Genomic DNA, 51050 nt, shown 5'->3' on the forward strand with positions numbered 1-51050 from the left:
CGGCGTGGCCGGACCGGGGAAGCGTCCCGGGCCAGTGGCCCGCCGGTGTGCGCTTCGGCAGGTGGCACGTCGGGTTGCAGGCGACCAGCCGGTACTCGTACCCGTACTGCGGGTGGATCGTGGCCCCGGCGGGGCGGGAGGCGTCCCAGCGGGCGGGTATGGGCTCCCCGCAGCGGCAGCAGGCGAGTCCGGCGGCCTGTCCCGCGGTGAGCTGGTCGTAGCGCCACCGGGGCCCGCCGCGCTGCGCCGCCTCGGCCGGGGCACCCTCGGCGCCCGGGGCCTGTCTGCTCTTGAGCGCGGTGACGTGGTGGTCAGGCACGGCCGGCCTCCTGGTACGCGGCGAGGATCGCGGCCCGCAGCGCCCGCGGGTCGGCCAGGCGCGGCCCGCCGGGTGCCACGAGCCAGCGGATGGCCGCGCCAGCCGTCCAGGCCCCGGTGCTGAACCGCTGGGGTGGCACGGGGATGACGCCGTAGTTGAGGACGTGCGCACCGATCGCGTCCCAGCCGTCCGCCGTGCCGATGGGCACCAGCCAGGTGTACGTGTCCGCCATCTGGTCCTCGATGACCGGCACCGGGCCGCGCTCCCGCCGCAGGGCGGCGACGACGCGCTGCCCCACGAAGCCAGGCAGGCGCACGGCGTCCCACCAGCGGTGCGCGGGGAGCATCTGCACGCCCTGCTCGGCGGTCGGCAGCCACTCCGGCAGTGAATTGGTGGTCCGCAAGGGGCACCCCCGGCGTCGTCAGCGAGATCGGGCACGACCACACTGACCCCGCCGGGGGCCACTAACTGTCACTCCTCGGTGACACATCTCCGGTTCAGGCGCCGATCCAGGCCGCCATCCGCGACAAGGCGTCAGGAGACTGCCGCCGCAAGTGCAGCAGGCCCCGCACCGTCTCCCGGGCGCGGGGGTGGAACCGGGTCTGCTGCGGCGCGAGCCGCCGGGCCGCCCCCAGCGAGGCGATGGCCGCGTCGGTGCGGCCGGTCTCCATCTCGGCCCGCGCCGTGTCGACCAGGTGCGCGGCGCGGCGCGACGTGGCCCAGCCGCGCGGCGGCCGGACGGCTTTCGCGGCGGCGTAGGCGGCGTCGAACTGCCGCAGCTCCAGCCGCGCGAACACGGTGTGCACGCCGACGTTCGCTGGGCCGAACGACAGCCAGTGCACCCTGCCGGCCTCCCCCGTCTGGCGGGCGATCTCCCGCGCCTGCCCGAGATGGTCCTCCACCCGCGCCGCGTCGTTGGCGCGGGCCGCGATCACCGCCGCCCCCAGATGCAGCTGTCCGGTCACGGCGTCCCGTTCCAGCCCCGGCTCGGCCTGCCCGAGCAGGCGGTGCCCCTCCGCCACCATGCTGAGCGCGATGGCGTGCCGCGCCCCGCGGTTGCGGTAGGCCAGCGCCCGCCGGTACTGGCGGATCGCGGCCAGCACCGCGTCGCCCGCGCCTTCGGCGGCCCAGCCCATGCGCTCCAGGGCGAGCGACGCGAGGTCGGGGTACCCCAGCTTCACCGCGACGTCGTGCGCCGACCTGCACGCTGATGCCAGCGCCCGCCATGATTCGGTCGTCGGCCGCTCCCGGCAGATCACCGTCAACTCGGTGAGGAGGCTGGGCAGCGCCGCCGCGGCCTGCTGGAGCCGGGCCGCGCGGACGTCGCGGCACAGCGCGTCGGCTGCGGCCGCCAGGTCGGGCGTGGTGCTCGCGGGCATGAAGCAGTCCGTGGGCAGGTCGTACAGGTCGAGCGCCTCGCGGATGGGCTGGACAAGCGCGGCGACATGGTCGGGGCGCAGATGATGCACAGGGTGTCCTGTCAGGGCGGTTACGGGGATGCCCAGCGTCCTCGCGACTGCGGCGACGAGCTGAGGCGATGCCTTCTTGTGCCCGGCCTCCACCTGGTGCAGCAGGGAGTAGCTGTAGGGGATGCGCTGGGCCAGGCCCTGCTGGGTGAGGCCGGCGCGTTTGCGGTGCGCCGCGATGCGGGCACCTGTGCGGTCGTCGTCTGGGTTGGGCATACTGGTCTCCTCGTTCCTTGCAGCCACTTGGAACGGTACCCGCGTGTAGTCACGCGAGCACAGCGTTCCGCCCCCGGGTATCTCGTCCGGGGGCGGTCGCTTGTGGTGGGATGACCGGCATGACGCCGCCCGTGCTGTACCTACTCGGCTCCGCCGCGCCGCCCGTCCTCTACGTCGACGGCGTGGTCCGGGATGCGCAGGCGCGCGGGTGGGATGTGTGCGTGGGGCTGACGCCCACGGCCGCGACGTGGCTGGAGAACCAACTGCCCCAGCTGGAGGAGCTGACCGGGCGCCCGGTCCGTGTCCAGCCCCGGCGTCCCGGGGTGAGCGACGGATGGCCCCCGGCGGACGTGACCATCCTCGCCCCGGCGACCCTGCACACCGTGAACTCCATCGCCCTCGGGCTGACCCTGTCCTGGGTGTCCGCCTACGCGTGCGAGGCGATCGGGAAGGGCTGGCCGCTGGTCGTGATGCCGTGCGTGAACTCGGCCTATGCGACGCACCCGCAGTTCGGCCGCTCCCTCGAAGTGCTGCGCGGCGCCGGGGTGGAAGTCCTCTTCGGTGTGGGTGGGTTCGTGCCGAACCCCCCTGGCCAGGGTCGCCCCGTCGAGTATCCGTGGCATCTGGCGCTGGGGGCCGCTGAGCGCCGCGCGGGGCGAGCGCCGTGACCGAGCCGCTGCCGTCCGGTCTGCCCGCGCTCCGCGTGATCGAGCGCTACCTCGTCGCGCAACTGGCCGAGGTCTACGCGAAGCTGGAGGCCGCAGAGGACGCAGCCAACCCGCGTTGGTGGGTGCAGTGGCGGCGGACGCCTCCGGGGGCGCCGTGGCGGGGGGTGCTGCACCGGGCGGGCTGCTGGATGCCGGGGACGCCGGACCTGCGCGTCGCGGACGTGCGGGCGGTGGTGGCGGAGCACGCGGGCCGGATCGAGTCGTGCGCGGCGTGCCGGGCCCGGGTGCCGTAGCCGGGGTGGGGTCCCCGCCCCGGGGAGGGGTTGGGGGCGGGGACCCCGAGGGTGGCCCCGAGGGGGGTGAGGGGGAGGATACGCCCAAGTACGGGCCGGAGCGCCGGGCGTGCAGCGAATCGCGGTCGCCCGATCGGGTGAACGCGCCTCCAGGCTTGTGTGGGCCTGCCACCATGGCCGCATGCCAACCCAGGTCATCATCCGCACCGTCCCCGCCGGCGCCCCTCCGGCTGAGGACGGGCTGTACTTCAGCGTTGCGCACCTGCCGGAGCCGGAGATCCCGCGGCACATGCCGCACGCCCGGAGCGAGGAGGAGGTGTCCTGCCCGGAGTGCGCGGCGGCGCGCAAGGTGGTCATGGACGACGACGGCGCTATCGCGCTGGCGGTGCGCATCGCCGAGAGCGCGAAGGAGCAGATGTTCGGCTTCGCCAACCGCCGCCAGGCGGCGGTCCACGTCACGGTCGCTGGGCCCGCGATGACCGCGCACATCATCGCCCGCGACGTCGCGACCTACCTGTACGGGGACGACATTCCCCACACCCACCAGGCGGACCCGCGGCTGGCCGGGGGGTAGGGGTCTACTCCTCGGGGAGTTCCTCGCCCGCCCAGATCGCGCCCAGCCACCGCAGAGTCGTCGCCGGCACCGCGAGCGAACCCCCGGCGGCCATCTCCACGAGGTCCGGCAGGGCCTCCGCGATCGCCTGCGCTGTCCACGGCGTGCCGGGCAGCGCCGGGTCCACCAGCACCGCTACGGCCTCCACCACCAGCTCCAGCCGCACCCGGCCCAAGCCGCCCACGATCACGGGCACATCGGTCACTCGGGCAGCATCGCACGCGGGTGTGACAGCGGGGCAGGAAGAAGCCCCCGCGCCCGCCAACTCGGCGGGCACGGGGGCGGGGTGGGTCGCTCAGGCGGCCAGAGCGCGCCGCGACATCATCAGCTCAGTCCGGACCAAGCCGTCCCACTTCGCCAACGACAGGTGCACGTCGTCGTCCGCGATGTCCATCGCACGCAGACACAGCCGCGCCACCAGGCGGTCCAGCTTCGCCAACTCGGCCGCCGTCAGATAGTTCTTCGCGACCTTCCGGTCAGCCGTCCGCGGCAGCTTCCCTTCCAGCCGCCCCGGCCAGGTGTTGATCTCGCGGGCGCTGCGGATCTCCTGGGCGTCCATCCCCGTCAGGTGCCGGTACAGCTCGTTCTGCACCATGGCGAAGAACATCCGGGTCGCCGGGCTGGACGGGGAGTAGTCCGGGGCGTTCTCCGCCATCATGTCGCGGAAGACGCGGTAGTCGACCATCTCCCGCGAGCGGGCCAGGGCCGTCTGCCGCACCTCCTCCGCCTCCAGCGCGCCGAGCTCCGCCTCCCGCGTCCGCACCGCGAAGTACACGCGGGCATGGGCGACGGCGGACTTCGTGTCGTCGCCGGCCATCGCGGTCAGGTAGGCGCCGAACCGGGTCAGGCGGAAGTCCTGCGCCTCGCGCCGCGCCCCGGAGCCGATCCGGACCAAGTTGCGCGTCTCCGCAAAATGCTTCTGGGCAGCGGATTCGCCCTCGACCAGCGCCAGGGAGGCTCGCGCCTTCCGGATCACGGCGGCGTAGTCGCGCCACTGCGAGTACTCCATGAGCGGCTGCATCTCGCGGCCGTTCCAGTGCTCGCGGCCGTAGGCGTCCACCCGGCGGATGCGCTCGAAGGGACTCTCCCCCCGGGTGTCATAGGAAGGCGGGGATGGGTTACTGTTAGGTACACCCATGAGGTTCATGTCAGGCTCCTCTTGGACTTGGGCCCCCGGCGAGGGATAGTCGCCGGGGGCCTCTCTGTTGGCCCGAACATCTGACGGACCGTAGGCAGCAGCATACCCCGCGGCCGTGACCCCCCGTAGAAGATCAACACCCCATTGAGGGACAGCTCAGGGCATCGCGTCGCACTCTGTGAGGAGCGCGGGCCGGATACTCCGGCCCAGTTCGCCCGGTGTCAGCCCGTCCGCAGCGCAACTACCCGCCGTGGCGGACGTGGTGCGCGTCACTTCACACGAAAGCGCCCCCGCCGCCCGGCCCGAAGGCCAAGGCGACGGGGGCTCCGTCACGTTCACCACTCCCGCCGCGCGGGGTCGAGCGCGGCGGCGCCGAGGACGCCCACCGGCGGCTCCGGCTCCTCCGCCTCGCACGCGTACTCCGTCGAGCCCGGCTCCACCGGGGAGCAGCGGAACTCCCGGCCGCCGAACTCGAACGACCAGCCGGACGGCGGCGGGCCCGGCTCCCCGCGCTCCCCCCTCGGCCCCGCCGGCCCCGGCACGGTGGAATCCGCCCCTGGCGGCCCTGGCGGCCCGGCAGGTCCCGGGACGGTAGAGTCCGCCCCAGGCTGGCCCGGCGGACCGCTCGGCCCCGGCACCGTGGAGTCAGCCCCGTTGGCGCCATCCCGCCCATCGGTCCCGTCAGCCCCGTCGCGGCCGTCCTCGCCAGCCCGGCCCGGCGGACCGGGCGGGCCGGGCACCGGCACCGGCACCTCCGCCCGGTCCGGCAGATCCTCCACCGCCTCCTCCGGCGCTGGAGCCGCCGGCGTCTGCCCCACCGCCTCCAACTGCGCCCGCAGCAGCCGCACGTCACCCGCGAGCGTCTCCACCGCATCCCCGCGCAGATCAGCCTCCGCGGCCAGCTCGTCGGCGCGGTGCGCCTCGTCCTCAATCCTCAGCAGCGCCACCGCGACGCCGCCGCCCAGGAACAGCAACGCCGCGGCCAGCCACAGGACGCCGCGGCGCCGGTACGCCCAGTGCTGCGTGCGGGTCACGGCGTCCCCCCGAGCTGCTGCACCAGCAGCCGCAGCCGCGTGCTCTCCGCCCGCTCCGCCGCAAGCTCAGCGCGCACTGCCGCCAGTTCGGTCCGCAGCTCGGTGCGCTCCTCCTGGAGCTGGTTCGTCAGGCTGTCGTATCCGCCGATGACTCCGCCCTCCCGCTGGGCCCTGCCTGCGGCCCGGGATCCGTAGACCGCCGCCAGCGCGGCCACGGGCGAGGCCAGCAGTGCGCCTATCGCCGTGACCATGGCGGCGTCCATACGTCCTCCGTGCCGCGTGCAGGGTGGGTCAGGCGCCTCTCGGGGCGCGGCGGGTACCTACGTCCTGCGCGGCGGTGGCCACGCCGGTCGGCTTCCACAGCCCGAAGTGCGCCAGCACGCCCATCCCGAAGCTGACGAGCCAGGCCACGACCGCGGTCTGCACGTCGTAGTCGTCGCCCGCCGCGGCCAGCTCCACCAGGAACCCGTTCGCCGCGGTCAGCCCCAGCAGCAGCACCGCCTTCACCCCGGCGTGCGTCACGCGCGTCGTCACCAGCCCGACGAGGACCGGCAGGCCCACGCTGATCGCCAGGCCCAGCCAGTAGGCCGCGGTCAGATCCACATCCACCATGATCAGTTCTCTCCGTTCGTGAGTTGCGCCGGCTCGACGCCCACCGCGCGCAGCGCGTCCGGCCAGGTCTCGAACCGCACCGCGCGGTCGTCGATGTACGCCACGGCGGCGACCTTCCGGTTCGTGATCAGCAGCACGCCCCGCTCATCCCAGAACGTGCGCTCCGAGTCGTCCGTGCGGACCGGGAATCCGCGCTCGGCCAGCCACGCCGCGACCTGCCCGGCGTCCCGGGTCGTGTGGATGGCGACGGCGTACCGCTCCATCAGCGCGCGCAGTGCCGGGGCGGCCCCCGGCACCCAGTCGCCGTAGATCGTCCCGTCGTGCCAGCCGCGTTCGTAGGAGTGGAGGACGCCGTCGAAGTCCACCGCAACAGTCCGGGCCGTCACGGCCACACCTGCGCCTTCAGCTCGGCCCGCTCGATGGTCACGGGCCCGCGCCCGCCGTTGTGCTGGGCGATCATGATTTTCGCGCGGCGGCCCGCGCCGACCTTCCCGCACACCGGGATCGGCGGGTAGGAGCCTCCGTCCGACCCGATCCCCTCGGCGATCTGGTACCGCACCTGTCCGTCGGGGCCGTCCTCCACGACGCGGACCTGCACCTCCTCGCCCGGAGCGAGGCCCGACAGGCGGAGGTTGAGCACGCCGACGTACTGGGCGCCGTCCGCGGCGAAGGACTGCCCGCCGGCGAAGTGCTGGGCCGCCTCGTCCGCCCACTCGGTGTCGAACGGCAGGGAGACCCACACCCCGCTGTCGCGGATTTCGAGCGGCCGGGTCATCCCCAGCGCGAGGTAACGCGGTCGCGGCATGTCGTCCTCCTCGGGGGCCCGTCCGGGCGTGGTCGTGTCGAGTCGGGCCGCGACGGCGCCCCGGATGCTGGGCATCCGCACGTCCCCGCCGCCCGGCGCGGGGCGGGGGTCGACCTTGCCGGGCTGCCACTCCAGGTGGCCGATCACCGATCCCCCGCCCCAGCCGTGCGCGCGGCACAGCGCGGCCGAGGCCCGCACGATCGCCTCCACCTGCTCGGGCGGCCACGGGTCGCGGCCGTCGCCGAGGTTGACGCACTCGAAGCCGTAGAAGTGGGTGTTGCCGTCGGTGTCGGTCTCGTTGTCCGCCGGGAGGTCGTCCTCCTCGATGACGGCGGCCAGGACGTCGCCGTCCCCCGAGCCGGCGTGGTTGGCCCGGCCGTTGCCGACCAGGTGGACCGTCCCGTCCTTCGCGATGACGCCGTGGCACAGCGGGCCGGGGAGGCTGGAGTGGCCGTCGTAGCACAGCCGCACGGACGCGTCGGTGCCGGAGGTGACGGTGTGGTGGATCATCACGCCGTGCACCGGGCCCCACGGCCCGATGTGGTTGCGGTTGTTGGTGCGCCAGGACTTGTACTCCACGACGCGCAGGCCCTCCGCGCGCAGCGCGGCGACGAGCTGGTCGGCGCTCAGCGGGTCGGCCATGTGACCTCCAGACATGAATCAGCCCCGGGCCAGACAGGTCCGGGGCGGGATGGGCGGGGTCAGGCGGGGCCGGCGAAAAAGACAGCCACATAAGGCCGCGTAGACCCCGTAGCCGTATCCAACGCGGAGCCACTGTCCTGAAAAGGCGCCAACTCCACATAATCCGTCGACCCATTCAGCTGCACCGGAAGCGTGCGGGCCATTGCCGTGAGACTGGTATTCGCGATCGCCGTCGTCGCATGGTCCCGCGCCGTCGCCGCCACCGGCAGCGACCCGTTCACCAGCCACGACACCCCACGCACCGTGCCACCCGTCGACGCATTGAACGACGCGGCGCCGGCCAGTTGATACCAGCCCGCAATCGTCGGCGTGAACCGCGTCGGATTCCCAATCGCCCAGCCGCCCAGCACATCCACTGAGACGTTGTCCCACGACAGCGCATTCGACGACGCGCCCACACTGGACGAGGTCATCGACTGCGCGGCGTCACGGGCCGCGAAAAACACCAGCCGCCCAATGAGGAACTGCTCATTGAGGCGGTCGGCCGTAAGCCGGTGCCCAGGCAGCAGCCCAGGAGGCGGAGATGACACGGAAACCCCTCTCTCTGGCCTCTTTTACAGGCCGGGAACCGCCGGATCGGCCAGCTCGACAGGCGCCCCGGCGGCGTGTTCCTTGACGATGCCGTTGATGCTGCGGGTGACCGCACAGAACTGCGGATTCGTGATCTCGAAATCGTCGAACCCGAACTGCGGCGACACATTCGTGTTGCCGGACAGAGCCGCCGCCGCCACCCCCACCAGGCCGGTGTCGATAGGGCTCGTCACCACCGTCTGGTCAACCCACCAGCCGCCGGGCTCCGGCAGCGTCGTCGGCCACACCCGGCCCCGCACCCGGTGGCCGTCCACCCGCACCCTCACCCCCAGCGCGGTGCCGGCGGTGTAGGTGTACGGCGTCGCACCGGCCGAACCGATGACGGTGGTCACCCGGGTGACGTCCATGGAGATGGCGCCGGAAGTCGCAAGGCGGATACGGCACTGGTAGAAGGTGCTGCCAGTGACGCGGAGGATGACGGCCGGGATGAAACTGGCGCCGGCCGCCAGCTGACTTGGGGTGAGGGTCGCGAGGACCTCGGTGTCCGCGAGCGTGAACGGCACCAACTGGAACCTGATTGTGGTAGGCGAACTCGCGAGCGTGATCAGACCCTCCGAGCCGTTCACCGACCGGTCCGACGCGGCGCCACCCGATTCGAACCACGCCTGCCCAGTGGGGCTGGTACCCCAGGAATTCGACACCGAGCGGCTGAAGTCGTCCCAGGCCAGGGACTCCAGCGCGGACACCTCGATGGTCTCCCCGCCCACCGCCATCCGGATGGGGAAATCATCGGCCTCCCCGGTGCCGCCGGTGGGGCCGAGCGACGTCGCCCAAGGCGTTCCCGATCCGGTCTGCAACACCAGGGCGGTTTCCGTCTCGTCGATCCCGACGTACAGTTCGCAGCCGTCCGTCGCCACCCGCACCGGAGCCGCATCGTCCGCCGGATCCGTCGCCGCGACAGTGGCGACAGTCCACGGACCCGCGGCGGCGCAGTTGAACGCCGCCTCCAGCCGGTACTGCGCCGAATCTTCCCTGAATCCCAGCAGACGCACAGAGATCACCCCCGGCGGCAGCCACACCGGCGGATTCGTCACCTCAATCCGGTCACCCGACTGCAACTCCAGGAACTCCGGGATGAGCGCCGCCGCCCGCTCATTGCCGAAGTCCACCCGCACCAGCGGATACCGCGGCTCATCCCACGTCCCCAGATGCAGCAGCCAGCCGGCAATGCCCGCAAGAGCGGTGTCCGACGCGACATTCACCGTCGCCGCGTGGTCGTACAGGCCCACCCCCAGCGGGGGCGCCAGCACGGACAGCGCGCCGCTTCCGAGCACGGCCCGCGCGCTGGAGCCGTCCACGCGGGAGACCGTGACGTCATTCGCCAGGTGATCGTCGTCGTCCTCGGTCTGGAGACCGGGCGCGAGTTGCTGCTGCGCGTAGTCCAGCACCATCCGGGCCGGCTGGTTGTACAGCAGGTGCCGGGCCCGGTACTGGAGCCCCAGCGTCGTTCGCCGCTCGCTCAGCAGACCGCCGTCCGCCTCGACACACTCCCAGATCAGGTCCATCAGCCGCGCCGGCCGCTGCGGGCCCATCGCAGCCGACGCCGACGCGATGCCCGCGACGGACATCGGGACGCCCTCCTCCTCGGCGAGACGTTGCAGCCGGGTGGTGGCCCGCTCCCCGGCGAACGCGGTGTCCGGGCCGCCCGTGTTGGGGCCGTACACGCTTGTCGCCGGGTCGTTGACCAGGGTGACGTGACCCAGCGCCATCCCGGCCATCTCGGCGTTCCAGACGCAGTCCACCCGCACCGGCCGCGTGAAGCCGGCGACGTTGACGGACACCGACCAGGTCTGCGACTCCCCGATGGGCGTCCACCGCACCGTGTACGTCCACGTGCCGCCCGAGGGCGCGGCGGTGATCCGCACCCGGCACCAGCGGCCCACGGCGGCGGCCAGCGCGTCGGTGTCCGTGGTCGTCGCCTCGGCGACGATGGTGCCCGCGCCGTCGTGGAGACGGATCCTGGCCTCGCCGCCGCCGATGTAGCCGGTGATGCGGGCGATGCCGCCGCCGGAGGTCGCCACCCGCCACCAGCCGCGCAGTATGGCGGGCGCCTCGTCGAGGAGGTACGCCGTCTCGGCCCGCCAGCCGATGGACGGGTCCGGGAGCGCCGGCAGCGTGGCCCGCAGCGTCGCGCCTGAGGTGCCGATCTGCGGCAGGTCGGCCGAGGACGGCAGCGACGACACGGCGCCCATCTCCAGGCCGGAGATCGCCGCGGCAGGGCCGCCCGCGAGCGCGGACGCGGCCTGCGTGGCGTCGGCGCCGTCCTCCAGGGGCCAGTAGGCGAGGGTCGCCGCGTGGGCGGTGACGGCGCGCAGCAGCGCTGACTGCAAGGGTTTTGTGCGCTGCTGGTAGCGGCGCAGGATCCCGGCCGCCCGCACAGGGATCCACACGTCCTGCCCGCTGGTGTCCCAGCGTGAGGGCCACGCGGGAATCTCGCCGGTGAAGCGGGTGTACCAGTCGGTGACCGCGGCGCCGCCTTCGAGGGTCCAGGTGCGGCCCGCATCGTCGGCGAACGAGCCGGCGCCGACGGCGGGGACGGTGAAGTCCGGGTCCGCCAGCACTGTGCCGCCTATGCCGTCCCGTACTTCTGCGGCGTACCAGCGGCCCGCGCCGGGCGGGCGGATGCCGTCGACGTCCCCGACGCGCAGGTCCGCGCTCCCCGTCTGGTCGATGGCGGTGCTCCCCGCCACGGTGACGGGTTCGCCGAGTTGGGCCCACGGCCCGGCCAGCGACGGGGCGGTGTAGAACGTCACGACATGCTCGCCGGTGCCGTTGTCCACGTCCAGCGTGGCGCGGGCGGCGAACCTGCCGCCCGACACATACGGCACCGCTTCCGTCGACGCCTCGTCCGTTGACAGCGACGACCCCAGGTACCAGCGCAGCGTCAGCGTGCCGTCCGTCCCCAGCAGCAGCGCCCACATGGGCGTGCCCGGGGAGGTGAGGTAGCGGCCTATCAGCGGCTGCTCGGCCGGAGACCACGGGGTGGAGAGTGTCGCTGTCGCCGGCCACTGCGCGGGCAGCCGGTCCAGCGCCACATCCACCCGCACGTCCAGGTCCGCTGTGACGTTCAGCGCTGCGGAGGATGGGACGTAGGCCCGCGCGCCTGCCGTGTCGGGCACCGCCATGTGACGCCCGGGGCCCCGCAGGGCCACCCGGGCGGGGGTGTTGCGACCGATGAGCCCGTAGTAGGGCGAGAGCGGGTTACGGGGCGAGAAGCGTCCGCCCTGGTTGTTCACCTCGAAGTCGCAGCGTCCCGGTGCCGGGCGCTGCGCCTGGTCGCTCTGTCCGCCCGAGATGACCACGCCGCCGCCGTCGCGGCCGAACACCCACGGGTCGGTGATGTCCTCCCAGGTGTCGCCTGCGGCGATCTCCACGCGGTGGTCGAGCCGGTCCGGAGGAAACGGCACCCTGTCACCCCCAGCCGTCTTGGCCCAGCACTATCTGTACGTCGCCGCCGCGGACCTTGATCGCGTCCCGCAGGATCCACAGCAGCATGTCGTCCACCCGCGACCCGCTCGATCGCAGTTCCAGGACCACCGGCCCCGCGGGGCCGCCGCCCATCGCCGAGATTCGCCGCGAGTCGGGGTTCGACCGCACCCGCGACCCGGCAGGCAGATCCACCAGCTCGGGTCCGTGCTCGCCCACCAGCGTCATCCGGGAGCGGGGGCCGCCTGCCGCCGCGGTGCCGACCACGCCGCCGTGCGCCCTGGCGGTTTGGTTCCGGCCGCCGCTGCGGTCCGTCCAGTAGGTGCGTTCCTCCGAGTAGATGCTGCGGTGGTACACGGTGACCGTGCGATCCCGCAGGCTGTTCAGCTCCCGGCGCGCCTCCCGCAGCCGGTCCTCCAGATTCGAGATGTCGGCCCGCACCCGCGCTTTGCGGCTGTCCGGGACTCTGCGCAGCCGGTCCCGCGCCTCCCGCAGCCGGTCCTCCAGGTCCGAGATGTCGCCGCGCAGCATCACCTCGCGGTCGGGGATGTTGAGGATGTCCTCGGCCAGCGCGCGGGCCTGCGCGCCGGTGAGGCCCATCTGCTCCGCGCTGGCAATCAGCGCCTCGCGGCCCCGCCCGTAGATCTCGCTGACGTGCGCCCAGGACTCGCCGTTGTCCCGTGCCGCCGCGGCGGCATCGTCCGTGCGGGACGCCAGATCCTGGAGCGCGGTGGCCGCTTCGCGGGCCGCCTCGGAGTTGAGGTCGAGTTCGCCGTCGACCATGCGCAGCCGCCCGGCGTTCTCCTCGGCGGCCGCGCCGGCGTCGTCGATGGCCTGCTCGAAGGCGATCATTCCGCCCAAGCCCGCGCGCTGAACCTCGTTCAGCGCCACGATCGACTGGCGCAGCCCGTCCGCCGAGAGGCGCTGCTCCTGCAGCCGCTCCCCGACGCGCAGGGCCTGCTCCCCGAACAGCCCCATCCCGCGCGCGATCAGGTCCTGCTCGGCCCGGACCGCCTCCAAAGTGGCCCGGTACTCGGGGAACAGGTCGTTGATCTCGCTGATGCTGTGGCCGCCCTCGATGGCGGCCTCGCGGATGCGGGCGAACCCTTCGGCCGCGGCGTCCGCGTGGCCGCTGCTGGCCATGCCGGCGAGGGCCTGGTCGAGCCCTTCGAAGTCGTCCTGGAGCGCGTTCAGGCTGGTGGAGCCGTGGGCCATGTCGTCCACGGCGCCCTCGATGGCGTCGGACAGGTCATCGAGGAGGGGGATGCGGAAGCCGAAGATGCCCTCGGCGCCCCCGTGCCGGGCCTCGGCGCGCTCGTTGAGCTGGTCGATCTTCTCGATCAGCCCGTCGATGTCGCCGAACGTCTGCCGCAGCTCGCCGGTGAACTCCCCGGTGTCGGACAGCCGCATCAGGGAGGTGGTGAGGCGGTCCACGTCCGGCGGCGCACCGCGTGCCGCCTTCGCGATCTGGCTGATGCCCACCGCGACCAAGGCGAGGCCGCCGAGCGCCACCATCGCCTTCTGCACGCGGGACATGCCTGCCGCGACGCCGCCGAGCGCGGCGCCGACGCCGTTCATCCGGGCAGCCGCCACGAACGCGCTGAGCCTGGCGATGGCGCCGGAGGTGGCCACGGCCGTCACCCCGGCGATACCCAGCCGCACCAGCCGCAGCGCGGCATAGGTCGACAGCAACGCCCCGATCAGGTCAGGCGGGAGCGCCGACGCGAGCTGCGCCAGCGCGTTGACCAGCCCCAGGATGCTCACGCCCGTGTCCGAGGCGCCGATCAGCAGGTTCGTGATGACCTGCGTCAGATTGCCGAGGGTGTCCGCCACCAGCGGGCTGTTCTGGCGGGCGTAGTCCATGAACTCGCGGAAGTCCTGCCCGACATCACCCGCCTCAGCGGCCTGCGTGAACTCGATCAGCCCGATCCGCGCCCGGGACAGTGTCTCCTCGGAGAACTCCGCGAACCGGGACATGAAGCTGTCGAACCCGGGCGTGTCAATGCCGCCCCGGGCCAGCGCCATCCACCGGTCCAGCTCGCGGCTGGAGCCCTGGATCAGCGGCGTCATCGGCTCGAACAGGGCGCGCAGGGTCTGCATGCCGTGGATCAGCGGGCGCGTGGTGTCGCGGGCGAGACTGTCCGACCAGCGGGTGTAGTCGTTCCGCAGGATCCGCAGCTCGGCCGCCGCCGCCCGAGCTGCGGGCGGCATCTGCTCCAGCTCGCGGTGCCACGCCAGTTCGGCCTGGGCGGCCTCCGTGGTGGTACGTCCGTGCTCCTCGACGGCGTCCAGGTAGGCCGTCTCCGCGGAGACGGCGTCCGCCATGTGCTTGACCTGGCGCCCCGCAGCCACGCCGAAGGCCGTCAGCGCGACTGTGGCCGCGCCGAGCCCGGCGGCGATCGGAGCAGCCGCAGCGGCGATCGGGAGCAGCGCCGGGGACAGCAGCAGCGCCGCCGCCCGAAGACGGCGCATGCCCTGAGTGGCGTTGCGGTTGGCGATGGTGACCGTGCCGACCTTGCCGCGGAGCCCGGTCAGGCCGGCGGCGACCTTGGTGACGGCCCCGTCGAGGTCGTCCATGTCGCCTTTGAGGCGGCGGGTGCCGGCGCCGAGGTCGCCGATGCGGGCGTTTGCGCCGTCAGCCCGGGTCGACAGGGTCCGCAGGCTCGTGGACGCAGACCTGCTGTTGGTCCGCACGTCGTTGATCGCCGCGGCAGCCGCCGCGGCCCGGCCCCGGAGGGTACGCAGTTCTCGCGACGCGCCCTGCGCTTCCTCCCGCAGCAGCTTCAGGGCCGCCGCGGCGGCGGTCGCGCGGGCTCCCAGGGCGGTGAGCGCCGGGGCCGCCGTCCGGGCCTGCTGCCGCAGGTTGGCGATGGACCGGTTGACCTGCGCCAGCCCCGCCCGGGTGTCGTCCGAGGCGCGGACGACGATGTTGACGGAATCGGCGGACACGGCTCACCACCCGTCTGCATCGTCCACATCGCCCACCTGTCCGAGATCGGCGTCGTCGGGCGTGCCGGCCCGCTCGATCTCCAGCAGCCCCAACAGCCCGGCGTCCTCTTCCAGCAGCGCGCTGGGCAGGCACCCGAACCTCTCGCACAGCCCGAGAACCAGCTCGGCCCGCTTCAGCTCGCGAGGCTTCCCGACAGGGGCTCCATCGGAATCGACACCGCCGGGGATGGCTCGCCAGCGGGCGAGCTCTCCGGCAAAGGGCTGCCCTGGCGCACACCCCCGCGCAGGGCGTCGATCCAGGCGTTCATGACGGCGAGCATCATCTCCTGATCCTCGGCGTAGACGGCCTCGGCGGTCGCGGGGACCGCCTCCCCGGTCTCCTCGTCCTCCAGGTTCCAGGACAGGAGAGCGGCGGACATCATCTTCAGGCCGTCGCTGACCGCCGAGCGGTCGACCTCGCCCATGCCGATGAGGTCAAGGTACTCGCCCAGGCTCAGCCCCCGCAGCCGCACCTCCAGTCCGGCGAAGGGGTGGCCTTCCTCGAAGGCGATGTTGATCGTCTTCCGCTTCCGCTTGTATCCCATGCCGCGCGCCTCCTACGCCGTGGTCCAGGTCGGGACGGTGCCGTCGGCGAGGACGCCGGGCACCGCGTAGGTCAGGGATCCGTCGTCCCCGCGGGAGAGCGGGTAGTCGGTGTACAGCACCTCGTTGGGCAGGGACTGCCCGGAGATCGTCAGCGTGGTCGTGCGGGCCACTGAGGTGCTGGGGACGGTCTTGAAGACGTCGTGGCCCATGTTGGAGGCGTCGTTGAACACGCCGTTGAAGGTGACGGAGAAGTCGGCCAGGAGCAGCAGCCGCTCCATCGCCGACTTGTCCAGACCCGTCACGTCCTGCACCGCCCTGGGGGTGGCGAACTGCATGTTCGTGAAGTCGTTGCGGAGTTCCCGCGGCGTGCCGGACGCGTCATCGATCGTGGCGGCCGTCCAGCCGAGGCCGGTTTCCTTGGCCATGGCCCTATCCCTTCTTCTGCTGGTCGACAAGGCGGAGCTGGTGCTCCCCGAAGTCCTCCACCCAGTCCCGGGGGTTCTGGTGGCGGCGGGTGCGGCCGGTGGGGTTCCCCCTGAAATCGCCGTCGCGCACGACGTACAGCTCCGGCCTGGTGCGGTGCTCCTGGAAGCAGCGCTGCCCGGACTCGAAGCGGAAAACGGTCATGCCGTCCGCCCGCCGCTGCTCCGCGAACGTGCGCCGGGCCCGGTACCGGATGTAGTGCGCCTGCTGCCGCCCCAGTTCGGTCCGCTCGTCGATGACGGATTCCCACCCGTAGCGCCACGCCAGGCAGCCGGCCTGCTCACACGCGGCCCTGACCGTCCGGTCCGTGGGCGAGGAGATGCTGTACGTCTGGTACGCCCCGACCGCATGGAGCGGCGGGACCCGGTTCAGTGGGCGCATCAGAACACGACCTCCACATCGTTTCGGACGGCAATGACCGCGAACTGGAGGTCCGAGAAGCCGCCCGTCGTCGTGGTGACGACCCGCAGGTAGCGCTCCACCGTCTGATCCCGCGCGGTCTGGATCCGCTCCCACCCCGGGGTGCTGCCGGTGATCTGGGTGAAGGCGCCGCCCGTGACGCCGGACCACGTGTCGACGGCGCCGTCGTCGCTGGACTCCTGCACGGTGATCGTGGCGTCCGTGCCGGTGAACGCAACGATGTGGAGGTAGAGCTGCGCCCCGAACGCCGTGGAGCCGGTACCGAAGTCGACGCTGCTGCCGTTGGTGGCCGCCGAGTCCGTGCGCACCCCGGCGGTCAGCTGCCGCCCCCACTCCAGGCCGTAGGCGTTGGCCTGTGACTCCACCGCGAACGTGAGGGACCCGTCGTCCCCGCGCGTCGGGTCGTAGCTGATCTGCTTCGCGACGAGAGCCGCCGCCGGCGCCCCGAGCGTAGTCCCGCGATGGTAGGTCACCAGCACGTCCGAGCGGGGCAGCGCGGACAGCCGCTCGTGGGAGCGGCCCGTGGCGGGGTTGAAGAACGCCACGAACTGGCAGCGCCCGTCCCGGGTGCCGCCCTTGCGTTCCGGGGCCGACTTGCAGATCCCGGTCATGTCCAGCGCCGCGGGGCCGCCGCCGACGTTCCCGATGCTCCCGATATCGCACCCCAGGGCGTACCCGGAGATCATGAGGTCGTCCCCGAGGCCGGACTGCTTGCTCATGCTGCACCACCTCTCAGGGGGTCTGGGGCCACAGGTCGTCCACGATCAGCGGCAGCGTGATCGTGTACACGCGGAAGGTCTGGTCCGCCGTCTCCAGGTAGCCGTCCTGGCCGGTGAGGCCGGGTCCGTGGGCGCCGAAGATGTCGACCTGCCGCACCAGGCCCCCGAGAGTGAAGTCGGCGATGTACGCCCGGAACAGGCCGTCGATCGCGTCGATCAGGTTCGGGTCCATCGCGTCCAGCGGCTCCTGGAGGGCGGAGGTGTACAGGCGCACCATGCACACCAGGCCGCCGGTGGTCGTGGCCAGGCCCGAGCTGCGGACCGGCCGGACCGGTCCGGTCCACACGGCTGCGGTCAGCCCGTTGCCCGGCGGGTTGACCGGTTCGTGGCCGTTGACCTGCTCGAAGTGGCCGGACGCGGCGGCATGGGAGACGACGGCGTTGAGGATGTCGCGGATCTGGATAGCCACGGCGTCACATCCTGCTCGTGTAGCGGGGCAGCATCCGCTGCGCGATCTGGCCGGCGCGGGCCCGCGTCAGCTCCCTCGCCTGCGACCAGTGGCCGTAGCCCTTGAAGCGGGTGACGGGGTAGTTGCGGGAGCCGGTGCCCTCCAGCCACGGCCCGTAGACCACGCCGGAGTCGTGGACGCGGGCCACCTGGGGGCTCTCGGTGCGCGTCTCGACGCGGGACTCGTAGTAGCCGGTCGGCCGGCGGAAGTAGCTGCCGGTCAGCCGCAGTACCTGCTCCTCGGCGAACTCGGCGACGGTGTCGCGGACGTCCCTGGCGTACTCCTCCGTCACGGCGGCGGCGCGGCCGTCGAACAGCGGGCCGCGGGCGTCTACGTCGATGGTGAAGCGCACGTCACACCCCTCTCAGCCGGGCCTTGCGGCCGTGGCTCGTATAGACCCGCTCGCGGAGCCGCTGGAGCGCTATCTGCTCGGACTCCCGCTGCGACAGCCCACCGCGGCCCGCTTTCCCCCACCCGGCTTGCCCCTGGAGGATCTGGTTGACGGCCTCCGCCAGGGAGAGTTCCCGCACGGGCGGCGGCGGGTCCCAGCGGTGCACGGTGGCGCTGCTCGCGTGGGTGGCGGCAGTGGTGCCCAGGACGCCGCGCCGCACGGTCAGCGTGCGGGGGGCGTACACGGCGGCGCCCGTGGTGTGGGTGGCGAGGACGCTGCCGTCCCAGCCGCGCTTGACCGTGAGGCTGTTGCCCGCGATGTCGACGATGAGCATCCGCTCCGAGTCGACGAGGATGGTCTCACCGGACGCGAAGGCGGCGCCCGACCCCACTTGGACGGTGACCGCGTTGGCCTGCGCCGCGAGGTCCGCGCCGACGGTCTGCCCGGTGTCGAGCTGCGCCCGGCCCGTGACGAGCACCCGCTCGTCGTCGATGCGCAGCAGGGAGCCGACGCCAACCTCCGCCGATGTGGCGGCGTCCACGTCGATCCCGGTCTCCGCCGCGTCCAGCGCCCCTACGGTGGCACCCAGGGGCGTCTCGTCGTCCCTGTAGCCCCACAGGCCGGTGATGGCGATGTCCCGCTGGTGGGTATCCCCGCCGCCGAACGCCGCGTTGGAGTCGAGGTCCAGCTCAAGGCGCCGGAAGGGGGGCCCCGATGTGTTGGGCTCCAGGAAGTAGTCGCCGGCCGCGATGGTGACGCCGCCGGACATCAGCGACGTGACGCTGATCAGCTCGTTGTCGTCCAGCCACAGCCGCCACGGGCGCGCCCGCTGAGCATTCGGCCAGTCGAAGTACCGCGTGCCCAGCTCCGGGTAGAACCGGCGGTGCAGCAGCCCCTCCACCGTCCGGGACGCCGACTCGACCGCCCGGTCGATCCGCCGGTCCGCGCGCGCAGTCTCCTTGTAGTCCAGCTCGGCCTTGACTTCCTCGCGCGTGCAGTACCAAGGCAGCACAGGCGGCCACCTCCCCTCAGCGGACCGCGGCGAACAGCGGGATGTACGCCGTCCCGGTCCCGTAGCTGACTGGATTCGGCAGCGACGTGTGCGGCTCCACGTAGGACGCCCGGTAGTCCCCGGCCGACAGGTTGATGTTGGCGAACGCCGGGCCGCCGGCCGCCCCAGCGGACCGAGGAATCTGCGGCCCGGTCGACCCGTTGAACAAGATCCCGAACCGGTAGTGCTGCCTGGTCAGCGTCCCGGCCAGTGTGAGCGTCTGCACGCCTGTCGACCCGAAGTCCGCCACCGCATCCTTCGATGCGACCACCTCGCCGTCCGCGTCGAACAGCGCCACGAAGCACTGCCCCGATGTCGGTGAGGTAGCGGCGACGCTCACGTAGTAGTCCAGCGCCGTCGCCGCGAACGGCTCATCCACCGGCAGTCGGGACAGATAGAGACGCCCGGCGGCCAGCGTCAGGGTCGTCGAACACGTATCCGGCGCCGTGGTCCACGTCTGGTAGCCCTGCCGCGCCGGCGTCGGCATGCCCTGCACGCCGAGGTTCTCCCGACCGCTCGCAGCTTTGCTGAGGACGCCCACGGGGTCACCCCCTCATTCGCCTTCGGCGTCAGCCGGGGAGGTAGGTCCCGTCGGGGCGCCAGCCGTCCCAGGGGCAGAAGAGCTGCCCGTCCGGGCCCGCGTCGAGCGGTTCCCCGTCGTTCGGGCACGCTTCTGGGGGGCGGGCCTGCTCGTCTCGGTACTCGTCCGCGGCTGCTCGGCCGATGCTGATGAGCTGTTCCCAGGAGATGACTCCTCGCCCCCTTCCGGCTCGTCGTTGTCTGCGGTGTCCAGAGCAGCGGGCCACGCGTCGGGCTCGGCCCCGTCCGTCCAGACGCCGCCCACGACGGCCGCGCCCGCAATGCTGGCCCCGCCGTGGCGGGTGATCTTCGGCGGCATGGCGCCGTCCTCCTCGTAGGCCGTCGACTGGCAGTGCGGGCACGCCCAGAGACCGACCGCGAAGCGTGTGGTGCAATCGCGGCATCGCTGGAGCGCCATGGCTACGCCGCCGCGACGGTCGCGCCGTCGTCGTAGGGGACGTAGGTCAGGTACCAGGTGATGGCACCGTCCGTGCCCGCACTGACGTGCTCGATCTGCCCGACAGGCAGGAACAGCGGCCGCGCCAGGCCGCCGGCGCCCTTGACGATGCTCGACGCCGGGGCGCCGTCGAAGCCGAGGACTGTGCCAGCGGTGGTGTCGGTGGTGCCGATATCGGTGGCCGCCACCAGGTCCGAGGTGTCTCCGGCGGTGGGGTTGATCTGAAGCTTGTAGGAGTTGGCCACGGTGATGGAGGTGGTGACTACGCCGACCAGGCTGGTGATCGCGACCCGGCCGCCGGCCACAGTGAACAGGGGCACCGTCGTCGCGGCCAGGGTGCCCGTTGCCTTGGAGATGGGGCCTCGGCCGAACAGGAGGCTCCTGAACTGCTCGCCCTGGATGATGACGCTCATTGATCAGTCCCCTCTCAGACCAGGGCCGCGAGGTTCTGCGGGGTGCGCTGCACGGCCAGGTCATGCAGGATCGCGACGACCGTGCCCGTGCTCGTGGACGTGCACTTCACGTGAGTAAAGCCGTCCGACAGTTCCTCGGCGTGGACCGTGAACACGGCGCAGTCGAGTCCCGCCGCGCCGGAGATGGTGACGGCGGCGTCGGCGGTCTGGGTCTGCTCCGCCCACGCGCCGCCCACGCCGTCGCTGGTGTAGTAGTGGTCGACGACGTCCAGGTCTGCCGCGCCGGTGCCGGCCGCGTCCTCTGCCTCCTGGACGGTGAACGTGTCGCCGGCGCCGAGGTAGCAGACGAACGAGACGGCGGTGGCGTCCCTGAGGGGAACGAGGACGCCGTCGGCGACGGCGATGACGTTGAAGACCCTTCCGAGTCCGTCCATGGGTGCCCTCCTTGAGGGGGTTGATTGCCTCTGCGGATGGCCCCGGCCAGGGCGTTACTGCTGGCCGGGGCTGGCTGGTCAGGCTCGGGTGGCGATCTTCACGAAGGGGCTGAGGGTGTTGGACCCCTTCTTGGGGGTGATCGCCGACTTGATCCACGGCTGGCCGTCGACCCGCTCGATCACGCGCATCGCGGTCTTGTCGTTGCCGAACTTGAAGTGCGTGCTGGTCTCGGCCTGCATCGCCTGCCGGTCGCCGATCAGGTAGTAGCCGAAGTCGACGAAGTTGATGTCGCCCGCGGTGCCGACCGTGCTGGCCTTCTCGGTGAAGATCACCGGGCGGCCCAGGATGGTCATGGGCGGGGCGCCTGCACCGTCGCCGTTGCCGATCCACACCGCGGAGCCGCCCGTGCCCACCGACAGGGCCATGGTGGCCAGCTCGGGGAAGGTGTCGATGTGGGCCACCCAGACCGCTCGGCCGATCGAGCTGGGCAGCATACGGGAGTACGCCTTGACGATGTTCTCCCACACGATGGTCCCGGCGCTCTGCCCGGATTCCTTGGCCACCGACACGGCGGCAGGGGCGTTGAGGTAGCCCAGGGGCTGCCCGACGCCGTTGCCTTCGGTGAACGCGACGTCCTCGAACCAGGCGAGGGCCTCGGGGTAGGACTCGCCCATGAACTGTTCGAGGCTGATGATCGAGTCGGTGAACAGCTCGTTGGGGATCTCGCTGTACAGCGTCAGCTTCTTCGCCGTCAGTGTGATCCGGCCGAACGTCGGCGCCGAGTCGACGAGGGTGCCGCCCTCCTCCGTCCAGTAGCCGACGATCCCGCCGTACACGCTGCTCGCGTTGCTGGTGGAGTCGATCATCGGGTAGGGGACAGTCAGCGTCTCCATCGGCACCACGCGGGCCCGGGAGCGGACGACGGACATCTCCAGAGAGACCCGCAGCAGCTCGGACCGCAGCGACTCCGGGATGAGGAACCCGCCGTCGGACGGCACGGAGGACCCGAACGCGTTCTGTATGCGCGCGATCTGGTCCTGCGCGGCCATCGCGGTCTGGCCCTTCGCGCCCGCCCACACCGCGCCGAGGAAGTCCGTCCAGTTCCCGAACTGCTTGTCGAGGCCGGCGCCGGGCGCCTTGGGGTTGTAGTGCTTGGACCGGGCCACCGGGGCGCCGTCGGGGGCCAGGTTCAGGCGGTTGATCGTCTCGATCTGGTCGCCGCGGAGGATGTCGGCGAACTGCTTCTGCGTCTCCTCGCGGATCTGCGCGACGATGCTCTCGTCGCTGCGCGCCTGCCCCTTGGCGTACTCGGTGATGAAGTCCTTGAGAGTGTCGGGGGACTCCACGATCCTGGTGAGGGTCGCGGTGTCGCCGAGTGCTTCCGCCAGCTCGTCGGCGTTGCGCGGGACGGTCGTGGTCACTGTGCCTCCTCGGGCGTGGTCGTCGTCGCGCTGGACGGCGTCGGGTTGGTGAGGTGCGCGACGAGCGACGACCAGCCGGGTCGCGCCTGCGCGGTGAGGCGGGCGGTGATGTCCGCCCAGGTGTCGGCGGGCCCGCCTTCGGGCTCGTCCTCATGGGTGGAGCCCGTCACCGTGGTGGTGGCGGGCGCCTCTCCGGTGGTGGTGTTGTCGGGTGGGGGGTCGGGCGTGGTGGAGACGTGGGTGTCGGCCCGTGCAGCGGTGTCGCGCCGGAGGACGGCCGCGACAAGGGCATGTGAGTCGGCGTCGAGGTTGACGTCGCGGGTCAGGACACCGCCCGTGGCCAGTGGCTCGCGCTCGCCGTCCGTCTTGGCGGCCAGCGGCGCGGGCGCGGCCTGCCTCCCGGCGTACCGGAACGCCGACAGGTCCCACCGGGCGGCCATCGCCGGCTCCGGCTCCGCCGGCTCCTCCTCGCGGCCCTTCCGGGGGAGCTGCGCCACCTCATCGGCCAGGCCCGCCTTGACGGCCTCGTCCGCGAGGTACCAGGTCTCCGCCGTCATCCTCTGCCGCCACTCGTCGCGGCTGCCTCCGGCGCGGGCGGCGTACACGTCGGCGATGTTGTCGGACTGGAGATCCAGCAGGTCAGCCAACTCGCGCATGTCGCTGGCATTGCCCATGCAAAGCCCGCTGGCGTCGTGGATCATGAGCTGGGTGTTCGGCATCATCACGAGCCGGTCACCGGCCATCGCGATCACGCTCGCGATCGAGGCGGCGATGCCGTCCACGCGGGTCGTCACCGTCGCTGGGTGCGCGCGAAGGGCGTTGGCGATGGCGATCCCCTCGAAGACGCTGCCGCCGGGGGAGTTGAGCCGGACCGTGATGCGGCCCGTCTTGATCTCCGACAGCTCGTCGATCAGGGCCTCGGCGGTCGCGCCGAACCATCCGCCGATCTCCTCGTACAGCAGGATCTCGGTCTCGTCGTCGGCGGCGTTGCGGATCTGGTACCAGCCGTCCGGGGGCTGCTCGCGCAGCTGGGCGCGGAGCCCGATCGACTCGGCGCGCGCCTGGAGGTTCTCAATCCACACCATCGGTCCCCTCCTCGTTGTCGCCGCCGCGGCGGCCTCGCTTGACGACCTTGCAGCGGCAGTCGTTGCCGTACTTCGCGCCCTCGCAGTGGATGTAGCCGGAGCCGCCCGGGTAGTCCCGGTACGCCTGCCGCCGGTTGCGGTACGTCCTGCCGTCGTTGTCCCTGCACGGCTCGCACGTGTCGTCGTCGTCCTGCGCTACGACGACCCACCGCTGCGCGTCGTCAACCTCCGGCACCCCGGCCAGGAGCCGCGCGGTGGCCTCCTCGAACGGTGTGCCCCGCGCCTGCGGCGGCGGCGCGGGCGCGCCGCCCTCCTCCGGCTCCTGCGGCAACTCGAATCCCAGCAACGGCAGCAGCAACCTGGCCAAGTCCGCCGGGGCGCCCTTCACCAACTCGATCAGCAGCGCTCGGTCCGGGTCCGCGCCCGGCTGCCCGAAAGCCATCTCCGGCAGACCGACCGCGTCCAGGGCCTCCGGCCCGTGCACGCCGGCGTCCACCAGCTCCTTGACGGCGCGGGCCCGCGCCGCCAGCTCGTTCGCCGCCAGCTCGCGGTCTTCGGGGACCGGGTTGACGTAGTCCCACTCCAGGCCCTCCGCGGTGCGCCCGTAGAGGGGCAGCAGCTCGTGGTTCAGGGCCTGTTTGATCCTCTCCAGCCGCGGCGTGGTGAGGTAGCGGGAGTAGATGACCTCCGCCGCCTCCATGTTCGCCCGGTTGGCGTCCTCGATGACGCCGAGCATCGGCGAAGGCATCCCGAACGCCTCGCGGATCACATCGCGGGCGATGCCGCGGAGTTCGGCGAACTGCATGTCCCGCTGGGTGAACTTGCGGTCCACCCACTTGCCGTGTTCGAGGATCGCGACGCGGTGGGCGGCGGCAACGCCGCGATGCTGCTCGTTCCAGCGGTCGCGCAGCTCGTCGAACTCGGTGTCGGACAGGCCGTTGGGCACCTCAATGATGCCGCCGGGCTCCGCGGAATTGAGGAAGAAGTTCCGGTTCCACTCCGCCGAGTAGCGCACCGCGTCCAGGTCAGGCTGGAGGGCCTGGACCGGCCCCATCCCCCTGTACACGTCGAGGGGATTCGGCATCCGGATGTGGATAACCTCGTCCAGCCGCAGCGGGACCCGCTCCCCGTCGGGCCCCAGGTAGAGGTACCCGGACAGGAAGTTCTCCCGGTCCGGCACCGGCTCCATACGGTCCGGACGCACCGGCCACAGCTCCAGCGGGACCGACGCCCGCCCGCTGCGGGAGATCACCCACCACGCTTCGCCCGTCAGGTCGAGGTGCTGCTGGAACGTCTCGACGAACTCCATGCGCGGCATGAACGGGTTCGGCTTGCGCCACAGGTCGAGCGCGGCGTGCCGGGTGACCTCGACGCGGTCCTCGTCCTGCCCGCTGGCCGCCTTGCGCCACAGCTTCCACTCCACCAGCGCGGTGGAGGTGCTGGTGCGGTTGACGATGGCGAAGAGGGTGCCGACCGAGCCCATGGCGCGCATCTGCGCTTCGGCGTCGCGCCGCCCGGCCATGGACAGGAACGGCCCGGAGTAGGCCCGGCCGACGTAGGGCAGCGGGGCCTTGTTCCTCAGCGCCGCCAGGGCCCGCAGCGGAGACCTCACCGAGCCTCCTCGCTGAGCGCCTCAACGATCAGGCAGGACGCGCCTGCGGCAGCGAGGCCCGCTGCGGCGCCGAGCCAGGACCAGGCGGCGCCGGTGAGGAACCCGAAGCCGGCGACGGTCAGGACCGCGGTCCGGGCGCGTCCCCAGAGGGGCGGGAGGGCACGGAGTCTCCGCACTGTGGCCTCCTTACTCGCTCTGGTCGGGCTCTCCCGGCCGGTAGACCGCGAACCCGTCGACGTCTTCGACGACGGCAACCCGGACGCCGTCGAGGTGGCCGGTGAGCTGCTCGGTGAGCCGCGCCATGTCCGCATCCGTCAGGCGGGTGCCGGTGAACAGGACGAGCCTGTCGCCGGGCCGGACAACGACAGAACTGAACGAAGGCGCCAGGAACTCGACATCGTGGGCGCGCCCTGGGGCGGCGTGCGTGGCGAGGAACCTGGCCTTGGCTGCTTCGTACTCTGCGGGCGTCGCGATCTTTCTGCTGCGCCGTCCTCGCCAACGCGTCACATCCACCTCACTCTGGTCCGGGCCGCGGCGTAGAACGCCAGGAGCAGCGCGTCCGCGTTGTCTGGGGAGCGGCCGAGCCGCTTCTTGATCTCGTCCTTCGGCTCCACGCGAATCCGGCCCTGCGGGTCGGTGTCCCACCGCGGAGTCAGCAGCTGCGCCACCGTGGCGTCGGCGTTCTCCATGGCGGAGAGGTCCCAGCCGTGCCGCTCGGACAGGCCGCGGCCAAGTGACCACCACATCTCCGCACGGAGGTTGAGGAACTTCCCCGGCTCGCTGGCCCTTTCGCCGACGTTGACGCCGTGGATGCGGGCCTGGTGCTCCCCGCGCCCGGCGGCGTTCCTCAGCTCGCCGATCACGCCGAAGCCCACGCCGATCGAATCGACCTTCACTGCCGTCGCGCCGGTCTCCTTGATCGCCGCTATCACCAGCGGCGCGATCTGCTCCGGCCGGTCGGTGTGCGCCCGCCACTCCCGGCCGGCCCGCACGCCGCGGCGTTCGCGGATGACGGTCTCGTCACCGCCGCCGCCTACGTCCACGCCGAGTTCGACGGGCAGCAGGTCCGCGGCCTTCGGTCTGGTCTCCGTGTCGATGCGGCACGCCGCGATGTCGGCGGCGCGCACGACCTGGTTCGGGGCGTCCGCGCTGAACTCGCCGAGCACCTTGGAGCGGTAGAGCGGGTTGTCCTCGCCCCACTCGGTGAGCTTCTCCTCCACCCACTCCCGCGACACCAGGGCCTGCGCCACCTCGTCCGGGACTGCTTCGCCGGTGAGGTTGGGCGAGTCGAACGCGCTGATCCCGATGACGTGCCAGCCGGACCCCGGCGTGCACACCTTCCGGAAATGCGAGGCCGGGTTGTCGGGGTTGCCGATGGCCAGGATCCGGCAGTCCGTGTTCGTCGTCAGCGCGTCCGCGGCCACCCACAACTGCTCGGGGATGCCGCACGCTTCGTCGAGGATGACCAGCACGTACCGGGCGTGGATGCCCTGGAACGCGGACTCGTCGTGGTCGGCCGGCTTGCGGCCGAACGCGACCATCTCCTCGTCGATGTGCCACTCGGTCTGATTCACCCGCCCCGGGAGGCGCCCGGCGCGGTGCACGCGGCGGATGTACCGCCACAGGATCGCGCGGACCTGCGCGAACGTCGGCGCCGAGGTGACGACGAACGCTTCCCCCGGGGGGTGGGTGTCCAGCCACCACGACGCGACAAGCGACGCGGTGTGGGACTTCCCCACGCCGTGGCAGGAGCGGACGGCGGTCCTGCGGTGGTCCCGCACCGCCTCAAGGATCTGCCGCTGCCGGGACCATACGACTTGCCGGAGCCGGCCCCGGACCCAGCCGACGGGGTCGCGCTGGTAGCGGGCGGTGCGCTCGGCGACCTGCTGCCGGTCGAGGCGGTTCTTGAGCTGGTCGCGGATCTGCCGAAGCTGCCGGGTGTCGCCGGCGCGCACGAGCTGGTCGATCTGGCGGCGGATCTGCTCAACGCTCGGGGCCGTCGTTGTCATCGCTGCCGCCGTTGGTCAGGGCGTTGAGGAGGGCGCCGATCTCGTCGCCGAGGTGTTCGGCGTCGACGCTGACGCGGGAGGGGGCGTCGAGGCCGAGGAGCCTGGCGCGGCGTTCCTGGATGCGCAGCATCCGGTCGATGGCCTGGAGGACGGGGCCGTCGTCTTCCAATGGCTCGCCGTCGTCCGCCTTGACGATGCGGCCTTGGGAGACGGTGACGTGGCGGCGTTCGAGGACGCCGAGCGCGGACCGGTACATGTGGTCGAGGCGGTCGAGTTCGAGTTGCCGGACCTGTTCGGCGGGCTCCTGGACGATGGCCTGGAGGGCCCGTTCGACCATCTCGTGGGCGGTGGTCCGGGCGACGCCGAGTTCGTCGGCGATCTGCCGGTAGGAGAGGCCGCGTGCGCGGAGCGCGGCGGCCTCGGCGTCCCGGCGGGCGGTTTCGGGAGTGCGGACCCACTGCCCGCCGCCGTTGCGGGGCTGGTCGGGGGTGGCGTCGGGCATGCGGGCCACCCCCCTGGGCTGCTAGTCGTCGGTGTCGATGCCGAAGTCGTCGAAGATGCCTTCGTTCTCGAAGACCCAGGCGAGGTGCAGCATGTTCCAGTTGTCTTCGGTGAGCCCTTCGCACGCCTCGGGCGGCCGGTCGGCGTGGACGGTGCCGGGCGCGGCGTCGTCGAGCGCGTCCTGGCACTGCGCGGCGATCTCGTCTTGGGTCTCGACGAGCGCGTCGTAGGTGAGCAAGCCCGCGATGGCGAGTACGGCGACGCCGGCGATGGGGGCGACGATGCGGACCCAGAGGGGCACGCGGGTTATGCGGGCGCGCCAGCCGGTCGCGGGCGGGGGCGGGGTGGGTGTTGCGGGTTCGGTCATGGGGGTCAGCATGGCGCCTTCTGCTAGGGCGTGTTGACCTTGTGATGGTGTCGTGACCGGTGGGCGTCGAAGGTCCGGTGGGCCCTAGCTGCCGGGGTCCACCCCGTGTCGAGGCCGCAGGAGCAGGTCGCGCGGGCGTGGGGCCCGGGGACGTGCATGGCCCAACCGTCCTCTGATGGGAGTTCGAGGGCTTCGCGTTCGATGGTGAGGACGTGGGCGGTGGCCATGGTGTGGGCCTCCTGTCGTTGGAGGGGTGGCGGCCCCGGGTTGCCCGTCCCGGGGCCGCGTCCCGCCCTTCCGAACCCACCTACTGGTGGTCTGTGGTGAGCCACGCCCAGGAGGCCGGCTCAAGGTCTGGGTTGTCGTCGGCGTCGTCGAGCCAGATATCGAGGCAGCTCTTGCACAGGAAGTAGACGCTGCCGTTCCGCCGAACCCACTTGGCGGCGGCCTCGCGGTGGGGGCGGCCGATGATGGCGCAGTATGTGCAGCCAAGCTTGTGGCCGAGCATGGCGTCGACCTGCGGCCACGGCCCCGAGGGTAGGGGCAGCGAGTCGGTGGCGATGGCAGCCACACGGCTCCGGGGCTCCAGCGGCGTGTAGTCGACCCTGGAAAGCAGGCGGGCGTATTGCTCGGAGAGCGAGTTGGCGTAGTACGTGGCGAGATCGGGCATGCGGTTCTCCCGGTGGGCAGTCGGGGCGGTGGCTGGCTACCCGCCCGGCGCCCTCACCAGGCGGGTAGCCGTCGGCTGCTCAACGCCGCGCGGGGGTGCAGGCGGAGCGGCCGGTCTACGGGGCTGCGTGGCCGGGAAGGTGCCGGGTCTCGACTCCGGATCTGGGCCCGCTCTCCTTGAGCTACACCTCGCCCGGCCACGCAGGTCTACGCGGCGGCCTTCTCCTGGCAGGGCTTCCAGCCCGGGAGCCGGCCGCCCCGCCGGGGCCTGTCGGCGCCGTTCTTCCACGCGTCCTTCTCGGCGTTGCTGAGGGTCGGGAGGTGGAACAGGCGCGGGCCGCCGGGGACCGGCACGGGTTCGATCTTGCCTCGCCTGATCCAGACGCGGATGGTGCCCGGCTTGATGCCGAACTGTTCGGCGGCCTGCTGCTCGGTGATGAGATCAGCGGCGCGGATCTGGTCGAGCGGCGGGTTGGGGAACTTCGGCATGTCGCCTCCCCGGGTACGGCGCAGGCCCCGGGAGCGGGTGCTCTCCGGGGCCTGGGGCGTTTTCGGGCAGCGTTGGTCTACAGCATCGGATGTTACAACGCTGGGAGGGCGTTGTCGATCAGATGTTCAGCGGATCGCGCCCGGCGGCCACAGGCGCCATTCTTCCCGGTAGTCGGGGTGGTCGGCGTAGGGCAGCGCGAGCAGGTGGAGCATCTGGCTCAGGATGTTCGCCGCGCCACTCACGAGGTCGTGGGGTGGCGTGCCGGGCCCTGCCACCTTGAGTGCCCGCTGGACGTCCTCGTAGTCGCGCAGCACGCGCCGCTTGGCCCAGATCTCGCGCAGCACCCGCTCCGGGTCGTGGCGGGCGATGTGCAGCGCCAGGCCGGGGATGTCGGCCATTTGGATACCGTCCCATCGGTCGCTCGTCACCGGCAGCCCCTTGCGCCGTTCGAACTCGGCGGCGCGGGGGTTGGGCGGCCACATCAGCACGGTGTCCGCGGCCTCAGGGTCGTTCAGGCCGCCGACGTGCCAGCTGGCGCTGGCGTGCTCGCAGGCTGCCTGCGCCGCCGCCTCGTCCTCGTCCAGCCGGGCCCGAACGAACGCGATCAGGTCGTCCATGGTGCTCATCCTCTCGCAGAAGCAGCGGGACCGCCCCGGGTTGGGGCGGGCCCGTTCAGTGGCCGGTGGTGCAGGTCCATCCGCCGTCCGCGCTGCGGGTCATGGCCCGCCCGCAGCACTCCGGCGGCCGGGCGATCGGGTGCGGGAACTCGGGCAACGCGGTCATCGGGGCTCCTCAGCACGGGGGTGGACGATGCGCAGCGCGGTGTCGAAGTGGCCCTCCAGCCCCTCCTCGACGCCGCCACGCGAGGGGTAGCCGGGGGTAGCTACCTCGGTAGCGCGCGGGTAGTTGTCGCTGGTCACAGCGGTAGCTACCTCGCCAACTACCTGCCCAGGCGCGCCGCTCGGGGCCGGGTCGGGGAGCGCGGCGAGAGCAGCGGTGAGGTCGTCCCGGTGGACCCCCACGGAGACCCTCCCGGCGACCTTCAGGGAGGGCCGCACGCGGACCCCCCGGGCCTCCAGCGCGGCCCGCACTTCCGGCACCCCCCAGTCGGGGCTCCCATCGGCCCGCTGGAGGGCCTGGAGGACAGCCGCAACGTGCACCCCGTTCGCGGTGCCGATGAGCTGCTCGACGAGGGCGAGGAGCGGGTCCTTCGCGGGGCCCTGCGGGGCTTCCTCGACGGCCCCGGCCGGGGCGCCCTTCCCGCGCTTCCGCTTCGGCGCCGAGGGCTCCTTGGGCGGGGCGGTCGCCCGGTACGCGGCAGCGCACCACCAGGCGGCGGCGAACCACAGCAGCCACTCCATCCGGCCGACGGCCAGCCACACCATCCCGGCCGCGCCGGCCGGGAAGAGGAGGCGGGCGGAGCGGTCGCCGACGCCGTCACCGTCGCGGACCCACCCGGCGATGCCCTCCGTCGTGCGGCGCCCGACGATGCGGGAGCCGTCCCACAGGCGGTCTGCGGCGCGCCGGGCCCAGCCTGGCCGGGCCTCGGCCGGTTCGTGCTGCTCGGCCGTCATGCCTGCTCCCCCGAGAACCAGGCGATCACCGGGTCGCCGATGCTGTTGACGCCGGGAACGAGCATGTCGCCCAGCAGCCCGGCGACTCCGGCGGTGAAGGCGAGGGTGACGCCGCACAGCAGGCCGCCGTTCATGCGGCGCCGCGGGTTCTCGGCGGCGGAGCGCCAGCAGACGGCCCACACTCCGGTGGCTACGAAGACCACCAGCGCGCCGCCTTGGCTGAGGACGCCGAGGTTGCCGGGGCTGATCACGCCGTCGTCCGTGCCGGTGGCGCTGGGCGCGATCCGGCCGGCGGTGTTGGCGGTGCCGGTGATCAATCCGGCGATCCAGCCGAGGAGGCCGCCGGTGCACACGGTGGCCAGCGCGCCGACGGCGAAGCTGCTGAGGAAGGGGACGGCGGCGGCCGGCTTCCGGCCGCTGTTCCACCAGCCGCGGACGTTGAGCACCAGGACGAGGAGTGCGAGGGCCAGAGCGCCCACAGTGATCATGTTCGCGGTCGTCATGCGGGCACTCCGGTGATCGACGTGATGGGGTCGAACGGGTCGATGACGCCGTAGAGGCCGGCGGCGGTGATGGTGAGGGCGGTGCGCCAGTACCAGCGGCGGGTGCGGGCGTCGGCGACGGCGGTGATGGCGAGGGCGCCGAGCGCGATGACGTAGGCGCCGGAGACGCTGGCTTCGGCACGGGCTTCGGTGAGGGTGGCGGCCCAGGCGGATGCGGCGCTGTGGGCGTATGGCGGGAGTGGGGTGAGGGCGAGGAGCGCGGCGAGGATGGTTTGCCGGGGGCGGGCCCAGGCGCGGAGCCACGCCCAGTTCCAGCGGCGTTCGGCCTCGATGGGAACGAGCTCGCCGGGGTTGGGGGCGGCGGGGAGGTGCACGTGGACGTGGACGACCGGCGGGGGCGGCTCGGCGGGAGGCGCGGCGGGCGGGCTGGGGCGCCACGGCGGGATGTCGCCGGGGCCGGGCGCCCGGGGCGGGAGGTCGACGGGGGCAAGTTCCCCGGCGGGGATGATGCGCCCTTCGAGGGGCCGATCGTTGGTCATGCGATGCCCCAGGCGAGGTAGGCGCCGACGGTGGCGGCGGTGATGGTGGTGATCGCGGCCCACGCGGCGAGGGTGCGGGCGAGGCTGGGCTCGATGGCGGTGAGGAGCGCCGTGGCGGCCAGGGCGGTGGCGGTGAAGAACGCGAGCATCACGCCTCGCCTCCGAGCCAGTCGGTGGCGATGGGGTCGCCCTCTCCGGTGGGGCCGTACAGGCCGACCCACCACACGGGCAGCGGGGCGATGTGTGCGAACTCGGGCGGCAGCGCCGGAAGTTCGGTGGCGCGGCCGGGCGCGGGCATGGGGGTGGCGCTGGAGTTGGTCATGGCGGTCCCCCGGTCAGGCCGTGCGGCGGAGGGTGCGGCGCAACGTCCGCTCCACCGACGCGGGGTTGACGTCGGGGCCGTGGACCTGCTGCGCGTAGGCCAGCACTTCGGCTGGCTCCGTCTTGCCGCAGGCGATGGCGGTCCGGACGGTGTCCGCGAGGCTCGGGCGCAGCGTCCGGACGTCCGCGTCGCCGCCGTCCGGCGTCTTGTCCAGCAGGGCGCGGACCGTGTCCGGCTCCACCTCGATCCCGACGCGCCCTAGGTGCTCCACGATGACCTCGGGCTCGGCGTTCGGCAGGGTGTCCGCGGCGGCGCGGACGGCCGCCCGGACGGTTCCGTCCGCCCGCTGTCCGGGCTCGGGCGTGGCGTCCGGGCGCGCGGGCGCGGCCTGCTGGACGGGGTCGAGGCTGTCGAGGCGGACGCCGACCGCGCGGCGGAGGGTGGTCCAGGACCGGCCGGGGTACATGGCCCAGCCGAGGAGGGGGATGTGCGGCATCCGCTCGGGCAGCAGGCCGGCGGCGGCGCGGTGCTCGTCGCGCACGTCGCGGCGGTGCAGCTCGAAGAGGAGCTCCACGGCCGCCGAGATGGCGGCGAGGCTCCAGGCGGCGACGGGGCCGCCGATGGCGTGGCCGTGGGACCAGTTGACGGCGCCGCTGACGGTGACGAAGCCGAGGGTGGCCAGCCTGGGGAGGCCGGCGGGGCTGTTGCGTTCGACGGCGCGCCGGGCGTAGGTGGCGCAGATGAGGCCGGCGAGGTCGAACATCAGGCTGAGGGCCCACGCCAGCTCGGGGTTCATGCCCCAGGCGGTGAGGGTGGTGCTGATGGACCAGGCGGCGGCGGCGAGCATCATCAACAGGACGATGAGCCAGGCGGCGCGGATCACGCGGGAGAGGGGGCGGTGGGGGGCGGCGCGCGTGGGCACGCCCCGGTTAGGGTTCTCGTTAGCCATCGGGAGGTCTCTTCTCCGGGTGGTCAGAGCCCCGCTTTGGTGTGTCCAGCACCGGCGGGGCTCGCCTTTTTCGGTTGTCCGGGCAGGTGTCCGGGGGCTTGCAAGGGTACCCCTTCACGTGGGGGTGTGCACCCCTACCGTCCGGGCGGGAGGTGCGGCATGGCGGACACGGGCGAGGGGGGATGTCCGGGCGCGGCGGGGGCGGCGGAGGCAGTCCGGGCGGCGCTGCGGGCGGTGGAGGCGCTGCCGGACGCGGCGGACAGGGCGCACGCGGCGTCGATGCTGCTGCGGGAGTGGCCGGAGCTGCACCAGGAGCTACGGGAAGTGCGGCAGCAGGCGGTGCTGACGATGCGGGCGCGGGGGGCGTCGTGGGCGGAGATCGGGCGGGAGATCGGGACGTCCGGACAGCGTGCCGGGCAGATCGCGCGGGGTGAGGTGAAGCGGCCGGGGCTGTCCGGGCGGGGTCCGGACAGCCAGACGGCTAGCGACGGCGGGGAGTAGGGCGTCAGGCCGCGGCGCGCCGCGCCGCCCATTCCCGCGCGGCGTCGGCGAGTTCGGCCGCGGTCCACAGCGAGCCGCACGCCACGCACTCCCGGTACGTCTGCCAGTCCGCCTCAACCAGGGCCAGCGCGTCGCAGCGGGGGCACGGCGCCGGGACGGGGCGGGTGCGGGGCCGCACGCGGGTGATGTCGCGGACGGCGCGCATCATCACCCGCAGCTCGCCGTGGAGTTCGGCGACCCACGGCTGGTCGGCGCACCACGGGAGGTGGGGTGTGAGCCACGCGCCGAGCTGCTCGGGCCCCGGCCGCCCGGCGGGGCCCCGGAGCCCGCGCTCCTCCGCGACGAGCCGGGCCCAGGCGGCGAGCGTCGCGGCGACGGGCAGCGGCCCGTGCTGGTCGGCGGCGGCCTGGCCGTAGGGGTCGCGGATGCCGTCTGCCGGTGCGGCGGGGCCTGCGAGGGAGAGGACGTCGAGCCGTCCGGGGATCGGCGCTTCGGCGTGGCCGGCGCGGCGGTTGACGAACTGGGCGGCGCGCTCGGGGTGCAGGGACGCGCGGAGCACCGTCATCTGGTTGGGGAGTTCTGCCAGCCAGCCGGTCATGCGGGCGAGGCAGGGGGTGCAGGCGTGGCGGGGGTCGGTGTCGCGCAACGTCCGGGGGTGGTCGGGCGGGCAGCAGGGGCAGGTGGTCATGTGGTGCTCCGGGTGTGCGGGCGCGGGCGGGGTGGGGGCGCCCGGGTGGGGGCCGGGCGCCCCGGGGGCTAGTGGCTGATGTGGACCGTGGCGTTGGGGTGGGCGAGGCACGCGTCACGCAGCCGCCGCAGGTAGTTGAGGGCTCCGTCGTAGTCGCCCCAGCCGTTGGGCGGATTCATCGCCTCGTACTTCGCGGGGTCGGATTCCATGGCGGCGACGGCACGGGTGAGGGCGTCGATGCAGTCCCTGGCGGTCCGGTCCTTGAGGTCGGCGAGCCGGTGGCCGAGCGCGTCGACCCACATGCGTCCGACGTTGCTCGTGTAGTTGCCGATGTCGGCGAGTTCGATCTCGACGGGTTCTGGGCCGCCGGTGTCGACCTTCATCCACAGGCTGATGTCGTAGCTCACGAGCGGGGCTCCTTCGGGGCGGGTCCGGCGCCGTCGGCCCATTCGACGTGCGGGTTGGCGCAGAGGCTGAGGCAGTGGGCGTCGTGGTCCCCGGCGGGGGCGTCTGCGGGGCGCGGGGGCTGGCAGTCACAGTCAGGGACGGTGGCGAGGGCTTCGTCCCGCTCCCTGGGTGTGATGAGACTGGGGTCGATGTCGTCGCCGAGCCACGCGAGGAACGACAGCAGCGCGTTGGAGGTGATCGTGATGTCGTTGCGCTGGAGGCGGGTGAACACGGCACCCGTGGTGCACCCGGCCTCGCGGGCCACGGCGCGCCAGGACATGCCGCGCCGCCGGCGCTGAGCGTCCAGCCGGGCCCACAGGCCGGGCCCGTTGAGGCGGTAGCCGCCGGGTGGCAGTACCGGGTCGGGGGCGGCCTCGTCATCCCAGATGATGCGGGTGTGGCCGCCGTGCCCGTGCTTGCGCTCCGCACTGGCTACGCCCTTGTCCCAGAACGCGATGCTGGTGTCCTCGTCGGCGCACCAGCGGACGGAGGCGGTGCCGTCGGGCCACATGACGCCGTGAGCGACGATCCCAGTCCTGGAAGCGCCGGTTACGTCGTGGTCGCGCTGGAGGTGGAAGCGGCGGGGCAGCGTGCTCATGAGCGGGTCTCCCCGCGACCGCAGTGGGGGCAGCCCGACGTGTCCGTGGAGTCTTCCGGCCAGTGCCAACTGCCCCCGCGGGTACGGGATTCGTCCTGCCAGAGCTGCGTGTCGAAGAACAGGCCGCTTGGGTTGAGCACGGCCAGGGAGACACGGCAGCGCTGATCCTCGTCCCAGTTCTCGATCTCCGCCTGAGCGGCATCGTTCCCCTCAAGGGGAACGACCTCGGTGACGATCGCCGCCCTGCACTGCGAGGTGTATTCGCCGCCGGGGGTGCCGTAGCTGAGGTAGTGGACGATCTGTCCGACCTTGGGATTCATGAGGGGTCTCCCTGCTCGCCGGTGAAGGCGTTGGTGTCGATGAGGTGTTGGAGTCTGGCAGTGAAGCGGGCGCCGAACTCGGGGCCCATGCGGTGGGCGAGGGCGAAGAGTTCGGTGATGAGGGCGGCGGCGCCGTCCTCGTTGATGAGGTAGAGGTTCCTGGCGCGGTCCGGGCGTTGCGCGATGCGGCCTTCGAGGAGGACGGCGAGCGCTGGGGTGCCGTTGGCGGTTTCGACTTCGGCGACGGTGGAGGCGTCGAGGAGGACGGCGTTGGTGGTGTCGATGATCACGGCGTTGCGGTCGTGGGGTCCGCCGGGGCCGGCGATGTCGCCGCCGGACTGACGCGGGTCGGTCGCCCGGGGGCGGCGCTTCTTGCTGCTCATCGGGGGGACTCCTTCGTGCTGGGCTCGGCGGGTGCTCCGTCGAGGAGTTGGCGGATGTGCTGGCGGGTGCGGGGCCCGTCGTCGTCGCTGGTCTCGGCGTAGTCGCGGACGCGGGCGAGCGTGGCTTGGGCGGCGTGGTGCTCCTGCCAGGCGCGCGCCGCCTGCGCCTCGACGTGGGCGGTGCCGGCTTCGAGCGTGGCGGCCAGGGCCCCGCGGCGGCGGGCGGATCGCCACGCTGCGCGCATCCGGGCGAGCGCGGTCTCGGCCTCCTCGGCGCGGCGCGCGAGGTGCGTCTCGACCACGGGCAGCATGCCGGCGGCGACGACCACGTGCAGCGGGTGTCCTTCCGTGCCGGGGACTTCGGCGTCCCACGCGGTGATGGCGTCCTCGGCCGCCTTGGTGATCTCCTCGCGCAGCCCGCCGGGCGCGGCCGTCGTCGGCGCGTAGTCGCACGCCGTGTTGCAGGCGTGGCACCACGGCCCTCCGGCGATGGTGGGGCTGTACCGCTCACGCTGGTCGGCGCGCCCGTCGTGGTCGCGGCGGGGGTGTCGGCAGTGGGCGCAGCGCGGCGCCGCGTCCGGCGGGACGGGTGCGGAGTGGGTGTCGGTCACTGGGGCTCCCGGGTGTTGAGGATCTGGCGGGCAACGGGCGTGCAGGTGCTCGGCGGCGGCGAGGTCGGAGACCCTGCGGGCGATGGCTCGGGGTGGTGGGTCACGGCGTCTCCAGGGCGTAGCCGGTGTGGCGGGGCTGGCCGTCCGGGGTGTGCGGGGTGGGGTGGAGGAGGTCGGTCCACATGACGCGGCGCCGCGCCGGGCCCTGGGCGGTGAGCGTGACGACGGTGGCGCGCAGCCCGTGGACGGCTTCGACGCGGATCCGGCGACCCCCGTCGCGCGGGTCACACGCCACGTACACCTGGCCGGGGCGAACCTCGTGGGCGGTCACGGGGTCTCCTTGCGGTTGGTGGTCTGCTGGCTGATGGGGTTGGGGCGGGCCGCGCAGGCCGCGCAGAACGGCAGCCCCGCGCCGTCACCGACTGCGGCGCCCCCCTTTCGGCACGGCGTCGTCACCCTGGAGCTGCCTGCGCGGGTGGGGCGGGCGTAGTGCCGGACGCGCCCGCCGGAGAGCTGCACCAGCAGCGGGTATTGGGCGGCGTCGTTCCAGGTGAAGCGGGTCAGGTCAGGCACGGGGCGGCTCCTCGATGGCGGGGATGGTGGCCTCGGAGGACCACCAGACGGTGCGGGTTTCGGGGTTGTCGGGGCCGGGCCGGCGGGCGAAGTCTTCGGTGGTCCGCACCCGGTACTCCCAGACGCCGAGATGCGGCAGGGGCTTGACGGCGGTGATGGTGGCGGTGCCCCGGCGGGCGGCGGGCCACTGCTGGCCGTAGTGCCGCACGCGGGTGCCGACGGGGAGGGGGTGGGGGCGGTCAGGCACGGCGGGTCTCCTCGGTCTCGTCGCCCAGCACGGCGAGGAGGTGTTCCTCCCACAGGCCCCGGGCAGCGCCGTGCCAGCGGCGCCCGGTCGCCGACCACCGGCACGCGCACACCACGTGCAGGGCCCCGTCGTGCGCCCGCGCGGTGTGCGTCACGTGCGCCGTGATCAGGTCGGCGTGGTCGGGGCAGCCGTAGTCGGGGCCGGGCAGCAGGCCGGAGAACAGGCGCCACCCGTCGCCGGACCATTCGGGCCGGGCGGGCGCCTTGCCTTCGAGGCGGGCGCCGACGTCGAACTGGCGGCGGCAGCCCGGCATGAGGCAGTCGCGCAGGTTGATGCGGGCCTCGGCGCGCAGCCGGTCCCGTTCGTCGTACAGGGCGGTCAGCACGTCGTCGGTGATGGCGCTGGCGGGCAGGCGGATGGTGATCATCGGCGGGTCTCCTTGCGGGCGACGGCGAGACAGTCGGGGCACCACCGCTGGCCGGGCTCGTCCAGGTCCAGCGGCACGTCCTTGGCGGACCACGGCATGACCAGCCCTTCCGTGTCGCTGCACGCGATCGGCTGGAAGTCGGCGACCGCGCGTCCGCCCGGCTTGTGCCAGATGAGGTTGTCGGGGCCGCGCCCGTAGTTGGGCACGCGCTCAGGGACGGCTCGCATCAGAAGGTCTCCTCGTGGCAGGGCTGGCATGGGTGGTTGGTGGCGCGGCGGTTGCGGTTGCGACGTGCTGCACGCTTGGCTGCGCGGCGTGCGGCCCGGTTCGCGCGGGGCGGCTCGGCGCCGTCCGGGACGTACTCCTCGCTGCCGAGGACGAGTTCCGTCTCCCAGGTGACGCCCGGCGTGCCGGGACGCTCACCACGCGGCGTGCTGGACGGGGCGGTCACGACGAGGCCTCCGCCGGGCTGTTGCTGATTTGCAGCAGCACCGCCGCGTGGCAGTGGTCGGGTTCGCCCTCGGCCGGTACGGCGCACCAGCACGCAAGGTCCCGCCCGGCCAGGGCGCGGCGGGCGGCGGCCAGCAGGTCGGCCTGCTCGGGCTCGCGGATCCAGACGCGGAACTCGGCGACCGCCCAGTCGCGGGCGTTCGCGTCGTCCGCGAAGCCGAACAGCTCGGACCCGTCGGGGCAGTGGACGACCGGTCCCCGGCGGTCGTGGCTGATGCGGAACGGGTTGCCCCAGCGGGTCGGGCGCCCGACGTACCGGGCTCCGTCGGGGATGCCGGGTTGTCCGGCCTTGCGGGTCCGCTGCACACGGCGGGGGGCGGTCACTGGGGCACATCCAGCAGCGTGACGGGCACCGCGCCGGGACCGGTGGACCAGTCGAAGCACCAATCGGCGTCCGTGTCCTCGCCGAGCGCCGGGTCAGGGTCACGAAGCACGACCCACTCCTGCCGCACGGTGCCGTCCACGGGGGCCTCGTAGCCGCACCACCGGGCGTGCGCCAGGCATGCGGCGATAGCGCGGCGGGTGTGGCCGAGGGCCAGGATGCGGTCGCCGTCCCCAGCCGCGGCGGTGGCCACTCCGTAGTGGGTGGCTTCAGAGGTGGCGACGAAGCGCTGTGCGCCCGTCTGCGGCCCGTTCAGACCCCCCGGTCGCTCCCCGGTGCCGGGAACGGGGGGTTCGGCGCTCTCAGAGGCGCACAGCGGCGCTCCCGGGCCCTGAGTCGGGTAGTCGGTTCCTCGGGTCATCAGTTCTCAGTCCCTTCAGTGTCGGTTTGGGGGGATTCCAGGCCGAGTTGGACGGCCGCCAGCGCGACCGCGCGGACGTGGAGGTCGTCGGCGATCCGCTGCTGCTCCGGAGTGAGCACGGGGCGCCCCGCGCGGCGGGCGGCCATCACGCCCCACCCCCAGCGGCGGCGTGCTGGCACGGCCACGCCACGACGGCCACGAACTCGCCGTCGCCGGTCTGCGTGGAGCACCCGGCGCAGACCTCCTCGACGCGGATGTGGGAGCAGCGCTCCACGCCCGGGTCGTCGTGGCCGTCCTCGGTGGCGTACTCCTCGCACTCGCGCTCCAGGCACTCCACGGGCCCGGCGAAGATGAGCAGCGGCGCGTGCGTCACGGTGGTGGTGTCGGTCATGTGGCCCTCCAGGGCGGTGTCGTGGTTCGGTTGGCGGGTGCCGCCCCGTTCGACCCGGGGCGGCACACCAGCGGGGTCATGCGGCGGCTTCCGGCGGCAGGGGCGCGCCGTCCAGGGCGCCCCGCCCGTGCAGCAGCCGCAGCGCCGCGCCGGCTTGGAGGGGCACGACCCCGTTGCCGAGCGCGTGGAGCATCGGGTTGCGGGTCAGGCCCGGAGTGCAGGTGACCCACCCGTCGGGCAGGCCCATCAGCCACTCGGAGAACACGGGGCTCAGTCGTCCCCGAACATCAGTTGGCCAGGGGGCGGGGCGTCCGAGGACGGCCTCCCAGCGGCGGACGGCCGGTCCGTAAGGGCCCCAATCAACGTCGGGTTGCCCCGGCCGTAGGTCGAGGATCTCCGCTCGCCGTCGGAGGCTGTCGGCGTCGGCAGCAGCCGGGCCACCGCGCTCGGCAGCATCAAGTCCCCGCTCGACCCGCGCTGGTTCGGCCCCCCGTGCGCGCCGTCGCTGGCCCGGGGCGTCGGCAGCAGCCGGGCGGCGTCCGTCAGCGTCGGCCCATAGCCCTCGCCGTATGCCGTCCCATCCGGCCGGAAGTTCGCCGTGTCCCGCGAGTCCGCCACCGTCGGCGTCGGCAGCAGGTTCACCACGACCTCGTTCAGCGGCCGGGCATTCGTGCCGATCAGGTTCGACTCCCCCGACTTCCAGTCCCGCGCCGCCGGCGTGGGCAGCAGCGAGACCGCCGTCCGCAGATCCGGACCCCCGTCCCCATGCAGCCCCGGCCCGTTCGTGTCCGACGTGCGCGGCGTCGGTAGCAGCCGGCCAAGCGAGGACGAAGACCCGCTTCCGGGGGTGGGGAGCGCCGACCTCCGACGCGGCCACGCGCGCCCACTCCGCATCGAACCCGAGGCCGGCCAAGTCGCCGAGAACGGCTCCGAGTGCCCGCAGTGGAGGTTCAGCAGGTCGGTCTCCCACACAGTGCGGGCAGGCGCCCACGTCGCCGGCAGCCTTCGTTGAGAGGAGCCCTTGGACATTCTCGATCACCACCAGTCGGGGTCGCAGGACGGAAATGGCGTGGGCCATGTAGGACCACAGGCCCGAGCGGGTCCCGGGCGCCAGCCCGGCGCGGCGCCCGGCGGAGGACACGTCGGTGCAGGGAAAGCCGCCGGTGAGGATGTCGACCGGCCCGCGCTCCTCGACGACGGCCCGCCAGTCGATGCGGGTGATGTCGCCCAGGTTCGGCACGCCGGGCCAGTGCCGGGCCAGGATCGCGGCGGCGTGCTGCTCCTGCTCGCGGCCGTGCTTGTCGGGCGGCTCGTACTGGGAGTGCCACACCACCCGGCCGCCGTAGACGGCCTGGACAGCCAGGTCGAGGGCTCCGGTGCCGGAGAACAGAGACCCGATACGGAGACCGCTCACCGCGCGTCTCCGTCCGCCGCGCTTGGCGTCCGGACGGGCGCGCGGGACGCGACCGAACCGGATGCGGCCGGGGCGGTCACCGGTCGTCCCCTGCGTCGGTGGGCTGGGCCTGGGCGGCGGTCTGCTGGGCGGCTTGCCAGTCGCGGCGGTAGACGTCGACCCAGGAGGCGCAGTCGTTGCGGGCGTGGAAGCGGGCGGGGCCGCGCAGGTCGGGCCGCCACAGATTCGGGCCCGGGAACGTCACGCTCTTCTGCCGTCCGGCGATGGCTTCGCCGCAGCCCATGCACGCGTCGGGCGGGAACGTGAGGCGCACCCGTGCGAGCGCGGTCTCCTCGTCGGCCTGGTGCTCGGCGGTCTCGTGGCGGCACGGGGCGAGGTCGCCGCAGGCGCGGCAGATCGCGTAGTGCTCGGGCAGCACCTGCCAGGCGTGGCTGGCGGGCGCGATCAGGTGCAGCTCGGCCTCCGGGTCGTCCTCGCGGCCGTCGGGGGCGAGGGCGATGGCGTAGGGCCGCTGGTACCAGGTGGCGCGCTGGGGTTCGTCACCCCAGGCGGTGCCGTCGACGAGGCACCGCATCCACGTGGCGTGGTGGTCCTCGAACGCGGTCTGGTAGTCGGCGGGCCACAGGGCCGGCTCGCGTTCGGTGATGGTCAGGACGCGCCAGGGGCGGCGGTCGTGGACGACGAGCATGCCGGGCGCGAGCTGGACACGGCCGTCGTCGCGGCGGGCCTCGTGGATGCGCTGGCTGAGGCGCCCGGAGGCGGTGGAGGGCCGCCCGATGCGGCGGCCGAGCGGGGCGAGGGGGCCGACGAAGCCGACCTTGGTGGCGGTGTGCGGGGCCGCGTAGCCGGACGGGTAGATGATCACGGTCGGGTCTCCCGGGTGGTCCATGCGGTGATGCGGGCGGGGTGCAGGCCGGGCGCCCCCGAGCAGGGCGCGGAGTGGGGTCAGGCGGGTCATGAGGCGGTCCTCGCGGTTTGGGTTTCGCAGGCGTGGCAGATGGTGCGGGGGCGGTCGCGGCGGGGGATCATCCGGCCGTCGCAGGTTTCGCAGCGGGTGGGGTCGCGGGGCCGGGCGGGGGGCGCGGGTTGTCGCGGCGGGGCGGCAGGGTCGTGGCTGTCTTGTCCCTGGGATTGATCGAGATCTGTTCGGCCGGGGCGACCACCCACCGGTGGTTGCTCGACAAGGCCAGCCATCTCTTGGGGTAGTTCCTTGGCTATCCCTGGGTTGTTCGGGCCGCGGTGGCCCGAACCAATCGGGCCACCGCGGCCCGAACTCATAGGGGCCGCGGTGGCCCGAACTTCGTTCGGCTGTTCCTCTGAAAGTTCGGGCCGCGGTGGCCCGAACTCATAGGGGCCGCGGTGGCCCGAACTTTCCTCGCCGCGCTCCCACGGCGGGGGCGCCTTCCCCGCCGAACGCTGGCTCGCCTTCAACGAGTCCTCGGCGGCGCCCCACAGGGGGGTCGGGGCCATCAGGAGGACGTACAGGGAGGACCGCCCCCGGCGCTGCTGCCCGACGACGCCGACGACCCCGGCGGCGATCGCCGCGTTCAGGTAGCGCCTGGCGTCCTTCTCCCGGGCGCCCGCGGCCTTGGCGATGTCCTGGATGCGGATCGGCTTGCGGTCCCCGTGGAAGCGGAGTTCGCCGCTGGCGTTGGCCATGGCGCGGAGGGCGTAGAGCAGGGTGAGGAACCCGCCGCGGCGCAGCGCGGTGGGCAGGGCGGGCGCCCACTTCCATGCGAGGGCGTTGCCCCAGGAGTTGGGGACGCTTCCGCTCGCCGGGCGGTCCTCGGGTGTGCTCACGGTCTCTCGTCTCACTGCGGGGTGTCGGTGGGCCGGATGGGGTCGGAGTGGGGTGGTGGCGCGCGGCCGGCGAGGAGGGCGGGCTGGTGGCGGTCGCAGCGCCAGCCGCAGGGGTAGAAGCGGGCGGGGGCGCCGCAGGGGGTGCGGCCGTGGTTGCAGCGCCCGCCGCGGCGCGGGCCGCTCACGCCGCTTCCTTCTGCCGCCGTGCTGCGGCTCGCTGGATGCTGTGGTCGATGTACGACTTGGTGACGCCGAGCCGTTCCGCGGCCTGGTGGCGGGTGTAGCCGTGGCGCTCCAGCCACAGAGCGTCCTCGGTGATGACCTCCGCCCGGGAGACGCTCACCTCGGGCTCGGTCTCCGGGGCGGCCGGGTCGTCGATGCCGCCCCAGTCCTCCCAGAACGTGGGGTCGGGCCAGCCGTGGGCGCGGGCCCATTTGCGGGTGCGATCCGTGACCCACTGCCGGACGCCGTGCTGTTCAGGCGCCTGGTGGGCGAGCTGGTCGTAGGTGTCGGCGATGGCGTGGGCGGTCGCGGCGTAGACGTGGGTGCCGTGGACCGCGTCGCGGGCGGTCTTGTGGGCCATGCCGGCGCGCTGGGCTACCTGGATGAGGGGCCAGCCGGTGGCGGCGAGGGCCTGGAGCCGGCGGCGGGTTCCGGTCGCGTCGAGGCGGGTCGCGCCGGGCTGTCCGGCGTCCTCGATGCGGGCGCCGAGGATGGCGCGGGCGCTGGCGGGGTGCAGGGTGTTGATGGTGCCCGCGAGGATGGACTGGATGACGCCTTCGCTGATGCCTCCGGCGGCGAGGGCGATCTGCCGCTGGCTGTAGCCCTGCTGGTACCAGGCTTGGACGCGGTCGTGGGCGGGCCGGAGATCGACGCGGACGGGCCCCTGCTCGACGACGCGCAGCGCGTACCGTTTGCAGTAGCGGCGGTGGGCGTCGCGGCATTCGGGCCGCTGGCATCCGCGGAGGTAGCAGCGGCGTTCGCCGTGCTGCACGGGGGTCGTGGTGGTCACGCGGCGGCCCTCCCCTCGGCTGCGCGGCGGGCGGCGTTCTGGGCGGTTCGGGTGCCGCGCCAGGCGCGGACTCCGGAGCCGTCTCGGGTGGCGCCCCATCCGTCGTGGCGGATGAGGCCGTCGCGGCGGAACTGGCCCATGGCGTCGCCCCACTGGTGTGCGGGGTCGGGCGGGTCGGGGAGGTTGTATTCGGTCTTGATCTGCCAGGACATGAAGCGGCGGCCGGTGGCGGCGACTTCCTCGAAGGCGGGGCGGATTTCGTCGAGCCACTGCTCGTAGTCGTCGCGCTGGGGGCGGGCGCCGGGGATGTCGGGCAGGCCGGTCAGGGCGGGCTGTATCGCGCTCACCGTGCACCTCCGGCGGTCTCGGCGGCGGGGTACTGGTCCCAGGTGCGGCCGTCGAGGTCGCGTCCGGCGCGGCCCTTGCCGACGCGCTGCATGAGGTGGCGGTGTCCGAGGTCGTCGAGGGGGTCGCCGATGAGGGCGTGGGAGCGGTCGAAGTGGCCGATGCCGATGCGTCCGGTGTCGGCCCAGGCTCCCCATTGCTTGAAGAAGAACGGCACGGCGGCGTCGGTGCACTGGTCGCGGAGGGAGCGGACCCACTGGGGGGACATGGGGCGGGCGCCGGGGCCGGACTCGCCGCCGACGATGACCCAGCGAAGCGGCTGCTGAAGACGCCGGTCCCGCCGGGGGTGGAATGAGGTGTAGGCGAAGGTCCCGTCCTCCCGCACGAGCCGCGCGATGTTGTTCCAGGCGTGGACGAACCGGCCCGTGGTCATCGGGGCGTCGGACCCGAACCCGTCCCGCAGCCGCACGACGGAGCCGAACGCGGGCGCGCCCTGCTCGTGCATGCTGCGGATCCAGTCGGCCGGGGTGCGGTGGCTGGCCGGCCCCCAGAAGCTCTCGATCTCTTCGCGGACTTGCTGGGGAACCCAGTCGGGCCAGGTCCACTCGGCCCACGTGCGGGGCGCCTGGGCCAGCGGTAGGGGTGAGACCGGGGGCATCCACGCGGTCAGGTCGACGGGCCCGAGGAGCGGCTCGCAGGAGAGGAACCGGACGGCGGCGGGGGTGTCGAGGAGCGCGGGGATGCGCAGGTCGGCGCGGGCCTGGTCCTCCACGCTGACGCCCAACCACACGTTCGACAGCGGCCAGCCCGGCTTCGGCAGAGGCCACGACCTTTTGGTGAGCTTGGAGTCGGAGAACTCCGGGGCCGTCAGCAGTTCGTGGTCGACCTGCTTCTCGAACTCCGGGCTGTTCAGCAGCGACCGCATGCGCCCGTGCCGCTTGGTGAGCACCTGGTACGTGTGCTGCGGCGTGAGCGCCATGACCGCGAAGACGCGGGCGATGTACTCGTCGGGCACGTCCTTGTGGAACAGGTCGGACATGGAGTTGACGAACACCCGGCGCGGCTTGCGCCACTTCAGCGGAAGGGCCAGGCGTTCGGGGCGGAGGGTGACGTTGAAGCCGTTCTCGAAGTGGTGCCCCTTCACGCCGCGCCACCGCTCGGCGAAGGTCTCGGCGTAGCAGTTGTCGCAGCCGGGGCTGACCTTGGTGCAGCCGGTCACGGCGTTCCACGTCGCGTCCGTCCACTCGATCTTTGAGGTGGTGCTCACGGGTGTGGTCTCCTAAGGGTGTGCCGTGGGCGCCCCGCCTGTTAGCGGCGGGCGGGGCGGCCCGGGGCGTGGTCAGCGGCGGTAGGTGCGGCGGATGTGTTCGCGGAACGCGGCGTCGCCTTCGTCGCGGCGGCGCCCGGACCAGCCGGCGAAGAGGCAGATCAGGGCGACGAGCGCGAGCCAGACGACGGCGGCGATGGCGAGGTCGGCGGCGGTCACGCGGCGGCGCCTTCGGCGATGGCGCGCAGCCGGTCCAGTTCGCCGCGCCGGAGCAGCGCGATGGCGGCGCCGTAGGCGGGGAACGCGTCGGCGAGGCGCGCGGCGTTCGCGTCGTCGGCGGACGTCCACGCGGCGAGGAGCTTCGTGGTGAACGACCCGGCGGGGTAGCCGCCGTGCCCCTCGTGGAACAGGACGTGCGCGGCGACCTCGGACGGAATGGTGACGGACTGGCTCATGGGTGTTGGTCCTCTCGGGAGCGGCGGGTGGGTGGTTGGGGGTTCCGCCGCCCGGCCTGTGTCATCCGGGCGGCGGAACCGTGGGGCGGATCAGTCGTTGGGGTAGATGCCGTTCGCGGCGTAGACCAGGCGTCCCAGCTCCTTCATGCCGTCCTGGCCGAGCGCGGCCCGCACGTCAGGCGCGGGCGCGGACCAGTCGGCCAGCGGCGCGATCGCGGCGGCCACAGCGAGGGCGTCGTCCTCGGTGCGGGCGGAGGCGATCGCGGCGCCCCCGTGGTGGCCGACCGTCCAGCGGTAGGGGCTTGCGGGGCTGACCCAGTCGGGGATCTGGTAGACGCGCAGGCCAGGGGCGGGCTCGGTCGCCTGGACCCGCGGCGATACGGCGCTGTCGGCGGTGAGGGTGATGGAGTGCGTCAGGGTGGTCATGTCGTCCTCTCGGGGCGGTAGTTGTCGATCGGGGCTGCGGGGTCGGGGTCCCGCCGCGGCGCAGCGCGGTGGGCAGGGCGGCACCCCGGGATCAGGGGCCGTCGGTGACGGCGTGGCGGCGCAGCACAGCAGCCAGGTCGCCGCGTTCCGGCGGGGGCACGGGGCCCGTCTCCGCCCCAGCCATGCAGGCGCCCAGCACCACCAACACCACGCCCACCGCGGCGACCGCGGCCAGGCACAGCCACCCCGCCATCACCGCGCACCGCCCGTCACCGCGTCGTAGACGTCCCGGGCCCAGCGGGCGTCACCCAGCGCGGTGTGCGCCACGTCCTCGCCCGGCGGCTCCACGCCCACCGCGCGGGACAACTCCCGGGAGGAGAACGGCACCCGCGGGGGCGCCTCGCCGACTTGCCGCGTCGCGTAGACGTGGCCGGCGGCCAGCGTGGCGATGTCCACCGGCCGGTAGTGCCACGGCGCGTTGTCCGGCTCCGCGCCGAGCGTCACCGCCAGGAACGCCACGTCGAAACCGGGGTTGGAGCCGACGACGACCGCGCCGCGCAGCGCCGCGTCCAGCTCGCCCTCCAGCTCCCCGTCGCGGAGCCAGCGGCACCCGGGCAGCCCGCCCAGCCGGAGGGCGACGGCCGCATGATCGTCGGGGATCGCGATCCGCCGCTCCCGGTAGCGGCCGATCTTCAGCGCCCGCGGGTCGGCCAGGGACAGTTCGTCCGCGCCGAGGCGCGCCTGCCACAGGTGCTCGGTCTCGGTACCATCCGTCTCGCGGCGGATGACAGCGATCTCCCACGCCTCGTGCCGCCGCGGGTCCAGACCCGTCGTCTCGCAGTCGACGAACGCCAGGGCGGTCATGACGCACCGCCCGTGCGCTCGTTGTAGATCCGGCGGCCGAGCGACTCCAGCGTCTCCGGCTCGCCCGTCTCGTTCGAGACACGGGCGCCCATCATCCGGAGGTTGCTCAGCTCGTAGCCGATCTGCTGAAGCCTCCCCGGGCTGGTCTTCGGATCGAGAATCTCGTCGCGGTACGACTCCGCCGACCGGGCCGGAGCCTCGATACCGCGCTCGATCCGCTCGGCGTCCGGGTCGCGGTCCCCCGTCGGGATCAGGCCGCCGGTCAGCAGCAGCGTCCGCAGCGCGACGGTCTGCGCCTTGGTGGTGCTCTTGTCGGAGGTGTCGAGCGCCTCACCCGCCGACTGGAGCGTGAGCGTGTCGCCCTTGGGGCCCATGACGTGCCACGTCACGACCACGGAGCACTCACGCATCTTGCTGCCAGCCTTGGTCAGCTTCTCCCCGTACTGGGCTTCGACGCGGACCGGGAGGACGTGAACGCCGTGCTTGAGGGTGACGGGCCCGAAGTGCTGCACGACGGTGTCGGCGCCTCGGTAGGAGTAGCGGGTGCCGCGCTCGTTGTACTCCTCGCCCTTGCCGATGGCGCGGACTTCGCGGCGGACGCGGAGCCACGCGATGTGGACCGGGACCATGTCGGGGTCGTCGTCGCCGGGCTCGTAGTCGGCCATCGGGTCGGCCGCAGGGATGGTGAGGGGGGATTCGTCGGGCCCGTCGGCGGGCGCGGGCGTGCCGTCGCGCCCCGCCGCGGTGGCGGCCCGTTCTGCCAGAGTCGTCATGCGGCGTACCTCTTCCGGATCGCGGTGGGGATGTTCAGGCGGCGGTGGGTGCGGTCCTCAACGCACGCGGCGTAGGCGTCGGGGAACTCGGCCCGCAGCCGGGAGACATCGACGTGCTCGCGGGAGGCGGGCTCGTAGGTGTAGGCGATGCGGTCGCCGTCGAGGGCCTGCTCGGCGTTACCGAGGCGGGCGACCAGCCGCGCCTTCGCCGCGGTCTTCCGCTTCCTCGCGTCGGTCTCGTCGTCGGCGGCCTGCACGTACTCGGTGAGGTCGTCGTGGGCCTGCTCCTCGCGGGCGATCTGGACGAACCCCCCGTCGCGGTGCGGGTGGAGCTGCTCGTACAGGGCGAGGAGGACGTCGGGGTCGGCGTCTCCGGCGAGGGCCGGCGGGGTGCGCTGGGTGATCTGCTGCCAGGCGTTCGCGCCGGCGGTGCGCAGGTCGGCGATGAGCTGCTGGTGGTCGCCGGTTCGGACGACGAACTGCCGGTAGTCGTTGCCGCCGATCAGCACCGCGACGTGGATGTGGTCGTAGCCGCAGACGTCGGCTTGCCACAGCGTCTGCGCGAGGATGTCGTCCGGGCAGCCGGTGCGCCACGTGGGCGCCTTCATCTTGTCGCGGCACTTGATCTCGACCGCGCACCGTTCGCCGCCGTCGGCGAGGGGGCACTCCAGCACCCGGCGGTCGAGGGTGCACATCTGCCACGGCCGGTCGATGTTGGCGACGAGGCCGACGCGGCGGACGACGGAGCGGTTTCGGCGGGCCCATTCGCGGGCGACGGTCTCTTCGTTGAGCCGTCCCCAGAGGGCGGGTTCGGAGTCGTCGCTTTCGAGGGGGAGGCCGCCGGTCTTGTCGTAGTAGACGGACAGGGCGTTGCCGAATCGGCTGATGCCGAGGATGGCGGCGATGTCGCTGGAGCCGAGGCCCTGTCTGCGGGCGTTGAGCCAGGTGTCGCGGTCGGCGTCGGCGGGGAGGATGAGTCGGCCGGTGGGGGTGACCTTCCGGCCGGTGGGGGGCTGAAGGGCGATCGTCATCGCGCACCGCCGGTGGTGGTGATGGTGCGGCCCTGGTGGGCACGCTCGGCGGCCCAGTGCCCCCGCGGGTATTCGGCGTCCGGCACGTCCACCAGCCGGGGCCCGAGGACGACCAGGCCCAGCTCCTCGGCCTCGTCGACCGTGGCGCGGCGGAACGTCCGCAGGTAGGAGTAGGGGCCGACGTCGCCGTTCCGCAGGTGCGGCACGATCAGCGCCACATAGCCGTGGGTGCGCTTGATGTAGCAGGGCCTGCCGACCGAGGCGCGGAACTCCAGCGCGCTGAGCAGCTCCCGCACGGCCGGGCGGATGTTGGCGGCGGTCATCGCGCACCGTCCTTCCGGTGGTACGCGCGCAGACGGCAGTGGATGCCCGACCACGTCACGTGCCGCTCGGCGGCGGACGTCTGCTCCCACTCGGCGGCCAGCAGGTCGTAGAACGCGTCGTCCGCCGTGCAGCCGCTGTCGCCCTCCCCGGCGTAGAGGAAGAGGTCGCCCTCGTACATCTCCAGGGCCTCCCGGGCGCACCGGGCGCCGTAGGGCGGCCACACCATCAGCAGCGCCCGGTCGGCGTGGTGCTTCACGGCGGTCGCGTCGTCCCGCCGGACCGTGGAGTAGGGCCCGGCCTTGCAGTAGGTGTTGTCGTGCGCGACCGGGTGCGGGTCGTAGGCGGCGACGCCGATCCCGGCCTGCTCCATCTGCCACGCCCAGTAGCCGGTGCCGGCGCCGATCTCCACGACCGCCCGCCCGCCGAGCTGTTCCGCGATCCACCGGATGTCGCCGGGGGTGGGGATGGACCAGGCGTAGCGGGTGGTCAGGTGGTGCCGGGACGCGCCCATGTCGCTCAGGGCGGTGGCCAGGGGGCTGGGGAACGCGTCGTGGACGGCCGTCGGCCGGAGCCCGCCGCCGGGGCCGGGCTCGGCGGGCATCCACCGCACGATGTCCCACAGCGGGTTTTCCGTGCCGTCCGGGGTGATCTGGTCCTCGGGGCCGTGGGCGATGGGCCGCAACGCGCGGCTGCTGTAGGGGTTGCGGCCCGCGCCGGGCTGCTCCCAGGCGGCCCGGAGCCCGGCGATGATGTGCTGCGGGGTGTTCATGCTGCGGTCCCCTCGTGCGGCGCGCAGGCCGCGATTCGTGCCGCCAGGCGCCTGGCTCGGCGGGCCCGCATCCGGGCGAGGATCTGGGCGTCGGTCGGGGCCTGCCAGGCGTGCCAGCCAGCGGCGGCCGTCCACCGGCGGGCGTGGGGGCGCTTGGGGATGCCGCACCAGCGGCAGCCCGACGGTTGCGCCGCCGCGTGCTCGGGCAGGGCAGCGTCCTCTTCGGGAAGGCGGTTCATGCCGCGGTCCTCTCGTGCGTTGCCGCCGCCTCGTTGAGTGCCTGCGCGATGCGCGCGGCTTGGGGCGCGGTCGTGGTCAGCTGCCCGTGCTTCTCGGCCAGCGCCTCGATGCGCTCGTCCACTTCGCGGCGGCCGTGGGCGCGCTGGGTCTCCGTCTGCGCGTCGTGCGCGATGTACTCGTCCCAGGCGCGGATCTCGTCGAGCACGTCGCCGTCGTGCGCGGTGATGTCGGCGAGGACCGTCCGCAGCCACGGCGAGACGTCGACCTCGGCGCCGAGCGTGGTAGGGGTGATGTGGATGGGGTGGGGGCCGCACGCGGCCCGGATCGGCCCGGTCACGACGTGCCGTCCTCAACACGGCGGCGGATGCTGATGCCGGTGTCGGTGCACGCGCCGTCCGCGTGGTGCTCCAGTAGCGTCAGCCACGCGTCGAACTCGCCATCAGCGACGAGGGTCGGCTCGGGCACCCACTCCAGGCGCCCCGGGGTGTCCCCCCGCTCGGACCGCAGCCAGCCCTCCGCCGCAGCTCGGGCGGCGGGTTCGCCGTTGGTGTAGCCGATGAGGTAGGTCGAGACGTTGCCCGGCTCGTACCACGCCTCCCACAGCGGGAGGTACAGCGTCAGGGCCTCGCGGAACGTCGCGTCCAGCACCCTGGCCAGCGTCATCTCGCTCACGACGCACCCCCCGGGGTCGAGCCCTCCGGCTGGTCCGGGGTGTAGGTGATGGGGTGGTCGGCGACGAGCGTGCGCAGCGCCGAGGTCATTCCCTCGACGGTGAGCAGGTCCTCGGCCAACCCCAGAATGTTTCGCACGTAGATAGCGCGGGCGCGGGCGGCGTCGTGGGCCTCACGATCGTCGGAGTGGTGGGCGGCGCGGGGCACGTCCAGCGCCTCGCAGACCGCGGCCAGCAGCTCGCGCACCTCGGGCGTCAACTGTCGCGCGCTCACGACGCACCCCCAGCGGCCTCAACGCGAACCAGC

Annotated in this window: 82 protein-coding genes (1 of these 82 running past the window's edge); 5 read left to right on the forward strand and 77 right to left on the reverse strand. The window is 72.9% G+C overall.

The features are described 5' to 3' along the window. The 3 genes from D7231_RS31710 to D7231_RS31720 all read right to left on the reverse strand — a co-directional run. Nucleotides 1–319, reverse strand: a 319-nt coding sequence (locus tag D7231_RS31710; protein WP_147449826.1) for a hypothetical protein, incomplete at its 3' end; no start/stop codon positions are given. Continuing rightward, complete coding sequence (locus tag D7231_RS31715) at nt 312–722, reverse strand: hypothetical protein (protein WP_120759262.1); 411 nt, start codon at nt 720–722, stop codon at nt 312–314. The genes D7231_RS31715 and D7231_RS31710, both read right to left, overlap by 8 nt. A gap of 94 nt (nt 723–816) precedes the next feature. Next, nucleotides 817–2001 carry a helix-turn-helix domain-containing protein gene (locus tag D7231_RS31720; RefSeq protein WP_120759263.1) on the reverse strand — a complete coding sequence of 395 codons (1185 nt, stop codon included), beginning with the start codon at nt 1999–2001 and terminating at the stop codon, nt 817–819. Nucleotides 2002–2120: 119 nt separating this feature from the next. Here D7231_RS31720 and D7231_RS31725 point away from each other — a divergent pair, with 119 nt between their 5' ends. The 3 genes from D7231_RS31725 (at nt 2121) to D7231_RS31735 (ending at nt 3536) form a co-directional block, all read left to right on the forward strand. Next, a complete protein-coding gene (locus D7231_RS31725; RefSeq protein ID WP_120759436.1) occupies nt 2121–2669 on the forward strand; it encodes a flavoprotein in 549 nt (182 codons plus the stop codon). Next, nucleotides 2666–2962, forward strand: a complete 297-nt coding sequence (locus D7231_RS31730; protein WP_120759266.1) for a hypothetical protein — start codon at nt 2666–2668, stop codon at nt 2960–2962. Before D7231_RS31725 ends, D7231_RS31730 begins: the two co-directional genes overlap by 4 nt. A 181-nt stretch (nt 2963–3143) precedes the next feature. Further along, on the forward strand, nt 3144–3536 hold the full coding sequence (locus D7231_RS31735) for a hypothetical protein (protein WP_147449827.1): 393 nt from the start codon (nt 3144–3146) through the stop codon (nt 3534–3536). A 4-nt stretch (nt 3537–3540) separates the two neighbouring features. Here the strand turns inward: D7231_RS31735 and D7231_RS31740 are convergent, their stop codons facing one another. From D7231_RS31740 to D7231_RS31825, 18 genes are all read right to left on the reverse strand, one after another. Further along, nucleotides 3541–3780 carry a hypothetical protein gene (locus tag D7231_RS31740; RefSeq protein ID WP_147449828.1) on the reverse strand — a complete coding sequence of 80 codons (240 nt, stop codon included), beginning with the start codon at nt 3778–3780 and terminating at the stop codon, nt 3541–3543. 90 nt (nt 3781–3870) lie between these two features. Next, on the reverse strand, nt 3871–4635 hold the full coding sequence (gene rhuM / locus D7231_RS31745; protein WP_120759273.1) for a RhuM family protein: 765 nt from the start codon (nt 4633–4635) through the stop codon (nt 3871–3873). A gap of 413 nt (nt 4636–5048) precedes the next feature. Continuing rightward, entirely contained in the window at nt 5049–5747 is a 699-nt protein-coding gene (locus D7231_RS31750; RefSeq protein ID WP_120759276.1) for a collagen-like protein, read from the reverse strand. After that, a complete protein-coding gene (locus tag D7231_RS31755; RefSeq protein WP_120759279.1) occupies nt 5744–6010 on the reverse strand; it encodes a hypothetical protein in 267 nt (88 codons plus the stop codon). The genes D7231_RS31750 and D7231_RS31755 overlap by 4 nt, the downstream gene beginning before the upstream one ends. Nucleotides 6011–6038: 28 nt before the next feature. Continuing rightward, the gene (locus tag D7231_RS31760) at nt 6039–6359 is read right to left on the reverse strand and encodes a hypothetical protein (protein ID WP_120759281.1); all 321 of its coding nucleotides are present in this window, start codon (nt 6357–6359) and stop codon (nt 6039–6041) included. Between the two features lie 2 nt (nt 6360–6361). Beyond that, complete coding sequence (locus D7231_RS31765) at nt 6362–6745, reverse strand: HAD domain-containing protein (protein ID WP_147449829.1); 384 nt, start codon at nt 6743–6745, stop codon at nt 6362–6364. After that, nucleotides 6742–7806 carry a peptidoglycan recognition protein family protein gene (locus D7231_RS31770; RefSeq protein WP_120759285.1) on the reverse strand — a complete coding sequence of 355 codons (1065 nt, stop codon included), beginning with the start codon at nt 7804–7806 and terminating at the stop codon, nt 6742–6744. Before D7231_RS31770 ends, D7231_RS31765 begins: the two co-directional genes overlap by 4 nt. Before the next feature lie 59 nt (nt 7807–7865). Then, nucleotides 7866–8396 carry a hypothetical protein gene (locus tag D7231_RS31775; protein ID WP_147449830.1) on the reverse strand — a complete coding sequence of 177 codons (531 nt, stop codon included), beginning with the start codon at nt 8394–8396 and terminating at the stop codon, nt 7866–7868. Nucleotides 8397–8420: 24 nt separating this feature from the next. Continuing rightward, a complete protein-coding gene (locus D7231_RS31780; protein WP_147449831.1) occupies nt 8421–11864 on the reverse strand; it encodes a hypothetical protein in 3444 nt (1147 codons plus the stop codon). A 4-nt stretch (nt 11865–11868) separates the two neighbouring features. Continuing rightward, the gene (locus D7231_RS31785) at nt 11869–14832 is read right to left on the reverse strand and encodes a hypothetical protein (protein WP_120759291.1); all 2964 of its coding nucleotides are present in this window, start codon (nt 14830–14832) and stop codon (nt 11869–11871) included. A gap of 173 nt (nt 14833–15005) precedes the next feature. Next, nucleotides 15006–15416 (reverse strand): hypothetical protein, encoded by a 411-nt coding sequence (locus tag D7231_RS31790; RefSeq protein ID WP_120759293.1) that lies wholly within the window; start codon nt 15414–15416, stop codon nt 15006–15008. A 12-nt stretch (nt 15417–15428) separates the two neighbouring features. Further along, a complete protein-coding gene (locus D7231_RS31795) occupies nt 15429–15842 on the reverse strand; it encodes a hypothetical protein (protein ID WP_242000031.1) in 414 nt (137 codons plus the stop codon). 4 nt (nt 15843–15846) lie between these two features. Beyond that, nucleotides 15847–16281 carry a hypothetical protein gene (locus D7231_RS31800; protein WP_120759295.1) on the reverse strand — a complete coding sequence of 145 codons (435 nt, stop codon included), beginning with the start codon at nt 16279–16281 and terminating at the stop codon, nt 15847–15849. Next, on the reverse strand, nt 16281–17039 hold the full coding sequence (locus tag D7231_RS31805) for a hypothetical protein (protein WP_120759297.1): 759 nt from the start codon (nt 17037–17039) through the stop codon (nt 16281–16283). Before D7231_RS31805 ends, D7231_RS31800 begins: the two co-directional genes overlap by 1 nt. 13 nt (nt 17040–17052) lie before the next feature. Continuing rightward, complete coding sequence (locus tag D7231_RS31810) at nt 17053–17508, reverse strand: hypothetical protein (RefSeq protein ID WP_120759299.1); 456 nt, start codon at nt 17506–17508, stop codon at nt 17053–17055. A gap of 4 nt (nt 17509–17512) precedes the next feature. Next, the gene (locus D7231_RS31815; RefSeq protein WP_120759302.1) at nt 17513–17899 is read right to left on the reverse strand and encodes a hypothetical protein; all 387 of its coding nucleotides are present in this window, start codon (nt 17897–17899) and stop codon (nt 17513–17515) included. Between the two features lies 1 nt (nt 17900). Next, nucleotides 17901–18950 carry a hypothetical protein gene (locus D7231_RS31820; RefSeq protein ID WP_120759304.1) on the reverse strand — a complete coding sequence of 350 codons (1050 nt, stop codon included), beginning with the start codon at nt 18948–18950 and terminating at the stop codon, nt 17901–17903. Between the two features lie 16 nt (nt 18951–18966). After that, nucleotides 18967–19530, reverse strand: a complete 564-nt coding sequence (locus D7231_RS31825) for a hypothetical protein (RefSeq protein WP_120759305.1) — start codon at nt 19528–19530, stop codon at nt 18967–18969. A 244-nt stretch (nt 19531–19774) separates the two neighbouring features. On the opposite strand from D7231_RS31825, the gene D7231_RS38200 reads away from it, so the two are divergent. Next, nucleotides 19775–19906 (forward strand): hypothetical protein, encoded by a 132-nt coding sequence (locus D7231_RS38200; RefSeq protein ID WP_277875666.1) that lies wholly within the window; start codon nt 19775–19777, stop codon nt 19904–19906. A gap of 82 nt (nt 19907–19988) precedes the next feature. Here D7231_RS38200 and D7231_RS31830 read toward each other — a convergent pair whose 3' ends face one another. The 19 genes from D7231_RS31830 to D7231_RS31915 form a co-directional block, all read right to left on the reverse strand. Beyond that, nucleotides 19989–20438: a hypothetical protein gene (locus tag D7231_RS31830; RefSeq protein WP_120759307.1), complete on the reverse strand. Its 450-nt coding sequence runs from the start codon at nt 20436–20438 to the stop codon at nt 19989–19991. 14 nt (nt 20439–20452) lie between these two features. Continuing rightward, nucleotides 20453–20872, reverse strand: coding sequence for a hypothetical protein (locus D7231_RS31835; protein ID WP_120759309.1), 420 nt, complete (start codon nt 20870–20872; stop codon nt 20453–20455). A gap of 78 nt (nt 20873–20950) precedes the next feature. Continuing rightward, entirely contained in the window at nt 20951–22294 is a 1344-nt protein-coding gene (locus D7231_RS31840; protein ID WP_158673849.1) for a phage major capsid protein, read from the reverse strand. Continuing rightward, the gene (locus tag D7231_RS31845; RefSeq protein WP_120759314.1) at nt 22291–23379 is read right to left on the reverse strand and encodes a head maturation protease, ClpP-related; all 1089 of its coding nucleotides are present in this window, start codon (nt 23377–23379) and stop codon (nt 22291–22293) included. Before D7231_RS31845 ends, D7231_RS31840 begins: the two co-directional genes overlap by 4 nt. Further along, entirely contained in the window at nt 23366–24991 is a 1626-nt protein-coding gene (locus D7231_RS31850) for a phage portal protein (RefSeq protein ID WP_120759316.1), read from the reverse strand. The genes D7231_RS31845 and D7231_RS31850 overlap by 14 nt, the downstream gene beginning before the upstream one ends. Then, nucleotides 24988–25167, reverse strand: a complete 180-nt coding sequence (locus D7231_RS31855) for a hypothetical protein (protein WP_120759318.1) — start codon at nt 25165–25167, stop codon at nt 24988–24990. Before D7231_RS31855 ends, D7231_RS31850 begins: the two co-directional genes overlap by 4 nt. A gap of 10 nt (nt 25168–25177) precedes the next feature. After that, complete coding sequence (locus D7231_RS31860) at nt 25178–25498, reverse strand: hypothetical protein (RefSeq protein WP_120759320.1); 321 nt, start codon at nt 25496–25498, stop codon at nt 25178–25180. Beyond that, on the reverse strand, nt 25495–27000 hold the full coding sequence (locus D7231_RS31865) for a hypothetical protein (RefSeq protein ID WP_120759322.1): 1506 nt from the start codon (nt 26998–27000) through the stop codon (nt 25495–25497). The genes D7231_RS31860 and D7231_RS31865 overlap by 4 nt, the downstream gene beginning before the upstream one ends. Next, entirely contained in the window at nt 26975–27502 is a 528-nt protein-coding gene (locus tag D7231_RS31870) for a type I phosphoribosyltransferase (protein WP_120759324.1), read from the reverse strand. The genes D7231_RS31865 and D7231_RS31870 overlap by 26 nt, the downstream gene beginning before the upstream one ends. 21 nt (nt 27503–27523) lie before the next feature. Further along, nucleotides 27524–27868, reverse strand: a complete 345-nt coding sequence (locus D7231_RS31875) for a hypothetical protein (protein ID WP_147449832.1) — start codon at nt 27866–27868, stop codon at nt 27524–27526. A gap of 307 nt (nt 27869–28175) precedes the next feature. Next, nucleotides 28176–28538 carry a hypothetical protein gene (locus D7231_RS31885; RefSeq protein ID WP_120759330.1) on the reverse strand — a complete coding sequence of 121 codons (363 nt, stop codon included), beginning with the start codon at nt 28536–28538 and terminating at the stop codon, nt 28176–28178. A 206-nt stretch (nt 28539–28744) separates the two neighbouring features. Next, a complete protein-coding gene (locus tag D7231_RS31890; protein WP_120759332.1) occupies nt 28745–29026 on the reverse strand; it encodes a helix-turn-helix domain-containing protein in 282 nt (93 codons plus the stop codon). 126 nt (nt 29027–29152) lie between these two features. Beyond that, on the reverse strand, nt 29153–29644 hold the full coding sequence (locus D7231_RS31895) for a DUF6221 family protein (protein ID WP_120759334.1): 492 nt from the start codon (nt 29642–29644) through the stop codon (nt 29153–29155). A gap of 162 nt (nt 29645–29806) precedes the next feature. Next, the gene (locus D7231_RS31900; RefSeq protein ID WP_120759336.1) at nt 29807–30601 is read right to left on the reverse strand and encodes a hypothetical protein; all 795 of its coding nucleotides are present in this window, start codon (nt 30599–30601) and stop codon (nt 29807–29809) included. Then, a complete protein-coding gene (locus D7231_RS31905) occupies nt 30598–31104 on the reverse strand; it encodes a hypothetical protein (protein WP_120759338.1) in 507 nt (168 codons plus the stop codon). Before D7231_RS31905 ends, D7231_RS31900 begins: the two co-directional genes overlap by 4 nt. Beyond that, nucleotides 31101–31643, reverse strand: coding sequence for a hypothetical protein (locus D7231_RS31910; RefSeq protein ID WP_120759349.1), 543 nt, complete (start codon nt 31641–31643; stop codon nt 31101–31103). Before D7231_RS31910 ends, D7231_RS31905 begins: the two co-directional genes overlap by 4 nt. Continuing rightward, a complete protein-coding gene (locus tag D7231_RS36625; RefSeq protein ID WP_158673850.1) occupies nt 31640–31792 on the reverse strand; it encodes a hypothetical protein in 153 nt (50 codons plus the stop codon). Before D7231_RS36625 ends, D7231_RS31910 begins: the two co-directional genes overlap by 4 nt. Further along, complete coding sequence (locus tag D7231_RS36630) at nt 31792–31965, reverse strand: hypothetical protein (RefSeq protein ID WP_158673851.1); 174 nt, start codon at nt 31963–31965, stop codon at nt 31792–31794. Before D7231_RS36630 ends, D7231_RS36625 begins: the two co-directional genes overlap by 1 nt. 13 nt (nt 31966–31978) lie before the next feature. Next, nucleotides 31979–32887 (reverse strand): DUF2637 domain-containing protein, encoded by a 909-nt coding sequence (locus D7231_RS31915; protein WP_242000032.1) that lies wholly within the window; start codon nt 32885–32887, stop codon nt 31979–31981. A 186-nt stretch (nt 32888–33073) separates the two neighbouring features. Between D7231_RS31915 and D7231_RS36635 the strand changes: the two genes are divergently transcribed. Beyond that, nucleotides 33074–33415 carry a hypothetical protein gene (locus tag D7231_RS36635; RefSeq protein WP_158673852.1) on the forward strand — a complete coding sequence of 114 codons (342 nt, stop codon included), beginning with the start codon at nt 33074–33076 and terminating at the stop codon, nt 33413–33415. A 4-nt stretch (nt 33416–33419) separates the two neighbouring features. Here D7231_RS36635 and D7231_RS31920 read toward each other — a convergent pair whose 3' ends face one another. The 37 genes from D7231_RS31920 to D7231_RS32080 all read right to left on the reverse strand — a co-directional run. Next, entirely contained in the window at nt 33420–34103 is a 684-nt protein-coding gene (locus D7231_RS31920) for a YheV family putative zinc ribbon protein (protein WP_120759353.1), read from the reverse strand. Between the two features lie 68 nt (nt 34104–34171). Further along, nucleotides 34172–34510: a hypothetical protein gene (locus D7231_RS31925; RefSeq protein WP_120759355.1), complete on the reverse strand. Its 339-nt coding sequence runs from the start codon at nt 34508–34510 to the stop codon at nt 34172–34174. Continuing rightward, a complete protein-coding gene (locus D7231_RS37145; RefSeq protein WP_199739499.1) occupies nt 34507–35148 on the reverse strand; it encodes a hypothetical protein in 642 nt (213 codons plus the stop codon). The genes D7231_RS31925 and D7231_RS37145 overlap by 4 nt, the downstream gene beginning before the upstream one ends. Next, nucleotides 35145–35468 carry a hypothetical protein gene (locus tag D7231_RS37150; RefSeq protein WP_199739500.1) on the reverse strand — a complete coding sequence of 108 codons (324 nt, stop codon included), beginning with the start codon at nt 35466–35468 and terminating at the stop codon, nt 35145–35147. Before D7231_RS37150 ends, D7231_RS37145 begins: the two co-directional genes overlap by 4 nt. Further along, nucleotides 35465–35851, reverse strand: a complete 387-nt coding sequence (locus D7231_RS31940; RefSeq protein WP_120759357.1) for a hypothetical protein — start codon at nt 35849–35851, stop codon at nt 35465–35467. Before D7231_RS31940 ends, D7231_RS37150 begins: the two co-directional genes overlap by 4 nt. Continuing rightward, nucleotides 35848–36462, reverse strand: coding sequence for a hypothetical protein (locus tag D7231_RS31945; RefSeq protein ID WP_120759359.1), 615 nt, complete (start codon nt 36460–36462; stop codon nt 35848–35850). Before D7231_RS31945 ends, D7231_RS31940 begins: the two co-directional genes overlap by 4 nt. Before the next feature lie 100 nt (nt 36463–36562). Next, nucleotides 36563–36793, reverse strand: a complete 231-nt coding sequence (locus tag D7231_RS31950) for a hypothetical protein (RefSeq protein ID WP_120759361.1) — start codon at nt 36791–36793, stop codon at nt 36563–36565. Next, nucleotides 36790–37035, reverse strand: a complete 246-nt coding sequence (locus tag D7231_RS31955) for a hypothetical protein (protein ID WP_120759364.1) — start codon at nt 37033–37035, stop codon at nt 36790–36792. The genes D7231_RS31950 and D7231_RS31955 overlap by 4 nt, the downstream gene beginning before the upstream one ends. Continuing rightward, on the reverse strand, nt 37028–37282 hold the full coding sequence (locus D7231_RS31960) for a hypothetical protein (protein ID WP_120759366.1): 255 nt from the start codon (nt 37280–37282) through the stop codon (nt 37028–37030). Before D7231_RS31960 ends, D7231_RS31955 begins: the two co-directional genes overlap by 8 nt. Continuing rightward, nucleotides 37275–37709 carry a hypothetical protein gene (locus D7231_RS31965; protein WP_120759368.1) on the reverse strand — a complete coding sequence of 145 codons (435 nt, stop codon included), beginning with the start codon at nt 37707–37709 and terminating at the stop codon, nt 37275–37277. The genes D7231_RS31960 and D7231_RS31965 overlap by 8 nt, the downstream gene beginning before the upstream one ends. Further along, nucleotides 37706–37936: a hypothetical protein gene (locus D7231_RS31970; protein ID WP_120759370.1), complete on the reverse strand. Its 231-nt coding sequence runs from the start codon at nt 37934–37936 to the stop codon at nt 37706–37708. Before D7231_RS31970 ends, D7231_RS31965 begins: the two co-directional genes overlap by 4 nt. Then, the gene (locus D7231_RS31975) at nt 37936–38160 is read right to left on the reverse strand and encodes a hypothetical protein (protein ID WP_120759372.1); all 225 of its coding nucleotides are present in this window, start codon (nt 38158–38160) and stop codon (nt 37936–37938) included. Before D7231_RS31975 ends, D7231_RS31970 begins: the two co-directional genes overlap by 1 nt. After that, complete coding sequence (locus D7231_RS31980; protein ID WP_120759375.1) at nt 38157–38543, reverse strand: DUF4326 domain-containing protein; 387 nt, start codon at nt 38541–38543, stop codon at nt 38157–38159. The genes D7231_RS31975 and D7231_RS31980 overlap by 4 nt, the downstream gene beginning before the upstream one ends. Continuing rightward, nucleotides 38540–38962: a hypothetical protein gene (locus D7231_RS31985; RefSeq protein ID WP_120759377.1), complete on the reverse strand. Its 423-nt coding sequence runs from the start codon at nt 38960–38962 to the stop codon at nt 38540–38542. The genes D7231_RS31980 and D7231_RS31985 overlap by 4 nt, the downstream gene beginning before the upstream one ends. Further along, nucleotides 38962–39141 carry a hypothetical protein gene (locus D7231_RS36295; protein ID WP_147449833.1) on the reverse strand — a complete coding sequence of 60 codons (180 nt, stop codon included), beginning with the start codon at nt 39139–39141 and terminating at the stop codon, nt 38962–38964. The genes D7231_RS31985 and D7231_RS36295 overlap by 1 nt, the downstream gene beginning before the upstream one ends. Then, nucleotides 39108–39353, reverse strand: a complete 246-nt coding sequence (locus tag D7231_RS31990; RefSeq protein ID WP_147449834.1) for a hypothetical protein — start codon at nt 39351–39353, stop codon at nt 39108–39110. The genes D7231_RS36295 and D7231_RS31990 overlap by 34 nt, the downstream gene beginning before the upstream one ends. Before the next feature lie 76 nt (nt 39354–39429). Further along, nucleotides 39430–40767, reverse strand: coding sequence for a DNA cytosine methyltransferase (locus D7231_RS31995; protein ID WP_120759381.1), 1338 nt, complete (start codon nt 40765–40767; stop codon nt 39430–39432). Between the two features lie 76 nt (nt 40768–40843). Then, a complete protein-coding gene (locus D7231_RS32000; protein WP_120759383.1) occupies nt 40844–41725 on the reverse strand; it encodes a hypothetical protein in 882 nt (293 codons plus the stop codon). Beyond that, a complete protein-coding gene (locus D7231_RS32005; RefSeq protein ID WP_120759385.1) occupies nt 41722–42567 on the reverse strand; it encodes a hypothetical protein in 846 nt (281 codons plus the stop codon). The genes D7231_RS32000 and D7231_RS32005 overlap by 4 nt, the downstream gene beginning before the upstream one ends. An 11-nt stretch (nt 42568–42578) precedes the next feature. Beyond that, nucleotides 42579–42752 (reverse strand): hypothetical protein, encoded by a 174-nt coding sequence (locus D7231_RS36640; protein WP_158673853.1) that lies wholly within the window; start codon nt 42750–42752, stop codon nt 42579–42581. Beyond that, nucleotides 42749–43579 carry a hypothetical protein gene (locus D7231_RS32010; protein WP_120759388.1) on the reverse strand — a complete coding sequence of 277 codons (831 nt, stop codon included), beginning with the start codon at nt 43577–43579 and terminating at the stop codon, nt 42749–42751. Before D7231_RS32010 ends, D7231_RS36640 begins: the two co-directional genes overlap by 4 nt. Next, nucleotides 43576–43926, reverse strand: a complete 351-nt coding sequence (locus D7231_RS32015) for a hypothetical protein (RefSeq protein ID WP_120759390.1) — start codon at nt 43924–43926, stop codon at nt 43576–43578. The genes D7231_RS32010 and D7231_RS32015 overlap by 4 nt, the downstream gene beginning before the upstream one ends. Then, nucleotides 43923–45191: a DUF5131 family protein gene (locus tag D7231_RS32020; protein WP_120759392.1), complete on the reverse strand. Its 1269-nt coding sequence runs from the start codon at nt 45189–45191 to the stop codon at nt 43923–43925. Before D7231_RS32020 ends, D7231_RS32015 begins: the two co-directional genes overlap by 4 nt. A 72-nt stretch (nt 45192–45263) precedes the next feature. Then, nucleotides 45264–45410 carry a hypothetical protein gene (locus D7231_RS36645; RefSeq protein ID WP_158673854.1) on the reverse strand — a complete coding sequence of 49 codons (147 nt, stop codon included), beginning with the start codon at nt 45408–45410 and terminating at the stop codon, nt 45264–45266. Beyond that, complete coding sequence (locus D7231_RS32025) at nt 45407–45646, reverse strand: hypothetical protein (protein WP_120759394.1); 240 nt, start codon at nt 45644–45646, stop codon at nt 45407–45409. The genes D7231_RS36645 and D7231_RS32025 overlap by 4 nt, the downstream gene beginning before the upstream one ends. Nucleotides 45647–45736: 90 nt before the next feature. Beyond that, on the reverse strand, nt 45737–46072 hold the full coding sequence (locus tag D7231_RS32030) for a hypothetical protein (protein ID WP_120759397.1): 336 nt from the start codon (nt 46070–46072) through the stop codon (nt 45737–45739). 91 nt (nt 46073–46163) lie between these two features. Beyond that, the gene (locus tag D7231_RS36650) at nt 46164–46325 is read right to left on the reverse strand and encodes a hypothetical protein (RefSeq protein ID WP_158673855.1); all 162 of its coding nucleotides are present in this window, start codon (nt 46323–46325) and stop codon (nt 46164–46166) included. Further along, a complete protein-coding gene (locus D7231_RS32035; protein ID WP_120759399.1) occupies nt 46325–46936 on the reverse strand; it encodes a 3'-5' exonuclease in 612 nt (203 codons plus the stop codon). Before D7231_RS32035 ends, D7231_RS36650 begins: the two co-directional genes overlap by 1 nt. Continuing rightward, complete coding sequence (locus D7231_RS32040) at nt 46933–47709, reverse strand: ERF family protein (protein WP_242000033.1); 777 nt, start codon at nt 47707–47709, stop codon at nt 46933–46935. The genes D7231_RS32035 and D7231_RS32040 overlap by 4 nt, the downstream gene beginning before the upstream one ends. Beyond that, the gene (locus D7231_RS32045) at nt 47706–48740 is read right to left on the reverse strand and encodes a YqaJ viral recombinase family nuclease (RefSeq protein WP_120759401.1); all 1035 of its coding nucleotides are present in this window, start codon (nt 48738–48740) and stop codon (nt 47706–47708) included. Before D7231_RS32045 ends, D7231_RS32040 begins: the two co-directional genes overlap by 4 nt. Continuing rightward, entirely contained in the window at nt 48737–49063 is a 327-nt protein-coding gene (locus D7231_RS32050) for a hypothetical protein (RefSeq protein ID WP_120759404.1), read from the reverse strand. The genes D7231_RS32045 and D7231_RS32050 overlap by 4 nt, the downstream gene beginning before the upstream one ends. After that, complete coding sequence (locus D7231_RS32055; protein WP_120759406.1) at nt 49060–49833, reverse strand: class I SAM-dependent methyltransferase; 774 nt, start codon at nt 49831–49833, stop codon at nt 49060–49062. Before D7231_RS32055 ends, D7231_RS32050 begins: the two co-directional genes overlap by 4 nt. Next, entirely contained in the window at nt 49830–50072 is a 243-nt protein-coding gene (locus tag D7231_RS32060) for a hypothetical protein (protein WP_120759409.1), read from the reverse strand. The genes D7231_RS32055 and D7231_RS32060 overlap by 4 nt, the downstream gene beginning before the upstream one ends. Then, nucleotides 50069–50410, reverse strand: coding sequence for a hypothetical protein (locus D7231_RS32065; RefSeq protein WP_120759411.1), 342 nt, complete (start codon nt 50408–50410; stop codon nt 50069–50071). Before D7231_RS32065 ends, D7231_RS32060 begins: the two co-directional genes overlap by 4 nt. Next, a complete protein-coding gene (locus D7231_RS32070) occupies nt 50407–50745 on the reverse strand; it encodes a hypothetical protein (protein ID WP_120759413.1) in 339 nt (112 codons plus the stop codon). Before D7231_RS32070 ends, D7231_RS32065 begins: the two co-directional genes overlap by 4 nt. Then, the gene (locus tag D7231_RS32075; RefSeq protein ID WP_120759416.1) at nt 50742–51017 is read right to left on the reverse strand and encodes a hypothetical protein; all 276 of its coding nucleotides are present in this window, start codon (nt 51015–51017) and stop codon (nt 50742–50744) included. The genes D7231_RS32070 and D7231_RS32075 overlap by 4 nt, the downstream gene beginning before the upstream one ends. After that, on the reverse strand, nt 51014–51050 hold the 3' portion of the coding sequence (locus tag D7231_RS32080) for a hypothetical protein (protein ID WP_120759418.1). It continues 230 nt past the right edge of the window; the window shows 37 of its 267 coding nt (coding positions 231–267); its start codon lies off the right edge, out of view — the gene reads right to left on this strand; its stop codon occupies nt 51014–51016. The genes D7231_RS32075 and D7231_RS32080 overlap by 4 nt, the downstream gene beginning before the upstream one ends.

The organism is Streptomyces klenkii, from assembly GCF_003626645.1.
Lineage (GTDB): Bacteria > Actinomycetota > Actinomycetes > Streptomycetales > Streptomycetaceae > Streptomyces > Streptomyces klenkii.

Excerpts from the sequence above, each read along its gene's own strand:
- D7231_RS31720 (WP_120759263.1), bottom strand. The coding sequence starts at position 2,001 with ATGCCCAACCCAGACGACGACCGCACAGGTGCCCGCATCGCGGCGCAC.
- D7231_RS31725 (WP_120759436.1), top strand. The coding sequence starts at position 2,121 with ATGACGCCGCCCGTGCTGTACCTACTCGGCTCCGCCGCGCCGCCCGTC.
- D7231_RS31735 (WP_147449827.1), top strand. The coding sequence starts at position 3,144 with ATGCCAACCCAGGTCATCATCCGCACCGTCCCCGCCGGCGCCCCTCCG.
- D7231_RS31755 (WP_120759279.1), bottom strand. The coding sequence starts at position 6,010 with ATGGACGCCGCCATGGTCACGGCGATAGGCGCACTGCTGGCCTCGCCC.
- D7231_RS31760 (WP_120759281.1), bottom strand. The coding sequence starts at position 6,359 with ATGGTGGATGTGGATCTGACCGCGGCCTACTGGCTGGGCCTGGCGATC.
- D7231_RS31770 (WP_120759285.1), bottom strand. The coding sequence starts at position 7,806 with ATGGCCGACCCGCTGAGCGCCGACCAGCTCGTCGCCGCGCTGCGCGCG.
- D7231_RS31790 (WP_120759293.1), bottom strand. The coding sequence starts at position 15,416 with ATGGGATACAAGCGGAAGCGGAAGACGATCAACATCGCCTTCGAGGAA.
- D7231_RS31795 (WP_242000031.1), bottom strand. The coding sequence starts at position 15,842 with ATGGCCAAGGAAACCGGCCTCGGCTGGACGGCCGCCACGATCGATGAC.
- D7231_RS31800 (WP_120759295.1), bottom strand. The coding sequence starts at position 16,281 with ATGCGCCCACTGAACCGGGTCCCGCCGCTCCATGCGGTCGGGGCGTAC.
- D7231_RS31805 (WP_120759297.1), bottom strand. The coding sequence starts at position 17,039 with ATGAGCAAGCAGTCCGGCCTCGGGGACGACCTCATGATCTCCGGGTAC.
- D7231_RS31830 (WP_120759307.1), bottom strand. The coding sequence starts at position 20,438 with ATGAGCGTCATCATCCAGGGCGAGCAGTTCAGGAGCCTCCTGTTCGGC.
- D7231_RS31835 (WP_120759309.1), bottom strand. The coding sequence starts at position 20,872 with ATGGACGGACTCGGAAGGGTCTTCAACGTCATCGCCGTCGCCGACGGC.
- D7231_RS31845 (WP_120759314.1), bottom strand. The coding sequence starts at position 23,379 with ATGGTGTGGATTGAGAACCTCCAGGCGCGCGCCGAGTCGATCGGGCTC.
- D7231_RS31865 (WP_120759322.1), bottom strand. The coding sequence starts at position 27,000 with ATGACAACGACGGCCCCGAGCGTTGAGCAGATCCGCCGCCAGATCGAC.
- D7231_RS31870 (WP_120759324.1), bottom strand. The coding sequence starts at position 27,502 with ATGCCCGACGCCACCCCCGACCAGCCCCGCAACGGCGGCGGGCAGTGG.
- D7231_RS31875 (WP_147449832.1), bottom strand. The coding sequence starts at position 27,868 with ATGACCGAACCCGCAACACCCACCCCGCCCCCGCCCGCGACCGGCTGG.
- D7231_RS31885 (WP_120759330.1), bottom strand. The coding sequence starts at position 28,538 with ATGCCCGATCTCGCCACGTACTACGCCAACTCGCTCTCCGAGCAATAC.
- D7231_RS31890 (WP_120759332.1), bottom strand. The coding sequence starts at position 29,026 with ATGCCGAAGTTCCCCAACCCGCCGCTCGACCAGATCCGCGCCGCTGAT.
- D7231_RS31895 (WP_120759334.1), bottom strand. The coding sequence starts at position 29,644 with ATGGACGACCTGATCGCGTTCGTTCGGGCCCGGCTGGACGAGGACGAG.
- D7231_RS31900 (WP_120759336.1), bottom strand. The coding sequence starts at position 30,601 with ATGACGGCCGAGCAGCACGAACCGGCCGAGGCCCGGCCAGGCTGGGCC.
- D7231_RS31905 (WP_120759338.1), bottom strand. The coding sequence starts at position 31,104 with ATGACGACCGCGAACATGATCACTGTGGGCGCTCTGGCCCTCGCACTC.
- D7231_RS31910 (WP_120759349.1), bottom strand. The coding sequence starts at position 31,643 with ATGACCAACGATCGGCCCCTCGAAGGGCGCATCATCCCCGCCGGGGAA.
- D7231_RS36625 (WP_158673850.1), bottom strand. The coding sequence starts at position 31,792 with ATGCTCGCGTTCTTCACCGCCACCGCCCTGGCCGCCACGGCGCTCCTC.
- D7231_RS36630 (WP_158673851.1), bottom strand. The coding sequence starts at position 31,965 with ATGACCAACTCCAGCGCCACCCCCATGCCCGCGCCCGGCCGCGCCACC.
- D7231_RS36635 (WP_158673852.1), top strand. The coding sequence starts at position 33,074 with ATGGCGGACACGGGCGAGGGGGGATGTCCGGGCGCGGCGGGGGCGGCG.
- D7231_RS31920 (WP_120759353.1), bottom strand. The coding sequence starts at position 34,103 with ATGACCACCTGCCCCTGCTGCCCGCCCGACCACCCCCGGACGTTGCGC.
- D7231_RS37145 (WP_199739499.1), bottom strand. The coding sequence starts at position 35,148 with ATGAGCACGCTGCCCCGCCGCTTCCACCTCCAGCGCGACCACGACGTA.
- D7231_RS37150 (WP_199739500.1), bottom strand. The coding sequence starts at position 35,468 with ATGAATCCCAAGGTCGGACAGATCGTCCACTACCTCAGCTACGGCACC.
- D7231_RS31940 (WP_120759357.1), bottom strand. The coding sequence starts at position 35,851 with ATGAGCAGCAAGAAGCGCCGCCCCCGGGCGACCGACCCGCGTCAGTCC.
- D7231_RS31965 (WP_120759368.1), bottom strand. The coding sequence starts at position 37,709 with ATGATCACCATCCGCCTGCCCGCCAGCGCCATCACCGACGACGTGCTG.
- D7231_RS31970 (WP_120759370.1), bottom strand. The coding sequence starts at position 37,936 with ATGCGAGCCGTCCCTGAGCGCGTGCCCAACTACGGGCGCGGCCCCGAC.
- D7231_RS31985 (WP_120759377.1), bottom strand. The coding sequence starts at position 38,962 with ATGACCCGAGGAACCGACTACCCGACTCAGGGCCCGGGAGCGCCGCTG.
- D7231_RS31990 (WP_147449834.1), bottom strand. The coding sequence starts at position 39,353 with ATGACCGACACCACCACCGTGACGCACGCGCCGCTGCTCATCTTCGCC.
- D7231_RS32000 (WP_120759383.1), bottom strand. The coding sequence starts at position 41,725 with ATGACCCGCCTGACCCCACTCCGCGCCCTGCTCGGGGGCGCCCGGCCT.
- D7231_RS32025 (WP_120759394.1), bottom strand. The coding sequence starts at position 45,646 with ATGAGCCAGTCCGTCACCATTCCGTCCGAGGTCGCCGCGCACGTCCTG.
- D7231_RS32030 (WP_120759397.1), bottom strand. The coding sequence starts at position 46,072 with ATGACCACCCTGACGCACTCCATCACCCTCACCGCCGACAGCGCCGTA.
- D7231_RS36650 (WP_158673855.1), bottom strand. The coding sequence starts at position 46,325 with ATGGCGGGGTGGCTGTGCCTGGCCGCGGTCGCCGCGGTGGGCGTGGTG.
- D7231_RS32035 (WP_120759399.1), bottom strand. The coding sequence starts at position 46,936 with ATGACCGCCCTGGCGTTCGTCGACTGCGAGACGACGGGTCTGGACCCG.
- D7231_RS32040 (WP_242000033.1), bottom strand. The coding sequence starts at position 47,709 with ATGACGACTCTGGCAGAACGGGCCGCCACCGCGGCGGGGCGCGACGGC.
- D7231_RS32045 (WP_120759401.1), bottom strand. The coding sequence starts at position 48,740 with ATGACGATCGCCCTTCAGCCCCCCACCGGCCGGAAGGTCACCCCCACC.
- D7231_RS32050 (WP_120759404.1), bottom strand. The coding sequence starts at position 49,063 with ATGACCGCCGCCAACATCCGCCCGGCCGTGCGGGAGCTGCTCAGCGCG.
- D7231_RS32055 (WP_120759406.1), bottom strand. The coding sequence starts at position 49,833 with ATGAACACCCCGCAGCACATCATCGCCGGGCTCCGGGCCGCCTGGGAG.
- D7231_RS32060 (WP_120759409.1), bottom strand. The coding sequence starts at position 50,072 with ATGAACCGCCTTCCCGAAGAGGACGCTGCCCTGCCCGAGCACGCGGCG.